Below are 56493 nucleotides of genomic sequence, written 5' to 3'. Positions count from 1 at the left end.
GCGAGAACTCCTTCGCTAAGCCAGCCGACGCCAATCCTGCGGGTGGCGCCGCATTCTATAGGGTACGGATTGCCTTGGGAGAGGATCAACTCAAGCAGGTTCCGGCGACGTTCCGGCTGCTGCCCGGCATGACCGTCTCAGCAGAAATTCACGCCGGCGAGCGCAGCGTGATTTCGTATTTCCTCTATCCGCTGATCCGGGGGTTGGACGAAAGCCTGCGGGAGCCCTGAGGCTCCCGATGGTTTATGTGTTGGCTCGCAGTTGTTGCACCACGCCGCGCGAACGCCAGGCGTAGAGCATCCAGCCGAATTCATAGGGGCGGCATTCTCGGTCCACTTTGCCGGGGGGCATGGTGACGTCGAGGCCGGGCAGGTGCCAGCCGGTCTTGATGGCAGTCGTGGCGGCCGAAATGGTCCGCACGAGTTTTGGTGGCTCGCTGCGGCCAACCTTTCGCCAGATGACGCCGTCTTCGACCGATACCATTGCTTCTTTGGTTTCCGGACGCTCATCGATCCACTTGAGGCCCTTTGCCAGTGCGTCACGATGGTCAGCGCCGCCGGCCTCCTGCAAGTCGAGCAGGGCCATGGGGGCCATGGCGTGCTGGTGGACGCTGTAGACGGGATAACCCTCGACCACGCTGCCGTCGCGGGTGTCGTAGTGCCACCACCATTGACCGGCTGGTCCCTGGAGCGCCACGATCCGCGCAGCGCAGGCTTCTGAAGCTCGCATCGCGCGATCATCTCGGTCGACATAACCGAGGCGGGCGAGAGCCTGAATGGAATAGACCTGATCGGCAAAGCAGCCGACATGCGATCGACCCCATCCGGCTGCCGAGGTCGGCGTAACGTGAGGGAACAGGCCGCTATCCGATTGGCTTGCCAGGAGCCGATCTGTCGCCAGTTTCTCGAGCTCTCTCGTATCGCCGAGGTGACGAGCCGCCAAAGCAGCAGTCAGCGTCCAGGCGCAGGAGACAGTTTCGACGCTTGCGCCGGGACGCAGGGCGTTTTCAAGCAGATCGAGAAGGCCTTTGGCGTATACACCGGCAGTCTCGGCCGCCGCCCATGCAGCAAGCGCTATCGCGCCAGTGTCATCAGAGCGCGCGGCGCGGCTGATGCAGGACAGGGCGAGTTCCGCTGCGGTTTTGCCGCCCAGAATACGCCGTTGTGTAGAAATTGGTGTCCAAAGGAGACCTTGGGCCACGTTGATCGTATAGCGCAGATTGTCGCCTTCGGCCTTGGTGCCGGAGCCGTTGCGATTGCCGATGCTGCGCATCGTGTGGGGGAAGCGCATGCCGCTCATGGCCATGCGGCTCAGGCCTTTGACCGCAAGGTCGCAGAACTCTAACAGGCGCTTGCGTGTGTCTGCGAAAGCGGGACTCAGCAACATGATCCGATCCTGACTGGGATCAGAACTCTCGTTCGGCTCGGAGGGGCCTGCGAATTCCTGCAACATGATCGTCCCTTGCTCTCGTATACCGGCGGTGTTTGTGGTGCCGAGACTGGCACGGGTCCGATGACCTGTATTTCGCTCATGCGATGGAGCGTTGGGCGTGGCGGTTGCGCTGGTGGGGTAGGTGTATGCGGCGGGCTAGGCCGATGGATGCATCACAAAGCTCTAGCGGTTTTCCCGATTCCACATGTCGACCATGCCGGCTGCATCGTCATGCAGCGCGAGACCAAGCATTCGCCGGGCGCGATAGAGCCGGACGCGTGTCACACAGCCCAGAGCCAGCAGACGTTCGCGCCAACCGTCGACCCGATCCGAGCGCATGAGCTTGATCGCTTCGGCGGCGGGAGAGGCAGCCATGGCAACGCTTTTGGCCACCCATCGCGCCATGCCCAACGGCTTGTCGCGAATATCGGCAAATTCATGCGCCACGTGACGATCCCACCGACGGGCCAACTCGGCGAAGGACCGACATGAGGGCGTGTAAACGCGCGCCTCGGGCACATAGGCGATGTGAAAACCCATGCCGGTAGCGCGCTGGCCCCATTCGGTGTCTTCCATAGTGCCGATGCCGCCGAACGGGCCAACCGCCCTAAACACGCTGGCACGCACCGCCATATTGCCCGTGGCGGCAAAGCCGTGGCGCTCGACATAGATGCGCGCACGATAGCTGTAGACGTTTTCGTAGGCCTCCACGGCCGTCAGTCGAGAGGCATCGGCGGGACGAATGCGAATGTCTCCGCCGATGAAGTCGATGTCAGGGTGCTCGTCAAAGTACCGGTAGATTGTTGCCACCCAGTTGGGTGAGGCGACGCAGTCGGCGTCCACAAAGGCCAGGATGGGCGCGCGCGCTTCGGAGGCACCTAAGTTGCGGGCGGGGCCAGGGCCTGGCGTCGGTTGTTTCAGCAGGCGGACCTCCGAAACAAGTGAAACGGCCGTTTCGGGCAACTCGCGCGAGCCATTGTCGACTACGATGATTTCGAACGGCACACCATCGCCGCGCTGCCCATCTAGGGAGCGCAGGCAGGTGAGCAGATCGGGCTCATTCAGATGGGGCAGGATCACGCTTACGAGGGGCCGATCGTCCACTTGTTCTATCTCCGGCAGCGCGGGTTCGTCTGGATCCGCGTCACCAGAATGGTGCCCTGACAAGGATATCGGCAATAACCCGAGCATTGCGTCGCGCTAGCTCCAATTGCTGTCGAAGCGCCTCTTTGTGATCACGCAAATAGAGTGGCTGGTCGGGTTAGGGTTGGCTCGCACAACTGCATCTGGAGTGAGCAATGGCGATCCGTGATTTGTCCAAGGATGACGACAAGGCAGTCGATAGTGCGACCTATTGTGTCGTCGGAGGCGGTATTGCCGGATTGTTGCTTGCAACGCGTCTCGCACGGAAAAATCGACAAGTCATCGTATTGGAAAGCGGTACGCTAGCCTTCGATGCGGAGATTCATGCGCTCAATGAGATTGATGATCCATCAGGACGCTACTCGCGCGCACTGACAGGACGCTATCGCGGGCTAGGGGGCTCGTCGTCGCGTTGGGGCGGGCGGATGATCCCGATCAGCCCCGAGGATCAAAGTGCGCGCGATCACGTTTCGCAACCAGAATGGCCGATCTCCCCCGGCGTACTGGAAGGCTACCAGCATGAGCTGGAAAAGCTGTTTTCGGTGGGACACGACTCTTTCGAAGAAATCGACAGGTCGGCTCCCGGTTCGTCAGGCCTATTTCTCGCCGACCAAGAGGACTTCAAAGCGCGTTGGGCCAAGTGCCCGACCTTCAAGCGATGCAACATCGTGTCCATGCTCGGAAAGGAGGTGCGGTCGAGCCCGAACATTAGGGTTTGGCTCAATGCGACTGTGTCCGAGTTTGATGTCGACAGCGCAAGCGGCCGTTTACGGGCTGTTACAGCAAAGAGCCTGATGGGACAGTCAATTACGATAGAGGCCAGGGAATTCGCGATCGCCGCGGGCACGATCGAATCCACGCGGCTGCTGCTGATGCTTCACGAGGCCAGTGGCCATAACGCCTTCGCCCGCACCGACGCGCTCGGGAGTTACTTTCAGGATCACCTTAAGGCCGAGATTGCGGTGGCAGGGCGGCAGCGGCCTGATTTTAGCAACCACCTGTTGAGCTATCGCTTCATCAAGGGCACTCGGCGTGATTTGCACCTGGAGCTGTCGCATGGAGCCCAGCGGAGTGACGCCGTCGCAAGTTCGTTCGTCTACGTGTCGATGGACCTAGGGAATAGTGGTCTAGCCGTCATCAAAAGCATTGCGCATGGGCTGCAACAGCGAAAGGTCGAGGTGCAGCACTTGCGGGCAGCCGCCAAGGATGTTGGCCTGATCGCCCGCGGTGCATTCTGGCGCATGTGGCACAAGCAGCTCTATGTGCCGCCGGGCGTCAATTTCAGGCTGATGACATCCATTGAGCAACTGCCCGATCCGCAAAACCGCATTCGTCTGTCAGAAAATCGAGACCGGCTTGGCGTCAAGAAGCCGCTGTTTGAGTGGAAACCACGCGATCCAGACGAGAAAACATTCCAATCCACGGTCAAGCACCTGAAGCGCTACTGGCAACGATCAACGCTGGATACTCTGTGTCCGCTGACCTGGGCGCCAGTGGTGGATAATCCGGATGCCAAGATCATCGACCAGGCCGAGGCTTGCGCGCACCCATCGGGCTCAACCCGCATGGGAACCAATCCTGCCACCTCCGTGGTCGGCCCAAACCTGAGATGCCACGACGTGCCCAACGTCGCCGTCGCCAGCGCCTCAGTTTTCCCCACAGCAGGCAGCGCCAACCCCACCTTCACCATCATGAAGCTGGCCCTCTGGCTAGCGGACTCCTACATGAGCTTCCCGGTGCTTTAGGGGGCTAACACGCCGGTGGGCAGCGCCATGCTCTCGAGATTTTTCGGTGTGCCAACGCCGCGGGGTGCGGCGTTGGCACTGATATTACTGGGCGATTTCCATGGCGGCGGCGCGGGCGGCCTCCAAGGTCTTGTCGACGACTTCGTCGTTGTGCTCCGAGGACACAAACCAGGCGCCTCGTTCCAGCACGCGAACGCCGTTGCGGAGCAGGGCCTGTGCGAAACGGGCATATCCAGCTTTGTCAGACTTCGCGAGATCGCGGTAGTTCTGAGCGGGGGCATCTAGCCCGAACGCGACGTGGAACATCAATTCGAAGCCGGTGACCTGCGCCTTGATGCCCGCATCCGCGAGCACGGACCGCAGTCCATCACGCAGCCGCACGCCATATTTCGAAGACTTTTCGTAGTGTTCTGGGGTCAGTGCAAGCTGGGTTGCCAGCATGGCGGCCATGGGCACCGGCTGCGAGTTGAAGGTACCCCCGTGGAGGACGCCGCCGGTGGCAAAGAGATCCATAAGATCGGCGCGTCCAACAATCGCCGCAACCGGGAAACCGTTGGCAATGGCTTTGGCGAAAATTGACAGGTCGGGCGTGACGTTGAACCGACCCTGTGCGCCCTTTTGGCCCAGTCGGAAGCCGGTGATCACCTCGTCAAAAATAAGAATTGTGCCGTGCTTGCGGCATGCAGCCTGCACACCTTCAAGGTAGCCAGGCAGGGGGGAGATGGCCCCCTGGTTGCACATTGCTGCTTCCATCAGGACCGCGGCCACGTCGCCGCGCGCAAGGCGAGCCTCTACCGCCGCAAGGTCGTTCCACTGCAGAATATCGAGACCGTCCGCATCGGCCGTGCTCTGGCCCTTGCTGCCGGGAACCAGGGCAGGGTGATCGCCTGAGCCGGCATCGGCAAGAGCCGGCGCGGTCGACCACAGGATATTGTCGAACCAGCCGTGGTAGTGACCTTCAAACTTCAGAATTGTGCGGCGACCTGTTGCTGCGCGCGAAAGGCGCATCGCTGCCTGAGCAACTTCTGAGCCTGAAGAGCCGAAGCGCAACTTCTCAGCGCTTGGAATGCGATCACAGATGATATGGGCCGCGTCATATTCGACTTGAGACTGGCCTGCGAAAAGGATGCCCTTGTCGACTTGAGCCTTCACTGCGGCCTGCACGCCAGCAGGGCTGTGCCCGAGAACCATGGCGCCCATGCCACAGTAATAGTCGATGATCTTGTTGCCATCGACATCGTGCAGGTAGGCGCCTTCGCCATGTGTAAACACTAGGGGGCCGTGCCCCATGCCGAGGCGGAAATTGCTGTTGACGCCACCGGGCACAAAGCGGGATTCTTGCGCAATAATGCGGGCAGACTCGTCAAACTTCAGCATCAGATGCTCCTTGATTTGTTTTTCCCACATCACATCATGTGTCGGTTGAGGTAAACGCCGCGCCATTTCGTGGTGCGGAATAGTTTGGGTTTACAGCGCTTTACCTTCGAGGCCGGCCTCTACCGTGAGGACTGCGTCGACCAGGTTGCGGGTTGCGGCTGCGGTCGGGCGGGTGAAGAGTTCAACGGGCTGGCCAACCTCAACAATGCGACCTGCAGCAATCACCGAGACCCGGCTTGTGGTGTAAGCAACGACCGAGAGATCGTGAGCGATGAAGACGAGGCCAAGGTTTAAGTCTCGCACCAGGTCGCGCAGTAGGTTGAGCACTTGCGCCTGGATGGAGACGTCGAGGGCGGACACTGGTTCGTCTGCCACCAAGACTCTCGGGTTCGGCATGAGCGCTCGTGCAATTGCGATACGCTGCAATTGCCCACCAGAGAATTCGTGAGGGAAGCGCTCTAGGGCGCTCTTATCCAACCCAACCTGCTCAAGGACTTCGTGCAGGCGTTTGATGTGGTCGCCTTCAATGCGGAGGCTGCGCATGGGTTCGAGCAGTGCGGTACCGATGCGCATGCGCGGATCGAGCGAGCTGCGCGGGTTCTGCAGCACCATTTGAACTGAACGCCTAAAGCGTTCCCGCTCCGCTGGTGTCGCTGACCAGACGTCGTTACCCTCGAATATCAGGCGCCCTTGTTGCGGACGTTCCATGCCGATGAGGATGCGGGTGAGGGTGGTTTTTCCAGCACCGCTCTCACCAACAAGGCCAACGGCCTCGCCCGCGCATACATCGAAGTCGATGCTGTCGAGGACCTTGAAGCTGCTTGGAGGGGCGAATAGCGATGTCCGTTGCAGGCCGTATGACTGGGTGACGCCTTGCATGGCGAGGATGGGGTCGCGTGTGGACAAGGTCATTCAGCCTTCTCCTTCACGGGGTGCCAGCACGCCGCGCCATTGGCACCAAGCTCAGGCATCTCAGCTCGGCACTTTTCGCTAGCCGCGGCGCAGCGCGGATGGAAGGCGCACCCCGTAGGCAGGTTGTGCAGCGGTGGAACCATACCCGGAATGGAGCCCAGACGAGAGGAGCCATCCAGCGCGATATTGTCCATGGTGGGCTGAGAGTCGAGAAGGCCGCGCGTGTAGTGGTGGCGGGGGCTCCTGAAGACCTCCTGCACGGGTCCATGTTCGACGATGCGTCCCGCGTACATCACCGCGACGGTGTCGCACATGGCTGCAATGACTGGCAGGTCGTGCGTGATCATCAAGAGGGCCGTATTACGGTCCCGCGCAGCCGCATTGAGAAGTCGGAGTACCTGCTTTTGCACCGTGACATCGAGGGCGGTGGTGGGTTCGTCGGCAATGATCAACTGTGGGTAACAGGCGAGGGCCATGGCGATCATGATGCGCTGCTTTTGACCGCCCGATATCTGGTGCGGATAGGAGCGCGCCAGTTGCTCAGGACGTGGCATGTTCATCTGAACCATCAGATCAAGGGCCTGCTTCATCGCTTCGCGACGGCTCACCTTTGAATGTCGATGAATGACATCGGCGATCTGGTCACCAACCCGGCGAACTGGATTGAGCGACGACATTGGGTCCTGGAACACCATGGAGATGGTCCGGCCACGCCGTTTAGAAAAGGACGTGTCCGTCTCGGTGATGAGATCCACGCCATCGTGCAGTACCTGGCCAGCGGCGTGCCAGCCCGTGGGAGACAGGCCCATCAATGCGAGCGCTGTCATGCTTTTTCCCGAGCCAGACTCTCCCACCAATCCCATACGTCCGCCCCTTGGCAGGGTGAAGGAGACCCCCCGAACGGCGTTGAGTGCGTCGTATCCGACGACGAGGTCGTGGACCTCAATTGCTGGAGCCAAAGTCATGCGCCCCTCCGTGATAGTCGAGGGTCGAGAACGTCACGAAGTCCGTCGCCGAGCAGATTGAGTCCGAGCACGACGGTGACGATGGCCAGGCCCGGCCACATCGCTAGCGGGGATGAGATCCCGACCTGTTGCTGAGCTTCGTTGAGCATCATTCCCCACGAAATAGAGGGGCGCGTTACGCCAACGCCGAGATAGGAAAGCCCTGCTTCTGTCAAAATGCCTGCGGCAAAAAACAGGGTGAATTGCACAATGATGACACCAGCCACATTTGGCAGGATGTGGCGAAGCAAAATGAACCAGGTGGGGCGCCCGTAGAGCCTGGCTGCGGTGATGAAATCCTCCTGCAGAACCGACATCGCCGCCGAGCGAATGACGCGCGTGAAGGATGGGGTAAAGAAGGCCGATAAGGCCAGAACGGTCGTCAGAGCACCTGAGCCGATAGTCGCTGCCAGAACCAGCGCTGTGACAATACCCGGGATCGACAAAAGGATATCGGCACCGCGAGATATGGTCTCGTCGGCGATCCGGCCGAACGCTGCTGCCGACAAGCCCGCAACGGTGCCGATAATCAGGCTGATCAAAGCTCCGCCTGCGCCAACGAGCAGTGAAGTGCGAGCGCCGACCATCAGTTGGGACAAGATATCGCGCCCAAGCACGTCAGTGCCCAGGACGTAGCCGGGGGAACCGGCTGGCAGCAGCCGATCGGGTATGCGTGGCACATTGGGGTTGTGTGGCAAGTAGAAGGCAGAGAGGAGCGCAATGGCGAGAAACGCCACGCTGATGACGATACCCAGCAGCAGGGCGGTATTGCTGAGCCAGCGTGGACGACGCCGTGACTTTGCCGGCTTGTTTGTGGCGATGGCGCTCATCGGGCCAACCTCACGCGTGGGTCGAGCACGCCGTAAAGCAGATCGACTATAAGATTGATAAACATAACGAAAATGATGATTAGCATGACGGTGGATTGCACGACGATAACCTCGCGCGCAGCAACGTTGGCCAGGATCATGCGGCTCAGGCCGGGCAGAGAGAACACGGTCTCGATAATAACTGTCCCACCGATAAGCTCGGCGATTTGGAGCCCGACGACCGTTGCAATCGGAAGCGCGGCGTTTCGCAGGCCGACCTGCAAAAGCGCCTCCATCCGGGTCATGCCCGTTGCGCGTGCCGTTCGCACGTAATCCTGGTTCATCACATCCAGCACGGCCGAGCGCACATAGCGGGTCAGCGAAGCGCCGAGAATGAGGCCAAGTGAGATAATGGGCAGGACGAGGGAGCGAACAGCGCCCCAGAAGTCTGCACTCCAGTTTGTCCAGCCACCCGTGGGCAGCCACCCAAGGCGTACGCCGAACAGCAGGGACAGCAAAATACCGGCCCAGAACACGGGAACCGCAATGCCGACCTGGCTGAGGATCGTGATCAGCGCGCCGAGTGGTTTGTCGGAGTTGAGCGCGGAATAGGTTCCCGCCGGTATCGCGATAAGCAAGCCGAGCAGAAGGCCGGAAACGCAAAGTGGAATTGAGATCGATAGGCGTGACACGACGAGGTCGGTGACCGCTTCATTGGTACGGAACGAGCGCCCGAGGTCACCCCTGAAAATATTGCCAATCCAGTCAAAGTACTGAACCACCATGGGGCGATCCAAGCCATATTGCTGGGCGAGCGCATTGATCGCATCTGCGGTTGCGTCCTTACCCAGGATAATGGCGGCGACATTTCCGCCTGCTCCGCGAATGAGCAGGAAAATCGCTATGGATGCTGCGAACACTGCCAGAAGAAAAAAGGCCAGTTTTCTGACGATATAGAGCGTCATGGAGCAGGGCGCCTCCCGGGGTGCCTTGAGGTGGGAGATGGGGCCAGCTGGGCCGGCCCCAGCACGGATTACCAGTGGAGCGGAGCGAACTCGATGGCCACTGCGACGCGTGGTTCGATGAAGCCTTTCAGATCAGCCTCAAACAAACCGACGCCCTTCTTGGCAATGATTGGAACGATCACAGCTTCGTCGCGGAGGATCTTGGCCGACTTGAGCATCAACGCCAGATAGTCTTCGTCGGTCAGGGCAGCGTCAGCATCGGACAGCGCTTGGGTGTAGTCCGCGCTGCAGTAAGTGCTCCAGCCGGCGCTCGCTTCGTCAGAGCATGCCCACTGTGTGGGATCCGCATCCGAGGACATGACTGTCACGTCAAACTGCGGTGGACGGCCCTGGAAAATCAGCTGCGAGTAACGCGCCAGGTCGATTGCGTTCCGCGTCATGTTGAAACCAGCGGCCTGCATCGTCGGCACCATGATATCTGCAGGCAGCGACAAATCCGGGACATCGCTCAGCGAAACGTATTCAAGCGGTGTGTTCGCATAGCCCTTTTCTGCCACAAGGCTCATCGCCCCTTCAATGTCATAAGGATAGGGGCAGGTTTCAGGGCTTTCCGGGGCGTACCAGGCCTGGTTCGGTAGAGCAAAGGTACAGGTATTCTCTGCGCCCCATGCAGCACCGAAAGCGTCGTTGTAAGCTTGGCGATCAATTGTCATGGCCAGGGCCTGACGGAGCTCTGGGTCGAGTTTTTGATTGAAGACGGCAAAAGTCGGTTCACCGATCTGCGGATAAGTGACCATCGAGAAAGACTTATCCAGACCACGCGCGGTCAGCTGCTCCCAGAGATCAATCGTGATGACAGGCAGAGAGTCGACTTCGCCCGCTTCGAGCGCATTCAGTCCGGCGGTGCCGTCCGTGATAATGCGGACGCTCACTGAGCCAATCGCTGGGGCGTCGCCCCAATAATGTTCGTTGGCAGTGAATTCGAGGCTGCTGTTCGACGTGTAGCTGACAAGCTTGTAGGGACCGGTGCCAATTGGATTGGTGGCAATGGTGGCCGCAGCAGCCTCCGGCTGAATCAGACCGGCGGTCGACCCCATTCCCTTCCAGAAATTCTGACTTGGTCGCGACAGTGTTACCGTCACCGTCCGGTCGCCGGTCTTCTCGATGGAACTCACTGCCTGATAAGGGCTGGAATTCTGCGAGACCGGGCTCTCTTTCATGGTCTTGAGGGAGTAGACGACGTCATCAGCCGTCAGCGCCTCGCCATTTGAGAACGTGGCCTCGCGGATGTTGAAACTATAGGTCAGCCGATCATCGCTGATCGTCCACGACTCAGCGACGCCGGGCGAAACTGTGCCGTCCTTGTTGAAATAGATAAGCGGTTCAACCACGTTTGCGGGGATCCAGAGGCGCAGTGCCGTGAGGTTGCTCTTTGTGAAATCCAGCGTGCCCGGATCCTGGCGGGCGACAAGGATCATCTTGCCTTCATCAGCGCGCGGAGAGGCTGCCAGCGCAACGCCTGAAAGCGACGTCATAATTGCCGCAGTGGCGGTCAGCGTCGCCAGTCCGAGACGGAAGGCCTTCGAGGTAGTGTGGGTCATGGTCGTTCCCTAAGCTGTTTTTCGCAAGCGGAGACCACCCGACTGCGCCGGGCCCCTTCGGTCTACGTTCCTCACAAGGAGGCACCCGGGCGCGCTTTGTGTAAATGCGACTGCGTTTCGCTTCACGAAACAAGGTGAGTTTGGATGCACATAAAGTGTGCAAAATGTGCTTCTGTTGACATGACTAGCAGCATGATTTTCTATGCCGTCCGTCGCATCAATTTCGCGATGGTTAGGCTGGGAGGGCGCGTTGGGGAAGGTTGTGGATCAGTATTCCGTTCTGCCTGTTGCGAAGGCTATGCAGGTCTTCGTCTATGTCGCGAGCCAGGCGCATGACGTGACGCTGACCGAAGTCGTCCAGGCGCTCAACATGCCCAAGACAACGGTATTCCGTTATCTGCAAACACTGTCTGCAGCTGGCCTTTTTGCGCATGACGTTGTGCTCGATCGATACGGGGTTGGCCATCGCTTTAGGGAACTGGCGCGGATCGACGATATCCATCACACGCTCAGAAGTACCGCCGACGGTGAACTCGATGATCTGGTGGACAGCTTTCGCCAAACGGTGAACCTTGGCGTCCTCGCTAAACATGAAGTGGTTTATGTCGATATCCGTGAGGCGACGCGTACACAGCGCTTCCAGGCACGCGTTGGCCACCGCCACCCCATGCACTCCACGTCATTAGGGAAGGCCATCGCTGCGTTTCTGCCCCTGGAAACAATCGAACAGCTCGTGAGTGCCGATTTCGAGCAGCGTACCTATCGAACGCTGACCGATTCACGGACCTTTCGCCGCCACGTTGAGGAAACGCGTAAGCGCGGTTTTGCCATTGAGACTGGCGAAAACGAGGATGGCGTCACCTGCATTGGCGTTCCGATTTTCGATGGCAAAGGGTATCCGATCGCCGCAGTCAGCCTAACCGCACCTGACAATCGCATGCGAGTGATCATCGAGCAGGCCGCTGAGGCCCTGCAAGGCGCTGCGCGGCGAATTACTGCGTCACTGCCCCCAGTCTCACTTCATAGTTCAGCATAGTCCCTGCCATTAGGTGTCGTAGGTTCCTTGCAACGAAACGGCGCGACCTTATCTGACGTTCTCTCCTGACCTATGCTTCTCCTGCATTAATTCGGGAGATGTCGGTGGGTATGGTCTTAGTTGCATCCGAGGCGCTGCACGGCGCTGTCGTTGAACTGTTTGTGGCCGTTGGTGCATCAAATGGCTCGGCCCTCCTGATTGCGGATCACCTTGTGGAGGCGAACCTACGTGGTCACGACTCCCATGGTGTTGGCGTTGTGCCGCTCTATCTTCGGAGCATCAAAGCCGGAGGCATGAACCTTGCGCAGAGCCTGCGTTTGGTTACCGAAGCTGGCGGCATGATGATCTTTGACGCAGGCCATGGTCCGGGGCAGGTCATGGGGCACCACGCCATGGAAGCAGGCATTGGGCACGCACAGGCCCATGGCAGCGCCATCATTGGCCTACGCAACAGTCATCACCTTGGGCGGATTGGGCATTGGGCCGAGCAGTGCGCCGCCGCGGGTCTGGTTTCGATACATTTTGTGAATGTGGTTGCGGGGCCACTCGTCGCGCCGTTCGGGGGCAAAAAAGCGAGACTTGGCACCAACCCATTCGCCGTTGGATTTCCACGTGTCGGAGAGGAGCCGGTCGTTGTGGACTTTGCCACAAGCCGATTGGCCATGGGAAAGGTCCGCGTGTATCGCAATATGGGCAAGACCTTGCCGGACGACGCTCTCCTGACCGGTCAGGGAGACAAGACCAACGACCCCAATGAATTGTTTGGCGACCCTCCCGGTGTGCTGGTCGCCTTTGGGGAACACAAGGGCTGGGGACTGGCCCTGGCATGTGAACTGCTTGGCGCGGCTCTGCTGGGAGGAGAAACACAGCACGACGCGTCAAGCGGTCCGGCCGTGATCAATTCGATGCTCTCTATTCTCGTGTCTCCGGAGCGCATGGGCACGCAAGACGCGTTCGGCCATGAGATGTCTCAAGTCCTCGCGTGGGTGCAGTCTGAAAACTCAGAAAGGCCGGGAGGGGTCTTGCTGCCTGGAGAGCTGGAGCAGGCCACCAGACGTGAACGATTGAATCTTGGTATCCCCGTTGATACGGCAACCCTTGGTCAAATTGCCTCCGCTGCATCGGATGCCGGCCTAAAAGGTTTGGCTTTTCAATCCCTGATGGGACTTTGATATGGTTCGAGTACTCATTGTTGGCGCCTCCGGCAACCTGGGGAGTAAGCTCGTCACGCATTGGCGCGGTAGTCCCGACAAAGATCTCGTGCTGCTTGATCAAATGGCAGGAGAGGGCATTCACGTTGCCGATATAAGTCACTTTGACTCAGAATGGGCTTCCGCGTTTGACGGCGTAGACATCGTTGTCCATCTGGCAGGGAGGATTTCGCCGGCGTCAAAGTGGGAAGAAGTGCAACCTCCCAATATTGTTGGCACAGCCAATGTTCTTGAGGCTGCACGCGAGGCGGGCGTGGGGCGAGTTGTCTTTGCCAGTACTAACCAGGTGATGGGAGGATACCGTTTCCGGACAGATCAGATTGGCCCCGATTCATCTCCGCTGCCACTAAACCCCTATGCCATCTCCAAGCTTGTGGGTGAGGAAATGGGCCGTGCGTTCGCTGCGAAGACGGGCGCTGATTTCATTGCGTTTCGGATCGGTAACATTTGGCCGGGTGAAAACCTGCCCGGTCCCAACCTTGGGATCGGGAGTTGGGGGCAAGAAATGTGGTTGTCCAACCGCGACTTCCTCCATGGTTTCGATTGCGCATTGAGCGCGCCAGCGACCGGATTTGGGATATTCAACCTCGTCTCTGACAATCCGGGGATGCGGTGGGATATTGCGTCGACCAAGCAAGTGCTTGGCTACGCCCCGATGGACGGTAGCGCCCCAGTTATGACGCCATCCGTCATTGAGCAAGACGAGCGCGCACGCGCTGCTGTCTTGGTGCCTGGATCGTGGCTCGATCAGCACAATCGACGTTTCGAAATATAGGATCAGCCATGCGACTGTTTATCGCCACGCTCGGTACCGAGACCAATACGTTCGCTTCCTTTCCTACAGGGCTGGAGGACTTCAAGGCCTGCTTGTGGAACGAGGGAGATATTGCCAGTGCCGCGCCATCCCCTTGGAGCGGGCCGGGCCAAACGTGGCTGAGGCGGGCAGAGCAGGAAGGCTGGGAGGTCATTCAAAGCCTGTTTGCGTTCGCGAGCCCAGCGGGTCCCACCACGCGGGTCGCATATGAAACTATGCGCGACCGTATTCTGGCAGATCTTCGTGCCGCGGGGCCGGTGGACTGTGTCCTGATGTTTCTCCACGGGGCCATGATCGCGGACGGGTACGACGATTGCGAAGGCGACATGGTGTCCCGCATCCGCGAGGTCGTGGGTCCAAGCGCGCGTATTGGGCTAGAGCTTGATCTGCATGCCCACATCGACAACGTTCTGCTGGATGCGGCGGACGTTATCGTCTTCTACAAGACTTATCCGCATATCGATCACAACGAACGTGCCGATGAAGTGTTTGATCTGGTGCGTCGAACGCTGAGTGGCGAAATTGACCCGAAAATGGCACTGTTTGATTGCCGAACCATCGGTTTGTTTCCGACCACCATGGCGGGCCCGATGCCAGAGTTTTGCGCTGCAATGGCCGCTGCTGAGGGGGAAGGTGGTATCCTGTCTCTCTCGCTCAATCATGGTTTCCCCTGGGCGGACCTGCCGCAGGCTGGAGCGAAAATGCTGGCGGTGGTCGATGGCGATCAAGCGCTTGCTGATCGGGTTGCCGCAGATTTTGGCCGCCGCTTTTATGCCATTCGCGCTGCCGCCACTCTGCCATTCACCTCCTTTGAGGAAGCCATTTTGGAGGCAGGTGTTGCGGGCGACAGGCCGCTCGTCATTGCCGACACCGCTGACCAGATTGGTAGCGGTGCCCCCGGAGACACCACATATGTACTCAAGGCCTTCATCGACGCCGGGATTACAAACGCCGCGGTTGTTCCTCTCTGGGACCCGTTGGCGGTACAAATATGCTTCCAGGTGGGGGTAGGTGCCCGGCTAAGGCTTAGGATTGGCGGTAAGGGAGAACCACATTCCGGACCTCCGTTCGATGCCGATGTTGAGGTGCTGCACCTTGCTGCCAACTCGTTCCAGTATCACCTCGGCGATGAAAAGATCGACGTGGGTGATGTGGCTGTGGTTCGCGTCGCTGGTATCGAGGTACTGCTCACCAGTCTCCGAACGAACCTCTACTCGCTGGATTTGATGACCCGGCACGGTATCGTGTTTGAAACCAAGCAAGTGGTGTCCATCAAAAATCTCTACAAGCAGAAGGACCTGTTCGAGCCTATAGCCCGCAAGCAGCTGTTCGTCGCTACCCCTGGCACGAGCAATCCTGACTGGGATGCATTGCCTTTCAGGCGCCTGATGCGTCCAATCTGGCCGCTGGATGAAGATCCATTGGGGCTGGGCGCCTAGCGGTCTGCCGCTTGTAGACGATCCGCTTGGCCTGCCTGGCGGGTTGTCCCTATGAAGCAGATGTAATCAAACCCAAACTTCAGCTTTGCGCCGAGTAGCCGTTCGAGGCAGCTCGTCGCATCTCGAGAAAAGCTTGAACGGGCACCACTGCGCCGGCGCCTTAGTCAGCGTCCAGTACTCAAATATCTCTGGGGGTGGTGCCGGCAGCAGGGTTCGAACCCGCGACCCCCTGATTACAAATCAGGTGCTCTACCAACTGAGCTATACCGGCATCTGCGGGCGAGATAGCAAGCTCTTGAGGGCATTGCAACTCTCCTTTGGCGGATGTGCCCAAATCTCCCGTCTGATCGCTGGTGTGCTGACGGTTCCAGGCCGGTCCGAAACTATTTTTCTGTGGATCTTGCGTCAGGCGCACATTCAGACGCAGCAGGAAAGCTCGTGTCGCAGTTCTATGATGTGCGCTGGCCGCGCGAGAGGCAAATATGCTCAAAGGCCTTGTGGAGCAAGGGTTTGAGGCCCGCGGCGGCTTGAAGCGCAGACCATCTGGGCATATTCAAATGACCTCAAATAGCCCGTCTATGCGGGCGGTCGAGGTGAGCGGATTGACCAGTAACCGATTGACGCATCTGCAAGCGCTGGAAGCAGAAAGCATCGAGATCCTGCGGGAGGTCGCTGCTAGCTTTGAGCGGTCGGTGATGATGTATTCGATCGGTAAGGACTCAAGTGTCCTTCTGCATCTGGCGCGCAAGGCGTTCTATCCAAGCAAAATTCCGTTCCCTTTGCTGCACATCGATACGACCTGGAAATTCGCCGAGATGATCGCCTTCCGCGACCGGATGGCGGAGGAATATGGGTTTGATCTGATCACCCACACCAATCCTGATGGCCTGCGCGACAACATCAATCCCTTCGATCACGGATCGTCACGCTATACCGACATCATGAAGACCGCCGCCTTGCGGCAGGCGCTGACGGCGGGCGCGTATGATGCGGCCATCGGCGGGGCGCGTCGGGATGAGGAGAAATCTCGCGCCAAGGAGCGCATCTTCTCCCATCGCAATGCCAGCCACGCATGGGATCCCAAGAACCAGCGGCCAGAGCTATGGCGCGTGTTCAATACAAGGCTCAATCCCGGCGAGAGCATGCGGGTGTTCCCGCTGAGCAATTGGACCGAGCTCGATATCTGGACCTACATCTATTCCGAAGGCATTCCGATTGTGCCGCTGTACTTCGCCAAGAAGCGACCAATCGTCGAGCGCTTTGGAACCCTGATCATGGTCGATGATGACCGCATGCCGCTCAACAGGGACGAAGTTCCACATGAGGAACTGGTGCGCTTCCGAACGCTCGGTTGCTACCCACTGACGGGGGCGATGCGCTCGTCGGCGGCAAGCCTGCCCGAAATCATCATGGAAATGCAGGCCAGCCGCACTTCGGAGCGGGAAGGGCGCCTTATCGATAGCGACAGCGTCGGATCGATGGAGAAGAAAAAGCAGGAAGGGTATTTCTGATGAGCCTGTCGATGGCGACGCCTGACACCGATATCGACCTGTGGCTCAATCAGCAGACCGACAAGTCGCTGCTGCGCTTTCTAACCTGCGGCAGCGTTGATGATGGCAAATCCACGCTGATCGGGCGGTTGCTTTATGACAGCCAACTGATCCTCGATGATCAACTGGCCAGCCTAAAGAAGGAAAGCCGGAACCGCACGACAGGCGACGAGGGGATCGATTTCTCGCTGCTGGTCGACGGCCTAAGCGCAGAGCGAGAACAGGGCATCACCATCGATGTGGCCTACCGGTTTTTCTCGACCGACAAACGCAAGTTCATCGTTGCCGACACCCCTGGCCATGAGCAGTACACGCGCAATATGGCGACCGGCGCGTCGAACGCCGATTTGGCACTGGTGCTGATCGACGCGCGCAAGGGCGTGCTGACGCAGACACGCCGTCATAGCTTCATTCTGTCTCTGATCGGCGTGAAGCATGTCGTTCTTGTCGTGAACAAGATCGATCTGGTCGACTACGATCAGGCTGTGTTTGATCGTATCGTCGCCGAGTATCGTGCCTTTGCGGAGCCTCTTGGGTTCAAGACGCTTGCCGCTGTTCCTGTTTCGGCATTGCGCGGCGACAATATGTTGGCGCAAAGCCCTAGGACACCTTGGTATGAAGGGCCGGCTCTTGTGCCGTACCTTGAAGGAATCGAGGTGTCCGATGATCGTTCGGCTCAGCGATTTCGCTTCCCGGTCCAGTGGGTAAACCGTCCAAACCTCGATTTTCGCGGGTTTTCGGGTACGGTCGCGGGCGGGTCGGTTTCTGTGGGGGATGACGTTCTTGTGGCGTCATCGCGCAAGCCTGCAGTCGTCAAGCGCATAGTGACCATGACAGGCGATCTGGATCGCGCGGTGGCCGGCCAGGCGGTGACGCTGGTTCTTGATCGGGAAGTCGACATTTCGCGCGGCGATGTTCTGTCCGCGCCCGGTGAGACGCCGGAATACTCCAACCAGTTCCAAGCGCGGGTCGTGTGGATGAGCGACGAGCCCGCATTTCCAGGGCGCTCTTATCTGCTCAAAGTTGGTTCGCAGGTCATTCCCGCAACGATCACTGATCTAAAGTTCAAGACGAATGTGAACACGCTTGAACAGACGGCGGCGACCAAGATTGACCTCAATGAGGTCGCGACGGTGACGATCGCGACAGATAAGCCGATTGTCTTTGACCCGTATACGGCCAACGCGGCGACCGGCGGCTTCATCCTGGTCGATCGTTTGACCAATGCGACACTGGGCGCGGGGACGATAGAGTTCGGACTGCGCCGTGCGCAGAACCTGACCTACCAATCGTTCGACGTGAACCGCGACGTTCGCGCCGCCCAAAAGGGACAAGAGCCACGGATCGTCTGGTTCACCGGGCTGTCTGGCTCCGGCAAGTCGTCGATCGCCAACCTCATTGAGAAGCGTCTGACCGCAGAGGGCAAGCACGCCTACATCCTCGACGGCGACAATGTGCGCCACGGGCTCAATAAGGACCTAGGGTTTACCGAGGCCGCGCGCATCGAAAACATTCGCCGCGTCGCGGAAGTGGCCAAGCTCATGGCTGATGCGGGCCTGATTGTGCTGGTGTCGTTTATTTCTCCGTTCGAGAACGAACGGAGACTGGCTCGCGAGATCGCCGGCGACGTCGATTTTGTCGAGGTCTATGTCGATACGCCAATCGAAGTTTGCGAGGCGCGTGATCCCAAGGGGCTCTACAAACGCGCGCGTGCAGGCGAGATCAAGAACTTCACGGGGATCGATTCACCTTTCGAGGTGCCAAAAAACGCGGAGATTGTTTTGAGCGGTGCCGACAACGAGCCGGTGGAGCTTGCCGAGCAACTGTACGATTGGCTCACTCATTAGCTTGAGCACACAACCCGTTGATGGCGGTTGAAGTCCTCAGGGGGGATGATATCAGGGCTTCATGTCCTTTGCCCATAAGTGCCTAGCGTTCGGCCTCGGCGCCGTCATCATTTACCTGACGCTCGGTCCCGTCGGACTGCGCTCGGCAAGTCCTTTTCCGGCCCAGATTGATCGGATGGGGGCCTACATAGTTCTGGGTCTGCTGTTCGCGATTGCCTATCCGCGCCGGCTGCTCTGGGTGATGCTGGTGCTATTGGCCATGGCTGTCGGTCTCGAATGGGCCCAAAACCTGCGTCCGGACCGCCATGCCGAAGTTGCCGATATGATCGTCAAGTGTGTCGGCGTGGTATTGGGTGTCGCGGGTGGCTGGGCGGCGTTGCAGCTGCAGAAGCGAGCCTCCCTCAGGCGCTAGGGGCGATCGCTTGGCCTAAGCCGCGACGAACCTATTGCAGTCCCGCAAAATAGGCCTGGTCTATTTCGTCGAGCGTTTTCATCTGGAGCCCCCTGAAGATTGGCTCCTTTTCGTCAAGGTGGGGCACGATTTCTGGCATGCCGTTGATACGGCAGAGCAGGGACCCTGACATGGCGCTCCGTATTTCCTGCTCCATCAGGTGAAAGGCGCGCGCGCCGGGGCCGACGATCAGGATGTGCGTTGGATCGAAGACAGCCATCATCCGGCTGAGCCCGAAGCCGATAGCTCGACCGGCAAGATTGAATGCGTGGGTTGCTGTTCGGTCGCCGCTGCTGGCCCTGGCGATGAGGCCTTCATATTCGTGTGGCGGGACGGCCGGGGCCGGTTGGGTGGTTTCGGGCACCGAGTAAGCTGTGCGCAATACCCCATAGTCAGCAGCATAGGCTTCGACGCACCCCCGCATACCGCAACGGCAGAGGGCGCCGTTGGGCGAGTGGTTCATGTGCCCGAATTCGGTCGCGCCTTCGTCGCCGCGCCCCATGATCTGGCCCCGGAAGGTCATACCCATGGCTACTGTGGAGCCAACAAAGACAGTGGCGACACTGGCCGCGTGTAGGGCAGGATCGAGCCAACGCACACCTTCGGCGAGCAGTCGGCCCCGCTTATAGAGCGTGACCGGGATGTCGAAGGCTCCGGATAATTTCTGCCCGAAGGGATTATTGGCTAGATGAGCAATAGGCGACCATTTGAGCCCCTGGCCGTCGCGATCAAGTATGCCCTGCACCGAAATTGCTATGCGGCGCAGGACCGCTTCGGGATTGCGCGACTGGAGCAAGTGAATGCGTTCGGCGAGATATTCGGCTGGCGGCATCTGGGCGAAGGTGGTGGGTGTCAGAGGATACTCGATGCGATCCACAAGCACGCCTCCATAGTCGACCAGTGAGAGTCGGGCGCGGTTGACGTCGAGCTCAAACAGGACTGCACAGCCGATGGCGCGGTTAAAACCGATCAGCGTTGCAGGGCGTCCGCGCGAGCGCGTGTCAGCTTTTTCGGCGGCCGCAAGTTCGACAATGATGTTCTGAGCCAAAAGGTCATGGCTGATTGCCGTGATGCTGGCGTGGCTCAGACCCGTTTCGGACGCCAAGGAGGTGCGCGAAAGCGGGCCTTGCAGGCGTAGCGCCCCAAGCACCAAGCCCCGGTTCTGCCGCCGGACGCTGTCACTATCGCTGACGTTCCGCGCCAAGCATCGTTCTCCCCACTTCGCGCGCAACACACCATTCCTGTGCCCGGACCGCAATCGGTATTTAATTCGAGTGCCGAAATTGAAGTTGACACCTGCTGACTCCCGGTGCTTTTCCTCGTGTGAGCAATGAGTTCTGTGCTCAGGCGCCTTTGGAGGGGGCCGCTTTGGTTAGGTGGTTGACGCTGGTTTGAGACCGTGTTGAGCGCAACCATTGGGGGGAGGACGAGCATGAGCAAGACACTGGCAGTGCTGTTCGCGACGACCGTATTGGCCGGATTGCCTGATGTCGCGTTTGCGCAGGAAACGGTGACCATCGGTCTATCCTGGAACAATTTTCAGGAAGAGCGCTGGAAGACGGATGAAGCGGCAATCAAGGCGGTGCTGGACGCCGCCGGGGCCAAGTACATTTCCGCCGATGCGCAATCGTCCGCTGCCAAGCAATTGACGGACATTGAGAGCCTTATCGCGCAGGGCGCCGATGCGATTATCGTGCTGGCGCAAGACGGTGACGCGGTAGGACCGGCAGTTGCTGCGGCTGTGGCCGAAGGGATCCCGGTCGTCGGCTATGACCGGTTGATTGAGAACCCCGATGCTTTTTACCTGACATTCGACAACAAGGAAGTTGGACGCCTGCAGGCGGAAAATGTCTATGCGGTGCAGCCGACGGGCAATTATGTGTTTATCAAAGGGAATGCGGGCGACCCGAACTCCGACTTTCTCTTCGCGGGGCAGATGGAGGTTCTGCAGGCGGCCATTGATCGCGGAGATATCGTCAACGTTGGCGAGGCCTATACCGACAACTGGAACCCCGAAATCGCGCAAGCGAATATGGAGCAGTTCCTGACCGCCAATAATAACGAGATCGACGCCGTTGTTGCGTCCAATGACGGCACAGCGGGCGGGGCAATTGCGGCTTTGACGGCACAAGGGCTAGCCGGCGCGGTGCCCGTCTCGGGGCAGGACGGCGACCATGCTGCTCTCAACCGGATTGCCCTTGGCACTCAAACCGTTTCGGTGTGGAAAGACGCGCGCGTTCTGGGCCGCAAGGCTGCTGAGGTGGCTATGGAGCTCGCCGCAGGAGCGGCTCTCGATACGGTTACCGGCGCGACGAAGTTTTCAGGTGGGCCAAAGGGCGTCGAGATGAATGCGTTCTTCATCGAACCCGTTGTCATTACGCGGGACAACTTGAATGTTGTGATCGATGGTGGCTGGGTTTCCAAGGCAGTCGTATGCCAAGGCGTTCCCAGAGGTCGCGTGCCCGTCTGCGACTGATTTGAATTATGGTGCCGCAGATTGCCGTGGCGCCGAAGGACAGTACCAATTGATTTGGTGCATCCATTGGAGAGAAGCATTTGGCCGACCAGAGCGTCATTCCGACGACCGTTCATCCGAGCAAGTTCGCGCAGAACCCGCTGCAACGATTCCTGCTTGCGACTGAACTCGATACGCGCCTGATCGGCATGATCGTGGCATTGGCAATCATCTGGATCGGCTTCAATGTCTTTTCCGGTGGGCTGTTCCTGACGCCGCGCAATCTCTGGAATCTGTCGGTACAGACGGCGTCAGTCGCCGTCATGGTCACAGGCATGGTGCTGGTGATCGTCACTCGCAATGTCGACTTGTCGGTTGGCTCCATCCTCGGCTTGGTCGGCATGGTCATGGGGGTCATGCAGACTGATATTCTGCCGGCGCAACTTGGCCTGGGCCTTGGCCACCCCTTGATATGGGCTCTGTCGCTGCTGGCTGGTTTGGCTGTTGGCGTGGGCATCGGGGCGCTTCAGGGCAGCATCATTGCCTATCTGCGTGTGCCCGCGTTCATCGTGACTTTGGGTGGGTATCTGGTTTGGCGTGGTGCTGCCTGGTGGGTGACCATGGGGCGGACTGTCGCGCCGATGGATCCGACGTTCCAATTGATCGGTGGCGGTCCGGCGGGGGCGATCGGTGCCCTTTGGAGCTGGGTTGTCTGTGTCATCGCCTGCGCAGCGATTGTCGTCGGGCTCTATCTCGGGAGACGCCAGCGGTTGCGGTTCAATTTCCCGCTACGCCCGGTTTGGGCAGAGGCGACGCTGGCCATTCTTGGCTGCGGTATCGCAATTGGTGCCGTTTGGGTGGTCAACGCCTACCCATGGCCTCGCCGCATCGCCGAGAATTACGCGCATGCCAATGGCATAGACATTCCCGATGGTGGGCTCTTCATTTCGCACGGCATTGCCATGCCAGTGCTGATCGCCCTTGGAGTGGGTGTGGTGATGACATTCATCGCCACGCGCACGCGGTTTGGGCGCTATGTGTTTGCCATGGGCGGCAATCCCGAAGCGGCTGAGCTGGCGGGTATCAATACGCGCTGGGTGACGGTCAAAATCTTCATGCTGATGGGCGGCCTCTGCGCCATCGCTGCGGCGATTTCATCCGCGCGCCTCAATGCTGCCACCAATGCCCTGGGCACGCTCGACGAGCTTTACGTGATTGCGGCAGCCGTCATCGGTGGAGCGTCGCTGGCTGGCGGTGTCGGCACCATTGCTGGCGCCATGCTGGGCGCGCTGGTCATGCAGTCTCTGCAGTCAGGCATGGTGCTGATGGGGGTTGATAGCCCATTGCAGTCCATCGTTGTTGGCGTCGTCCTCGTCTTTGCGGTGTGGCTCGACACGCTCTACCGCCGAAATAAACACTAGGGAGTCCTTGCCATGCTGGACACCAGAACGCCGCTCGTCGCGATGGACGATATTTCGATTTCATTCGGCGGCATCCGTGCCGTCGATCGGGCCTCCATCGATCTCTATCCCGGTGAAGTCGTTGGGTTGCTCGGCCACAACGGCGCGGGCAAGTCGACGCTGATTAAGATCCTGTCTGGCGCCTATAAACGCGACACGGGCTCGATCCGCATAAACGGGCAGGACGCGACGATCAACAATCCGCGCGACGCCAAGGCCTATGGCATCGAGACGATCTACCAGCAGCTCGCGGTTGCCGACAATGTCGACGCGGCGGCCAATCTTTTCCTCGGGCGCGAGCTGACGACTGCGCTGGGGACGCTTGATGATGCAGCCATGGAGTCCAAGGCGCGCGAAGTGATGGGGCGGTTAAACCCCAATTTCCGCCGCTTCAAGGAGCCTGTACGAGCCTTGTCGGGCGGTCAGCGGCAGTCGGTGGCAATTGCCCGGGCGATCCTTTTTGATGCGCGCATCCTGATCATGGATGAACCGACCGCGTCGCTGGGCCCGCAGGAAACGGCGCAGGTGGGCGAGCTGATCAAACAGCTTAAGTCGGACGGCATCGGCATTTTCCTCATCAGCCACGACATTCACGACGTCTTCGATCTGGCCGATCGCCTTGTCGTTATGAAGAACGGGCAGGTGGTGGGCAGCGCGCGCACCAGCGACGTGACCAAGGACGAAGTGCTCGGCATGATCATCCTTGGAAAAGTGCCCGCCGGGGCACAGGCGGGGCCGGGGGCAGTTCTGGACCAGCGTTAGCCAACAGGGCTTGCCGTCGCCGCGTTACCGGATATCCTTTCACGAAAGGTGAGAGGTAGCTGAGCGTGGTTCTCAAGTCTTTGCGTCATCGATCTTTTTACATTGCGGTTGTGGCGGGGTTGGTCGTCACGTTTGCCAGCCTGATGTTCACCCCGAGGCAGGCTGTGCTGTGGGGGACGATCGTGTTTTTCGCGATCTATCTCTTCTTCAGCCTAGGCTTTTTCCCGCGTGCAACGGCTGAGTTTCTCGACAAGCACGCCGATCAGGAAGACGCCCCCGCCTGGATCATTTTCGTCGCCACGATAGCCGTGATCACCTCGGCCCTGGTCTCGCTGTTCCAATTGGTTGGGACGAAGGATGCCAACGGACTAGAGCTGGTTGCGACGGCGGCAGCGATCCCGCTCGGGTGGCTCACGGTCCATGCCATGGCGGCGCACCACTACGCTTTTGAGTACTACTCCGCCCCCAAAGTGGCCGGGCGGGGCAAAGCAGCGAAGACTGCCCAGAAAGATCGTGAGGGCCTTCAGTTTCCAATGGCCGACAGGCCCGACGGCATGAGCTTTCTCTACTTCTCCTATGTGATCGGCATGACGGCGCAGGTTGCCGACGTGAACGTGACCTCACGAGATATGCAGCGCCTGGTGCTGATGCACGGCATTTTCTCGTTCTTTTTCAACACGGTGATTGTGGCAGCTACGGTCAACGTCGTCGTTTCGCTTTAGCTTTCGTCACATTGCCCGTAGGCGGTTGGTGTGCGAGGGTCCGGCAAATTCGTGAATCGGAGACCTGCAGATGAAAACCCGTGCCGCCGTTGCCTTCCAGGCTGGAAAACCCCTCGAAATCGTCGAAGTCGATCTCGAAGGCCCCAAGGCGGGCGAGGTTCTGATCGAGATCAAGGCCACCGGCATCTGCCACACCGATGATTTCACGCTGTCGGGCGCGGACCCTGAGGGGATTTTCCCCGCTATTCTCGGCCATGAAGGCGCAGGCGTTGTTGTTGATGTCGGTCCGGGTGTGACCTCTCTCAAAAAGGGCGATCACGTCATCCCGCTCTACACGCCAGAGTGCCGCGAGTGCTATTCGTGCCGCTCCGGCAAGACCAACCTCTGCACGGCGATCCGCTCGACGCAGGGGCAGGGACTTATGCCCGACGGCACCTCGCGCTTCTCGTTCGAAGGCAAGCCGATCCATCACTATATGGGTTGCTCGACCTTTTCGAACTTCACCGTTCTGCCCGAGATCGCGGTCGCCAAGATCGACGCGTCGGCGGCCTTCGACAAGGTTTGCTATGTCGGCTGCGGCGTCACCACTGGCATTGGCGCGGTGATCAATACTGCCAAGGTTGAGATCGGCGCGACGGCTGTCGTGTTCGGCCTGGGCGGCATTGGTCTCAACGTGATTCAGGGCCTGCGCCTTGCCGGCGCCGACATGATCATCGGCGTGGACCTGAACAACGACAAGAAGGAATGGGGCGAGCGCTTCGGTATGACGCACTTCGTCAACCCGACCGAGATCGACGGCGATATCGTGCCTTACCTCGTAAACCTGACCAAGCGCCGTGGCGATCTGATCGGTGGCGCGGACTACACGTTCGACTGCACTGGCAATACCACGGTTATGCGTCAGGCTCTCGAATGCAGCCACCGCGGCTGGGGTAAGTCGGTTGTTATTGGCGTGGCAGCGGCGGGCAAGGAAATTTCGACCCGTCCGTTCCAGCTGGTCACGGGCCGCACCTGGATGGGAACGGCTTTCGGCGGCGCCAAGGGCCGTACGGACGTGCCGAAGATTGTCGACTGGTATCTCGATGGCAAGATCGAAATCGATCCGATGATCACCCACACCCTGCGCCTCGAAGATATCAATAAGGGCTTCGAGCTGATGCGCGCCGGCGAAAGCATTCGTAGCGTCGTCGTTTACTAGCCAGGAGCGGGGCAGGTGATGGGTAAGCCAGTTGGCATCATATTGGTTCTGCTTATCATCGGCTTCGTCGGTTACCTGGGCTATGGCAGCTGGGTGACCGCGCAGAGTCTGCGCGGCATTCTCACGGTGGGCGGGCCGACAATCCAGGGCGACGGTTGGCCTGCGCCTCAGTCCCCGGCCGATATCGGCTACGTGGGTGACCCGAAGGCCGCCTACGGCTATGACTTTGAGAACGTCGAGATCGAAACCGAACTCGGCGTTTCCCCTGCGTGGCTGGTGCCCGCTGCAGACGCCGCCGCTTCGCGCTGGGCTATTGTCGTTCATGGCATCGGCGGGCGGCGTGAGAACGGCTATCGCTTCCTCCCTGTTTTGCATGACGCAGGCTTGCCCACGCTGATAATCACCTATCGCAACGATGACGGTGCCCAGTTGTCTCCCGACGGTCTCTACGCTTTCGGCCTCACCGAGTGGCATGACCTGGATGCGGCGATGCAATATGCCTTCGATCATGGAGCGGATGATCTGGTGATCGTTGCAGAATCCATGGGCGGGGGAATTGCGGGACAGGCGCTGCTACACTCGGAGCTCGCGGACAGGATCGCAGCGATTGTTCTCGACGCTCCAGCGGTCGACTTCCCGGCCATTGTGGTCGAGCAGGTTGCGCGGCTTGGTCTGCCTCTGGCGCCAATTCTGGCGCGCGGGGGACTATGGCTGAGTACCCTTGAGCTGCCGATCAATATCGGTTCTGCAACCACAACCACCGTGTTCGCCGAGTTTGCTGGGCCGATGTTCATCTCGCACGGCGAGGCCGATCGGGTCGTGCCAGTGGCTACGAGTGATGCTCTGGTCGAGCGGCGCGACGCCCCGACTGAATACCTGCGGACCAAGGCCGACCACATTCAGTCATGGAAGGAAGATCCCGCTCGCTATAACGCTGCGTTGCGCGCCTTCCTTGGGACGGTGCAGTAGTTCATGGCGGCACCTCAGATTTTTGTCGACGCCGACGCTTGTCCGGTCAAGGACGAAGCCATGCGCGTGGCCGAGCGGCTTGGCCTCGTGGTGACGCTGGTCAGCAATGGGGGGGTGCGGCCCTCTCGCGATCCGATGGTTCGGGTCATTGTGGTACCCGCTGGCGCCGACGCGGCGGATGACTGGATTGTCGAACAGGCGCAGGCCAACGACATCGTTTTGACGGCCGATATTCCTCTCGCCAGTAGAGCCATCGACAAGGGTTGCCATGTGCTTGGGTTTACCGGTAAGCCCTTCACGCCCGCGTCGATTGGCATGGCTTTGGCGATGCGCGATCTCAAGCAGCATCTGCGTGAGACGGGCGAGATAAAAGGGTACAATCCGGGTTTTCGACCTGCGGATCGCTCGGCCTTTTTGAGTGCCCTCGATACCCTTGGACGGAAAGCGAAATCCGACGCTGGCAAGTAATTCTTAAGGATTTACAAGCGGATAATTAACCATAATTGTCGAAAGTGCACTCTGTTGACGTTGTCCAGAGTTCAGCTCGTGTCGCTTTCGCGTTTTGCTATTTCTTTCGTATTTGTGGCCGCTGCACTTGCAGGTTGCGCCAAGCCTCCCGTCGAGCGCGCGGTGTTGACCCAGACGACCACGACGGAAGCGCCAGTCGTGACCGGTGCGATCCTCAAGGCATCTGCTCCCATTTCGCAACAGCCTATTCCTGAGCGTATTTTCTCGACCGGCCATCTCGGCGGTCGCACACTTGCCGTCGGCTCCAGCAGTGATATTGCCCTGCGGCAGGGTGAGGTTATTCTCACGTTTGACGATGGTCCGCGCCCAGGCAAGACCAGCCAGATCCTGGCCAGCCTCGATCATTTCGGCGTCAAAGCGACATTCCTGATGCTCGGTTCGGCCGCGGAGGCCAATCCAAAGCTGGCCCAGCTGGTTGCCAACAAGGGGCACACTGTCGGCAGCCACACGTTCGGTCACGTTGATCTAACGACGCTGAGCCGCCAGGAGGCTGTCGACGAGATTGCCAAGGGCGAACGTGCTGTTGCGCTGGCGCTGGCTGGTAGCGGTCAAACGCTGTCGCCGTTCTTCCGTTTTCCCTATTTGGCACAAAATGGTTTTCTGCGGACCAATCTGATGCAGGGCAGTGTCGTGGTTCTCGATGTCGATGTTGACAGCAAGGACTACTACAAGGAAACTGCGGACGTGGTTCTGCAGCGCACCTTGTCGCGGCTGGATGCACGAGGCAGCGGCATCGTGCTGTTCCACGACATTCACCAGCGTACGGTTGACCTGTTGCCGCGCTTCCTTTCGGAGCTGGAACAGCGCGGCTACACGGTTGTTCGGCTTGTGCCCAAGGACAATGGTGTATTTGGTCGCGACGTGATCACGGCTGATGTGCCGAGCCAGAATGGCACGCTCTAAGAGCGTGCCAACGGCTATTATTCTTCGTCGTCTTCAACGTTGGTGAGATAGACCGACACTTCAACGTCGATGCCATGGCTGGCAATAGCTGCAGCCACGTGCGCGGGCAGGCGGGCGGACATAGCCTCGCCGTGCTCGGGGAAGTCGAAGGCGATGTCGAGTACTGCTTTGCCGATGCGACGATCTTCAAGCATCGCGGCGATCGCCGGACCAGAGCGTTCGGCCAGTTCGAGCAAAGCCCGCACCGGATTATCTGCATCCACGTCGACCTGAGCGTAAAAGCTCGCGTCGGCGTCTTCGGGCTCATAGCGGCTGGTCAGCTGCTTGAGTTGGGTGTCGAGATCATTCTGGCCAATGCTGACACCAGACAGGCGCAGAGCAATGGCGAAGGGTTCGAATTGGCTCATCAGGATCGTCCGGCAGTGGCCGCGAACAGAGCGATCGCGGCAGCGTTGGAAACGTTCAGCGATTTGATCGGGCCGGGCATGTCCAACTTGACCATCTCGTCGCAGAGTTCGCGGGTGCGCTGGCGCAGGCCCTTGCCTTCAGCTCCCATAACGATCGCCAGTGGTTGATCGTCTATTCGTGGCTTGAGCTGCTGTTCCGATTCCGAGTCAAAACCCAGCACTAACATGCCGCGGGCCTTCAGCTTTTCCAGCGCATCGCCGAGGTTGCGCACTTCAATCATGGGTACCAGATCGAGCGCACCTGACGCCGACTTGGCCATAACGCCGGTTTCGCGTGGCGAGTGGCGGGCTGTCGTAATGACTGCATCCGCACCAAAAGCGCACGCTGTACGCAGGATGGCGCCGACATTGTGCGGGTCGGTGATCTGGTCGAGCACCACAACCAGCTTGAGCGGCTTGATGTCTTCGAGGCCAAAGCGGCTGACCGGATCGACCTCAAGCGCGGCGCCCTGATGCACTGCATCGTCGCCCAGCAAGCGGTCGAGTTCCTTGGGTGTGGTCTCCTTGACGGTTACCTTGCCGATTTCGCCGGTCTCTTTGAGCCGCAACAGCGCATTTGGCGTCGCCAGCAGCACTTTCTTGATGCGGTTTTTGTTGTCCAGCGCAGCCCGCACAGTGTGCAGGCCATACAGATAGACCGGGCCATCATCTGGATTGTAGCGCGGCTTGGGGGGGAATTTGTTGATGCTCATATTCGCAGCCGTAGCGCCTTTGTGCGACGCCAGCAAGCGGGGCTTGCTGGCGTCGCAATGATCAGCGGGCGTCGAGGCCGTTGCCGCCAGCGGTGCCGAGGGTTTCCAGCGTCTTTTGAGTAAAGCTCAGGTCGATGATGTCATCGACGCTGATCTTGGCGACGTCCTTGAAGTCTGACTTGGCGTAGATGAAGTCGACTGCCTTTTCGAGGTTCTCGTGCTTCATGCAGCCGTTGATGCACCAGCGCGTGGCGTTGAGTTCGGAGGTGGCCTCAAGGCTTTCGCGCGACAGGTCATCGCGGGCCACAACCATGGCATCCACCCAGCCTTCACGATTGGCTTCCATCGTGCGGGCAGCGTCGGTCAGTGCATCAGTGAAACGCTGCAGCGCTTCGCGCTTGGTTTCGATCGTGCCGTCCAGCGCCGCGATGAACTTTGCCATGGCAGGCGCGCGTTCCGAGTAAGCGTCGGGCTGCACGAGCACATGAACGCCGGGCGTTCCAGCGATAGTCATATATGTGCCGAACGATACCGTGGTCGCATCGACCTGGCCGGCAGCAAGTGCCTGCACGCGCACATCGGGTGAGCCGATGGCAACATAATTCGGACCGTCCGAGGCGATGCCATAGGTGCCCAGAACGGCTTCCGTCAGGTTGTGGTCAAGGCTGCCATTGTCGGCGATGGCGTAGGAGCGCCCCACCAGATCATCGACGGTCGTGATGTCATCCTTGGCCGCAATCAGGAACGCGCTGCCCATGGCAATCGCCACAAAACCGCGAACCGGCACGTCATTGTCAGCGCGCAGGCGAATGGCGGAGTCGATGGCGATGTCAGCAATGTCCACCGCGCCCGAGTTCAGCGCCGCCACAGCCTGGGGGGTGCCGTCGAGTGAAACGATATCGATCTTGAGCCCGTGCTTTTCATAAAAGCCCATGCTTTCGGCCAGCTTGAACAGCGACGAGGTCGTCGGGTTCACATTGGTGTCGGCAACGGCCAGCGCCAGCTTGAGCTCGAGTACATCAGGATGGATGTTCTGCGCAGCGGCAGGGCCGAGCAGGGCGGCAAGGCTCAGACCCGTTGCAAGGGCAGCCATCAGGGGACGACGGAATTGGAACATGGTGGACTCTCAGTGTAGTGATGACGGCTGACGGGCCAACCCGCTAGCTTTTGGCAAACAGCGGGATGCCGCTGAACTCGTTTTTGAGGATGCTGGAGGCTTGGTCGTGCCCCATCCATCCCTGGATCAGGGTTGAATAGATCCGCCGGAAATCGGTGGTGTATTTGAGGTTGCCGTCGTCGAGATCGGTGAGGCTCACCACGCCGCCATATTGTCCGCCGGTCACCGGCTTGCCGATGACAAAGGCCGGGCCCGCCGTGCCGTGATCGGTACCAAGGCTGGTGTTCTCCGCCACGCGCCGCCCGAACTCGCTGAACACCATGACGACGACGTCATCGGCTCGGCCAACCCGCTCCATATCGCGCACAAAGCCCGAGATATGATCGGACGTGTACGACCACAGCCGCGAATGCAGGTCGCCCTGATAGACATGGGTGTCGAAGGCATTATTGCGGTAGGGGACGTAGTAGACCTTTGTCGGGAAGTCAGCGGCGATCAGCGCCGCCACCCGCTCCAACCCAAACGGCACCAGCCCGTAGTCGATGGGCGTGCTGTAGGAATTCCACGCATCGCGCACCAGTTGCTCGGAGCTATTGGCGCTGGCGGCGATATCGAACAAGAAGTCCTGCGAGGCATTGGCGCCGCCATTGCCGCCGCGTGAATCGATGGCCCCGATCGCCGCCATTTCCTCGTGATAGAGCCGCCGGGTGAAGTTGTCCGGATTGTTGAACACAAGCGGCACGTGGTTCATCGAGCGCACGGCCAGCGACTGCCCATCATCGATATTGACGAGGAAATTGCTGGTGTGGCCAAGCGGATCAATCGCGTCGGCCATGCGCCCCAGCCAGCCATAGGCCTCGCCGCTATTGGGCGCGCCGGTCTGCCAGAAGGCCATGGACGAAAAATGCGAGAACGAGGGCTGATCATAGCCCACGCCATGCACCAGCCCCATCATGCCGTCTTTGTAGAGCCGTTCGAACCCGGCCATGGATTTCTGGAAGCCAAAATGCTCGTCGATCTGCAGCAGCTTGTCCTTGCGGATGCCCAGGTTCGGCCGCGCCTTGTAGTAGGCGTCGTCAGCAAAGGGGATGACCGTGTTGAGGCCGTCATTTCCCCCCGAAAGTTCGACGATCACAAGGATACGGTCATTGGCTGCCGCCTGTGCTTCCGCCACTTTGGACCAGACGGGCGAGGAGCTGATGCCGCTGGCGCCTTGCAGCACCATGCTGCCAAAGCCGGACCCAAGCAGGTTTGCCTTGTCGCTGCCGCTGAGCTTTGGGGTGCGTACCATGGGGCTGTCTCCGCTCAGGCGAGCTGATATTGGGGTGAACTCATGATGAGGTGGCCCACAAGCCGCAGCCCGTGTTCCATGTAGCTCTCGGCCTCGGCCAATTGGCTGGTGCCAAGCTCATGCTCTAGCGTGCCGATGAGAGCTGCCCGCGCATTGGCCGACAACGCCACGCGCATGAACCGCGTGATCAAATGATCAACGGCTTCTGTCGCCGTCGTCGCGCCCGCATCCGTCACCATCTCCGAGAGGCTGAATTGGGCCGCTGCACGCGGTGTTGGCTTGAGCTTTGACAGCGCCTGCTGATACCCGACAAGGCTGGCGTACCGCGTGTTGAAGCTCTCCTGAATGCCCGCCGCCGTGCTCAGCGCCGCGCCTTCTTCGAGCGTTGCCGCAGTGATTTCCATGCCCGCGATGATATTGGCGTTGACCCGGCGCACTTCGGCACCGGGGTTCCGTTCCGGATCGCGGAAGCCGATAATGTCGGGGAACATCACTTCGCGGGCGAAGTTGGAGCGCTCGAACAACAGCCCCGGGGTTATCCAGGCGCGCCCTTCGCCCCACCCGGCCACTGTAGGCGGATAGAGCAGAATTTGCCCCAGCGTCTTGCTGACCGAGTTCGGGTCGGGAATGCCGGGCAGGGCATCGAGCCCAAGCTTGCGATAGGTCGAGACCAAAAGCTCGGTCGGCGACTTGATATGGGTGGCGACCGACGCTTCGCTGTAAAAATCCTCAGACAGAAAAACCGTCGTCAGGAACGGCGCGATCTCGTAACCATTGTTCCGCAGCAGGTCGCCCAGCACGATTGCAAATTCGGGCGAAATCTCTTCGCGCACAAAGAACCGATAGAGCTTGCTGGCGATGTAAATCGCGGTCTGCTTCTGCGCCAGAATGATGCGCAAAATGTCTTCGCCGGCGAAATTCCCACTCTGGCCGAGGAAGGTCTTTACGCCCGCGTCGTGCTTGTCGGGATCGATGACGAAGCTTAGGTCATCATTGCCCCAGCCGGTAAAGGCGCGGGCGGCCTCGCGAATGTCGTCCTCGGTGTAATTGCCCACGCCCATCGTGAACAATTCCATCACCTCGCGGCCAAAGTTCTCGTTGGGCGCGCCTTTGACATTCTGTGCCGCGTCGAGAAACACCAGCATGGCCGGGTCCTTGGCCACAGCCACCAGTAGATCGCCGAAATTGCCGCTGGCGCCGGCGCGCAGCGTTTCTAGCTGCAGCTGGATCTTGCGATAGTCGCGCAGCTTTTCTTCGCTGGTGGCGAAGTGCCCATGCCAGAATAGGGTCAGTTTTTCTTCGAGCGGGCGCGCCGTCCGCACCATGCGGTCGAGCCACCAGAATGCCAGCCGCCGCGTCTCCAGCGTCGAGGCGCGCAGCCAATAAAAGAACCTATTGGTGATGGGCTGGAGTGGACGCTGGCCGCCCGGCTTGACGGCCACGCCCATGGCCTGGCCAGTGCGCTCGGCCAATACGGTCGCCGCAGGGCGGCTGGCGGGAAAGTCCTTGAGCGACGCGTCCCAAAATCCAGATTCTTCGAAGGGAGCCAGATGACCATTGCTCTGGCCGGCATAGTTCACCAGCGAGGCGACGGCCTCTTCTGGCGATAGTGCGGCCAGCCGGGTGATCTGCTCTGGCGTGCCGCCAAAGCCCGCGCGCTCCAGCAGATGCCCTGCCAGATGAGCAGTCCAAGCCGCGCGCTGCAGCGGCGATAAATTCTCAGCGCGGACCCCGCTCATGCACTTACACCCTATGACATCGTCGCCCCAGCGAGTCGCAATGCAGCTGGGATACAAGATGCCATTAGGTCAGAGCCGGTGCGGGCCTAACACTCTATCGTTGCTATAGGAAAATCCTATAAGTCAGACTTTTCCAGCCCGTCATCGGTCGGAAATGCCCCCGCCAGCTCTTCCAGCTCCGCCCCATCGCGCACCATGTCGTGGATGCGGGCCCACAGATGCGCCCGCATCTCGGCAAAGGCCGGCAGGGTGCGCGGATCATGCTTCCAGCGCGGCTCGGGCAGGTCTACATCAACGATTTCGTCGATCCGGCCGGGCCGTGGCCGCAACAGCACGATGCGCTGTGACAGCAAGATTGCCTCGTCGATATCGTGGGTCACGAACACAATCGCCATGCGCCGCCGCGACCACATTTGCAGCAGCTCGCTGCGCAACACTTCGCGCGTCATCGCGTCCAGCGCTGCAAAGGGCTCATCCATCAGCAACACTTTGGGCTCAACCGCCAACGCTCGCGCCAGCCCCACGCGCTGCTGCATGCCGCCCGACAGTTCATGGGGATAGGCCCCGGCGAAATCGCGCAGGCCCACCGCGCCGAGCAAGGCCAATGCCCGCTGACTCCGCTCGCCGCGCGACAGCCCGCGTAGCGACAGCACAAATTCGATATTGCCCACCACGGTCAGCCAGGGCAGCAAGCGCGCCGATTGAAATACCATTGCCAGATCGGGCCCCGGCACAGGCGGCGCGCCCATCACGCTCACGCTGCCTTCATCGACGCCAATCAAGCCGTTGATCAGGCGCAGCAGCGTGGTCTTGCCACACCCGCTGGGGCCCACAAGGCTGATGAATTCGCCGGGTCGCACATCGAACGAAATGTTGTCGAGTGCTCGCACCTGCCCGTCCTTGAAGGACTTGCCGACGTTGCGCAGCGAGATCAGCGGCTGGATGGTTTTGTCCACGTTACGAGCCCTCCCGCAGCGACACGCGCCAGCGCGCAATCCGGTGTTCGGCAAAGCGCAGCAGCGCCGTGATCGAGGTGCCCAGTGCCATCAAGACGATCACCACGGCGAAATACTTGTCCATCTGGAAGCGATTGCCCGCCGCCGCCAACAACCCACCCAGACCCGATTGCGCCATGGTCAGCTCGGAGATCACCGTGCCCACCGTGGCAATCGCCGCTCCGATCCGCAGTCCGCTCAAAATCGAGGGCAGGGCATCGGGCACCATCACCTTCCAGAACAGTGTTAGGCGCTTTGCCCCAAAGGCGCGCGCCATCTCGGTCAGGTCCTTGTTGGAGTTCGCGATGCCGGCCGCGGTATTGATCAGGATGGGGAACATGGCCGCGTTCCACACCACCACCACCTTGGCCTCGGTGTAGAGCCCGAACCACACGATGATCAGTGGAATGAATGCCGCGCCGGGCGTCGAGTTCATCGCGTTGACGAAGGGGTCGAATACACGGCCCAAAAACCGGAACCCGCCCAGCAAAATGCCAAACAGAATGCCGGTTGAAGCCGAGAGCAAAAAGCCCAACCCGATCACAGTTACCGACTGGCCCAGCGCCTTTATCATGGTCCCATCTGCCCACATCTTGATGCTCTGGTTCAGCACATCGGTGGGCTTGGGCATGATCAGTTTGCCTGCCGCCGCGTTGAGCGCAAACATGCCCGCCACCACCAGCAGAGCGATGGTGATCTGGGAGCCCAGCACCACGCCCCGCTCGATCCGGCGGCGCTTGCGCGCTCGCCCTGCCAGCTGTGCAGGGGGTAGGGCTTTTGATCCGCCAGCGGTCGAAAGCGACGATTCGGGGCGAGTCGGCGGCGTTTTCGCCAGCTCCTCGGTCATGCTCAATTCCCCTCTCCGCAAGGCTTTTCTGGCCGATTTTGGCTTGTGAAAAACTGGCCATCATGCGCCGTTTTTTGCTCCGGCGCAGGCGGGGAATAGTTGGCGCAATATTGGATCGTCCACAAGCCGGTGCCGCAGCCCCCCGCTTTGGCATGCGTCCAAGGTCCTGATTGATCGGACGATTTTCTTGGGTTAACCCATGCGCAATGCAGTAAGCTACGACGGTCGATGGCGCCGCAGACGCGCCACGCACCGGGTGGGATTTTAGACAATTCATGGACGATGACCGCGCCAACGGACGCCCGCGCCGAACCTCGTCAGGCAAGGAGGAAACGCGCCCATCGCCTTCTGCCCTATCCAAAAAAGCTGGTGAGTTGACCCTCCACCAGTTGCGCATTTTTTGGGCCGTCGCGCGCTCCGAAACGCTGACCAAAGCGGCCAAGCAACTTGGCCTAGCTCAACCCTCACTGTCCCAGCAATTGGGCAAGCTGGAGGCCAATGTCGGCACGCTATTGTTTAACCGCCGCTCCAACGAAATGGAGTTGACCGAGGCGGGCACTTACCTGCTGCCCAAGGTCGAACAGGTGCTGCGTACGATCAACGAGCTTGAGGATGGGCTCGGCCAGTTCAGCGGCGGCGAACGCCTCACCCTGCGCGTCGCGGGCATCAATTCGGTGCTGCGGGTTCTTTTGCCAAAAGCCATCGCGCAATTGCAGGCGCACTTCCCCGAGGTCGATTTCGATATCCTCGAAAGCGCCCCGGGCGAAATCCTTGAACTGCTCTATGGCCGCCGCGTCAATGTCGGCCTGCTCGCCGCCAACTCGGTGGCGCAGGCCGGGGTCGGCTTTGTCCAGGTCCCGCTTGTCGAAGACCCCTATGTGCTGGTGGTCCCCAAGACTTTGGCGCTCGATGGTCTCACCGATCCCAAGACCCAATTGAGTCCCGAGCAGTGGACCACGCTCAACCGCTCCATCCAGTTCATCTTCGGCAGCCAGCAGGCCAATCGCGTCGCCGACTGGTACGACCAGCTTCTGCCCGAGCACAGCGTCGTCGCCCAATGCCGCAGCTTTGAAACTGCTGTTGGCCTTGTCCGCGCAGGCGCCGGCATTTGCCTCGCGCCCGCCCTCGCCACGATTGGCGTGGATGGCCATACCGACGAAGTTTTGCTCTATCGCGTCAAGGCGCCACCCCGGCGCATCGTCGCCATGGTGCCCTCGCAATATCGCCGCGTTGAACCCTACGCGACCCTGCTTGATGTGCTGCAATCGGTCAGCCAGACCTCTGCCATTCCTGGCATTCGCGAGACGCCACCCTGGCTCTCCACGGAAACGCCCGGCGACTTCTAGTCGGCTGCAATGCGAACATACAAGCACCTCCACTCCGCAGCCATTGGCATAACAGCCAGGAATGGCTCGCGCCCTCAGTAAAACTGTAGTCACCTTATGCGACAAAAGTCGTTGCCAAATTCCATGGGCAATACCATGAGTGCTTTTTGAGTAACCCACGTCGGTTACATTGTCGCAAAACCTCGTGCTCGTGGAGTTGAGCGCCCTTGTCCTCTTGTGGTGATCGTTCTGCTGATGACTTTATCGGTGACGGCCAAAATTCAGTCTAATCCTTGGGGAATGGTGCAATCACCGAAGTTGCGTTGGGCAACTCTGCTGATTGCCGTGCTCTGGGTCGCGCTGGTCGTTGGCCTGGCCTTTTGGATGTCGCACCGCGCTGTCGAAGAAGAAGTTGAAGGCATTGCGGCCAGTGCAGAATACGAAGCCCTCACCGCGGCTCGCATCGTTGATCGCTTGTTCATGGAGATGACGAGCGTCGCCAACATGGTAGCGCGACAGAGCCAGGTGATTGAGCTGGCCAACTTTTATAGCCTCGACCCGCCGGGCTTCGCTGAATTAACGAGAGAAGAGCGCGCCGAGATCTTGACCAGTGAATCAAAGGTTCGCGGGGTCGGCGATTACATGACGGCTCTGGCCGACGACCTGCACTACGCCCGTATCTACATGAACAATCTGAGCCAAGACACGATCGCCTCTAGCCATTGGGAGGAGGATTTCAACATCGTCGGCCAGATTTACGCCGGCCGCGCGTATCTGCTCGATGCTTTGAAGGTTGGCAGTGGCCAGATGTTTGGGATCGCTCGCCTCAACCAGATGCCGTCCTATTTCGTTGCCAGCCGGATCGAAGGAGCGGCGAGTCAGCCGCTGGGATCGGTCACTGTTCGGTTAGACGCGCCCGAGATGGCGCAATATATCGAAGGGCGGCACATCTCGCTCATTGTAAACCTGCAGGGCAGGGTGACGACGTCCTCTGACGCCACCTTCATGTTGCGCAATGTCGGACCGCTGCTTCCGGAAGGAGCTCACCGACCCTCCGCAACCGATGAAGAGCCGGGCGAACCTTTGGATGTGATCGCCGACTCTGGCGCGAGCGACCAATGGCTCATCGAAGGCCGATCCTATCTTGTGCGCCATCAGCCATTGGCTGAAGAGCAATATCAACTGCTGACACTTGCTTCGCTCGAGCATTTGGGTCCGATGCAGCGGCAGCATTACTGGATAGCTGGTTTGGTGGTCGCGGCCGGGGTGATCCTGATCGTCCTTTGCGGTGCCCTTGCCGAACAGCGAGCGGCGCGGCGCCAGGAAGAGCGTCATGCCGCAAACCACGATCTTTTGACGGGCCTTCCCAACCGACGCGTCGTCTTGTCTGAGCTCGACCGGTTTTTTGCTCTAGCCAAGCGAACCCAACAATCGGTTCTCGTGTCGTTTATCGACATGGACGACTTCAAGATCATCAACGACACCTACGGCCATGAGATCGGAGACAGGTTCCTGGTAGAGGTCAGTAGGCGACTGTTGTCCGGGCTTCGTGGTGGCGACATGTTGGGACGTTGGGGCGGCGACGAGTTCATAGCGATTGGCCTCACGCCTCGCGCCGAGGATGGCGAAAAAGAGCTCGCCGCTGATATGATGCGCCGTCGGCTCGCTCCGTTGCTTGTTGATAAATACTCCATTGGTGGGCGTGTGTTTGACTACTCTGGCGCTAGTTTCGGGATCGTCTGCGCGGATCCGCTAAACAGCTCACCACAGTCTGTGCTCTTGATGGCTGACGAGCTGATGTACGCCAACAAGCAGGCCCGACGCGAGCAAGCACCTGCCTCGACACAATCTGATCTGACAAAGCTCGTTTTGCACACAAGCTAACGCGAGAAACACTCCTGACGCATTGGTGTGCGCTCCGCTCTGAACAGCTTGGGAGAGGCCAGCATGAGTAGCGCTGCCAGGTGATCCTCCGGGACCGCTGGAAGTCGTCGAGGGCATTCCTGATGGTGGCAAAATGCAGCAACTGCAGGGTGTGCCCGCCGCGTTCACTCCTGACTACGCGCCAGAGGAATTCTACGAGATCGCATCAAAGCTCTACAAGGCCTCACGTTAGCCTCATCGGGACGGGGCGTACTGCCGTCCCGAAAATCGCCTACGGGGCCGTTTCGGCGATGTCAAAGTGAGTTGATGATGGGCTTTTGGGGGCCGGTGCCTCGTAGCGTGAGGAGTTGACCTCGCGGCCAACGCGGCGGAAGTTGAGCTAGCTATCGATCGGGCTGCCGAGCAACAGCGCCTTGGCGTCCGATCCCTGATCCTCATAAGGGAGTCAGCGACCGTAGGCCTCTGGACTCAGGATCAGAGGCAAACGGGTATGGATGTGCTCGATCATAGGGCGAACACAAGAATGGCTAAGCGTAAACAGGCTAGCCAAAAACATAAAACTATTGAGTAAAATCAATGGCCCGTAGAGGACGTTGGTGGAGGGGACTGGATTCGAACCAGTGTACGCTAAGCGGTCAGATTTACAGTCTGATGGTTTTAACCACTCACCCACCCCTCCACTGACAACGTCACTCGGGCAGGAAACGAAGCACTGTTGCGCGTCGTTGGGCGGTTTATGGTGATCTGAGACAAGTGTGTCAACACCCATAAGGCGTTAGCACCAAGAAAAGCCGCAACTGATCACAACTTGTCGAAAAATCAGCGCCTTGCGAGCGCTGCAAACGCCCGGAAGTCCGCGCATTTCAGTGCGGTGCCGCATCCGCCCAGTTTTTTCGCATGAAGCTGATAGATTCTGAGAACAAGGTCTCAAAATCAGGGAAGAGGGGGCGCCAGACACGAGTCGCTGCGGCAAGTTCGGGCAGACCGGCACCAAATGCCTCGAGCGTAACCCAGCCATCGTAGCCGGTGGCGCGGACGGCTCTGAATATTTCGGCAAAATCGATGTGGCCTCGGCCGGGAATGCCCCGATCATTTTCCGAAATATGGAGAATGCCGAGATCTTTACCCAGCGTGGCAATGGCGCGAGCCTGGCTCTGTTCCTCGATATTGGCGTGGAATGTATCGTACATGATGCGGAACGCGGGGTGGTCCACTAGGTCGCAGTAAGCGCGGGCTTGGTCCATCGTGTTGAGAAAATAGGTCTCGAAGCGATTGAGCTGCTCGAGGCTGAGATAAATGTCGTGTTGCGCCGCGCGCTCGGCGAGCGTCCGGTGGGCATCGGAACCGTACTTAATCTCATCATCCGATGGACCGCTGCCGGTGAATTGGCCAATCGGCGAATGCAGTGGGCCGCCGACGCTTTCCGCACCAAGCGCGATTGCGCACTCCAGCGCCCAATCGAGATGGCGTTGGCCGGCCAGACGAATCTCGGCATCGCTGCTGACTGGATTGGCATCGGCAGATGGAATCACCGAGGTCGTGGTGCGGCGCAGTCCAATTTTGTCGAGTTCGCTGCCTAACCAGGCGTAATGGTCGGTGGTACCGCGCAGGACGGGGACTTCGACGCCATCATAGCCGAGTTCTTTGAGACGCCTGATTTGGGGCAGGTGCTGCTCTTCGACAAACCCGGTGAGGCACAGCAAATTGACGCCGATCTGCATGTTTCTCCTCGTGGCCCTTTGGGCATAGTCCGTGGACTGAGTCCAATGGGCCAAGTCTGCGCAGATTTGCGTTGTTGGCAACAGGGTGCAGCGGTAGCGCCACACCCTGTTCATACAAGCTGATTGTCGCTAGTTGGCCTTAACCAGCACGACACGCCGATTTTTTGATCGTCCCTCTTCGCTGTCATTGCTGGCCACCGGCGCCATCATGCCTGCGCCCGCAGCCGTAAGGCGTCCGGTGTCGATGCCAAATTTGGACACCAGTGCGTCTTTGACCGCCTGGGCACGGCGCGATGAGAGGTCGACGTTGTAGGCGAAGGCACCCTGGTTGTCGGTGTGGCCGACGACGATCACCGCCATTTTGGGTTCGTTGCCGAGCAAGGTGGCGATTTCCTGCAGGGTTGGGTCGGACTCAGGCTTAAGGGCAGCCTTGTCGGTGTCGAAATAGATGCCGTAGAGCGAAATGCTACCGGAGGTGCTGAGTGAGTCAGCCATTTTGGCGGCTTCAACCACTACCATTTTCTTCTCGCGGCCTTTGGGTTCCAGCACATGCACGAGGGCAATGGTCCGGCCATTCAATTCCGAGCAGTAGAGATCGTCGATGAGTGAGAACGTTTGGACCGTAACATATGCGTCGCCTTCAGCTTCCGGGAGCTTGGCGGAGAAGAAGCGTTGGTCGTTGATCCCGGAGGTCAAGGCGCACTTTCCATTGCTGAAGTCGGCATCCTTGAGGTCGGAATCATAGACGAAAAACATGGTGAGGCTCATCTTGTTGCCCCCGCCATACGCCGCACGGCTCGCGTCGCCCCCGCACTCCTCTTTCTTGCATTCAAACAGCACTTCGCCGCCCGCAGCCTCCACAACATCCTGATAGTTGCGGAGCACCTCCAGGGGGGATCGCTCGGCCGGAAGGACATAGGCGATGCGGGTCAGTTGGCCTTCGACTTCGATGTCTTTTTCCGGCGCATAGACGCGATTGTTGTTTTTGTCGCGGGCGTCGGGATCGGCGCTGGCAACTAGGGGCGACAATGGCACGGTGAAATCCGTGTAGGCGGACTGCTCGTAGGATACGATGAACGAGCCGTCATAGCGCTTTACCAGCGGATTATCCGCCGCGCCTTCGATGTCGCTCGTAGGAACTGTAGCATCAGCAAAAGTCGGAACTGCTGAGCCGAAAACAATTGACAGGAAGACGACTGCCATACCGATAGACCGGACTATGCGCATACTGAACCCCCAACCATTTAAGTTGAAAACCTAGGTAATCACGACTTTGGGAGACCAACAAGCGAATTGGCGTGACGCATCAGAACGTCGCGTCATCCGGCGTAGAGATTAAGCGGGAAGGGCTTCGCCCGGCATACTCCGGGGGCGAGTTCCCCGGAGCAGCAAGGCAAGGTCGGAGGGAACTTTGCGCTCCGTCGATCTTTCCGGCGCACCGCAAACGGTGCTGCCGGAAAGGGTAGACGGATAGTCCTCGCGGCAATCGCCGGCAGGGCCCTCGGACCTATTACTTGGGGGAGGCCGGTTGCGCTTATCGAAAGTCGCCAGTGCCGTGTGGTGACGAGTTTTCACTACCGGGAGGTGGTCACCGTCGGGGCTTGGTCGGGCGCGCGGGAGGTGGGGGACTTGGCGTTGGCTCGTTTGGAGCAAGAGTTGGCGTCGGCTCGCTTGTATTGGGAGCAGGAGTAGTCGCCGGCGGAGCCGTGGTTGGATCGGAATCCGTGCTGGTACTTAGTTCCGGCGGAACCGTTGTATCCGGCACGCACTCTGGGTGGTCCCTGAGGAATTTCACCTGCTGTGCCAACGTTAAGGTTTTCAGTAACGCGCAAGTTACCTTTGGGTCTGGGGTTTTTGGCTGCGTTGTCGGTTGACTGACTGTCGGTGATTTTTGGGAGGGTGGTTGCCAGTTTAGAGGAAGATCAGCCCCTCTGGTTATTTGGGCCCCGCTGCTCACCAGCGAGAAAATGCCCATAGTCACGACGGATGTTTTTCTGAACTTGTTGCTAATCATGACTCATCTTCATTGTAATACGGTGATTTTTAGTATCTGCCTACCCTGACATCAGGTTAGTAGCGCAATCGCATATTTTTGGATTAGGCGCGAATACGTGGTTGTGCGATGTCGCTTCGAAAACAATAAATAAAATCTATTCAATTTATATTTATCGGCGAAATGCTGGTATCTATAAGTATTGAAGAGGTGCTCTGTGCCAGAGGCCAGTGGCGGAGTTGAACATCAAAGTGAAGTCCCCTCTTTTTCTGTCCTTCGTCATCAAGACGTGGTCATCAGAGTCTCTGTGCCGGACGGGCTGAAGTCATCTCTCAATGATTTTTTCCCGTTCGAAGTGGATGCGGGCGAGCGGCTGGGAGCTCACATCGTTGTTGCCGATGGCGATGGTGGGTATTCCCTCAGTCTCGACGGCGACCTGCTTTTTGAAAACGTGCCTGCTGGGGATGTTGTCGCTGCTATCAACCAAGCCATTCAGCTCGTTCTTATCAACGACGATAGTGCTGGTTACTTAAGCGCGGGACTGCTTGCGTATTCCGGTCGGGGGATACTTGTCCTCGGGTCGGACATAGATCTTCGCAATGACGTCGTTGCTTGGATGCTAGGCGCTGGCTTTTCCTATCGTTCGCAAAGTCTGGTGCAACTCGCCGGAAAAGCGCGATGCGCCAACGGGTTTTCGCTGCCGCTGTCGATAAGTGCCAATGCGCTGGTGCATGGCGATAATTGCGCGGGATTGCGTTATCAGCCCTCGGTTCTGGGCAGTAACGCGGTGAACGTGGCCCCTCCGGTGGGGGCGTCTGAAGCAGCAGTAGAGCTTGTCGTTTTCGTTTCGAGATCTGCAAGCGGTCGTGTGTCAATCAAAACGCCATCGGTAGAGGGAGTTCTGGGCGTGACCCAAGAGCTGGCTTCATCGCAGGCATTGGCAGCGTTGGAAGCTCTGCTTGCGGTCTCCCCTTTGTTGGCAGTTGGGGTTGGGAATACCGAAGACTTGCGCGGTGTTTTGGATATGGCAATCCGCATGTTTATGGACAACGGCTTCAGCTCTGAGGACGTGGGTCGCTTTTGTGCTGCCTTTTCTGAGGCCGATAACCCATTACGGGTGAAGCATCCGATTCAACCGCGCAGCGAACGCCGATTGGAAGCCAAGCTAACCATCGGAATGGCCACCTATGATGACTTCGATGGCGCCTACTTCAGCATCCAGGCGATGCGTCTATATCACCCGGAAATCCTGGACGATGTTGAGTTTTTGGTCATCGACAACAACCCGAGTGGCGTTGAAGCAAAATACCTGAAAGACATCGAAAACATTGTGCCGAACTACAGGTACATTCCCTCAGATGGACGCACCGGCACGGCCGTGCGGGATTTGGTCTTCCAAGAAGCAGCTGGCGATTTTGTCCTTTGCATGGACTCGCATGTCCTGTTTGAGGCGGGCGCGATCAAGGCTCTTCTTGCCTATTTCGATGAACATCCAGACAGCCTGGACCTCATTCAAGGGCCGATAATCTGGGAAAACTTGGCCAGCGACAGCTCCCATTGGGAAGAACGCTGGGACAGAGGTATGTTCGGCGTTTGGAATGGCTTGCCAACCGATGACAAGACATCGGGGCCGCCGTTTGAAATTCCCATGCAGGGATTAGGAGTATTTGCCTGCAGGCGTGCCGCGTGGCCCGGGTTCAACCCGGCGTTCAAGGGGTTTGGGGGCGAAGAGGGGTACATTCACAACAAATTTCGACAGCGGGGCGGGCGCGCGCTCTGTCTTCCGGCGTTGCGCTGGATGCACCGCTTCGCACGGCCACGCGGTGTCCCATACACAATCAATTGGCATGATCGGTTCAGAAACTATCTGTTGGGGCGGCGTGAGCTTGGGCTGGCCTACGATGACGTCATCGCGCACATGAATGACTATCTCGGGCAGCAATACGCTGAAAAGCTCTTGCTCGCCTATGAGCGTAGTGGCGAAATTGAGCTTCGAAAGCTGCGTCCTGGCTGAATTGCGCCTAAGGTGAGCGACATGCCCTGAAGGGCCAAAGCACCTGACGCTCGCGATTTCGAAAGCTTGGAGCGGGTAGCGGGAATCGAACCCGCATATTCAGCTTGGAAGGCTGCTGCTCTACCACTGAGCTATACCCGCCCGGTCGAAACCGACGCAAAGGCATTAGCCCGAGCGGGAGGGGCATGGCAAGCCCCTCCAATTCATTGCGCAGCATTGGTTAGAGCCAGCCGGTCAAAATGCCCACCCCGCCCAGTGCAAACGCGCCGCCTGCAAGTTGAGCCGCATACTTGCCGTAGCGACCAATGGCTGTGCTGACGCCAAATGTCGCTGCAATGCCAGCGAGATGGAGGAGGGCGGTCGCTGCGATGAACCCTGCCGCGTACGTGAACCCACTGGCGTCAGTCGGCATCTCGGAGCCATGGGCATGGCCGTGGAAGACTGCAAAGACCCCGACAAGGCCCATTGCGGTTACGACAGGCATCGGGCGCCCCAAGGCCGCCGCAGCGCCAATGACGACGCTGGACAGGGCGATTCCGAGCTCAACAAACGGCATGTCGATCTGTGCGACGCCGAGCATGAAGCCGACGTTCATCATTGCCACGAAGGACAAGGGCACCAGCCAGAGTGCGCGACCACCCAGGACGAACGCAAAGACGCCAACTGCGACCATCGCAAGTATGTGGTCCAGCCCACCAATGGGGTGTTCAAAGCCGTGGACGAAGCCTGCTGTGTGGCCAACACCGGTGTGAGCAAAGGCAAGGGTGGGCGACAGGGCAACAATGGCCAGCGCAAGCAATAGACGCATGATTATCCTTCCGGGGTATTTCTCCCCTGAGTGATCAGTCGGCGCCGCCGGGATTCCACAAACTCGCAAGCCTTTTATTGGATGACGATGGCAGTTTGTAAATGGCCGCGTCCGCGTTCCAGGGACGAAGTCCGCTTTGCCATTGCTCACAGGGCTTTGGCTCGATAGCCCTATGGGCCACGCTCACGGCTATCCAACAGGTGAATACCAATGCTCTTGATGATTCTTCTCGTGCTGCTGCTTTTGCTGGTCCAGGTCATGCTGCCCGGAAACTATCTGACCAAACAGGTCGGCACCCAAGCGCAGACTGGTCCGCGCGATAACCTGCCCGAGCCAACCGTTGAGCTCGCACGGTCGCGCCGAGCACTGGGCAATCTGCAGGAAACTCTGCCGGTGTTCCTGACGCTGGCGATTCTCTCGGTGGTGCTCGGAGAGCAGGGGTGGCTGTCGCTGGTGGGCGGCGGCGTCTATTTTGTCGCGCGTTCGATCTACGTCGTTTGTTACGTACGTGGCCTCAGCCCCTGGCGTTCCATCTGCTTTATGGCCTCGCTGCTGGGGATCGTTCTGCTTGCCATTCCGGTCATTCCACACATCTGGGCATGATCGCGTCAGAAGGTCTTGCACAAAGCACTCTTTGCCATTAGACAAACCCTCGCCTGAAGGGGTTTAGCTCAGTTGGTAGAGCATCGGTCTCCAAAACCGAGGGTCGTGGGTTCGAGTCCCCCAGCCCCTGCCAGGCATCTCAATGATAGTGTTAGGTTTATGACCTTCGACGCGCACGCTGCGTCGAAGGTGTTGCTGCTACCGGTGGCGTGGGATTGATCCTACACCCTGGTGTGACTGCAGTTTCAATTGTTGAGGTGGCTCTAAGCGGCCATGGCGTTCAGGTTGGTTTTTGCCAGCTTCGAAAGCTTGGCATCCGTGGCAACCTCTTCACGCAGGGTGGCTTCGAACAACGCGGCCGCTTCCGTCATGCCCAGCTTTTCCGCCCAACTTTTCAAGGTGCCGTAGCGGGCAATCTCGTAGTGCTCGACGGCTTGGGCGGCGGCTGCGAGACCCGCATCCAGCGCACTCGCGCCTTTGAAGTCTTCCATGATCGACTTGCCCTCCTCGAGAATGCCGAGAATTGCGTCGCATGTTTTGCCGCGTGGCGTTTTGCCGAGCAGAGCGAAAACCTGTTCCAGACGTTCAACATGGCCTTCAGTTTCGGCAAAGTGCTGCTCAAAGCCCGCCTGCAACTCGGGGGAATGTGCTGCCTTGGCCATCTTAGGCAGCGCCTTCAGGATTTGGCGTTCGGCGAAATAGATGTCTTTGACGGTGTCGAGGAAGAGGTCGTCGAGTGTCTTGTCTTCGGCCATTTTCAACTCCTGTGAGTAGACGCTTCAAAGGCAACGGGCGGGACTATGGGAAGTTCCGCCGATCATAAAAGGACAATTGTCCTTTGCGGCGGTCTCAGGCGATTCCTTTGCCGCCGGTGACACCGAAAACTTCTCCAGTGATGTAGCTGCCTTCCTGGGAGGCCAGGAGCACGTAGACTGGTGCGAGTTCGACGGGCTGCCCGGGGCGACCGAAGGCGCTATTGCCACCAAACTCCTCCACCTTTTCGGGAAACTGGCCGCCGCTGGGTTGAAGTACCGTCCAGAAGGGACCGGGGGCGACTGCATTTGCCCTGATACCTCTCTCAATCAGCTGTGATGCCAGTGCCTTGGTGTACGCTACGATGCCCGCCTTAGTGGTCGCATAGTCCAGAAGTTGTCCCGAGGGCTCATAGGCCTGGATGGACGTCGTCGTGATGATCGATGCACCCGGGGGCAGATGGGGCAATGCGGCTCTGGTCATCCAGTGCAAGGCGTAGAGATTGGTCTTGAGGGTCTTGTCGAAGTCCTCGCTGGTTACATCTTCAACGGTCTCTCGCGCTTGCTGGCGAGCCGCGTTGATCACCAGAATGTCGAGGCCGCCGAGTTGCTCCACGGCATCTGCAACGACTGCGTTGCATGTTTTCTCATTTGAGATGTCACCGGGAAGCGCAATCGCTTTCGTTCCAGCTTGATCAATGTAGGCGATGACCTCGTTGGCATCCTCAATCTCTGAGGGCAAAAAGTTGATCGCGACATCGGCCCCTTCACGCGCAAATGCAATGGCCACGGCGCGGCCGATGCCGGAGTCTCCGCCCGTGATCAGTGCCTTTCGGCCAAGCAGCCGGCCAAAGCCAGCGTAGCTTTCTTCGCCGTGGTCTGGCTTGGGCTCCATCTTGCTGACCAGCCCGGGGGGCGATTGTGTCTGCGGAGCAAATGGCGGCGCGGGATATTGATGTCGGGGATCTTGCATGGTGAAGCGATCTGGCATCGAACTCTCCTTGTCTGTGAGAACTCAATGCTTCGCTGCTGCAGCCGTTCCTTCACGACTGCCGTCGCTGGTTCGTTGATGCGTTACGCGCGTTTGGCGTCAGTGTATCGTGATGCCTTGAGGGCCTTGTCGCGATAAAGGGATTTGTCAGCCTCGATCAGCAAGTCCAGTGCGTTATCGGCCGACGCGATATGTGTCGAAACGCCAAGGCTCGCCGAAAGCGCCACGGCGCCATCGGGGACTTCAAAAGCGGTCGTGGCGATCAGGTGACGGAGGGTTTCCGCCTGGCGAGCGGCCTCGCTTTCCCCTGTAGCAGGCAGCAGGACGCAGAATTCGTCGCCACCGAGCCGGGCGACGATATCGCTGGGACGAATGTTCGCGCTGATGAGCTGACCTAGCTGTTGGAGTGCCTTGTCTCCGGCGGCGTGCCCATAGTTGTCATTCAGCGGCTTGAAATTATCGAGGTCGATGAGGACGACGGACAAGGCGCGGCCGGTGCGCTTTGCGTCGTGCTGATATGTGTCCAGCTTGCGTTGCAAGCCACGACGGTTGAGCACACCGGTCAGTTCATCGGTCTCTGACATGCGCCGCAGAGTGTCCTGCAAACGGTCGATCGTCATCATCGCAAAGCCCAGGTTCCAGACTATGCAGCTGAAGACGGTGCAGAGCAGGGCGTAGGACGCCAGGACATAATAGATCTCGAAATCCAAGGCGTGCGATAGGACGAGCCCGTTGCTCACGATGACCATCAGCTGGCCAAGTGCGGCGACCGAGAACGCCAATACGGCAACCACCATGCCAATCCCGGGCTGACGATGGCGCAGCAGGTGATGGACAGACATGCCCATCACACAGGCTTGTCCGGTGGCATAGACAATGGCCCGTCCGCGATCGAAGTCATAACACGCGATCATGAAGGCCATAGCGATGAGCGCGCATGCAACGACGTGGCGTTGACCTCCCGCCTGATGCTGGAAGCGGCGGAGGCCGATCCAGAACTGGCCAAATCCGAGGATGATTATCGTATTGCCGAGAATGGCCGGAACGAGTGATCCCTCGTTGCCCTGGATCGCCAAGACGCCGCCACCGATCATATTCAGCGCCATACCGGCCAGCCAGTACAGGGCAGGTGGATTGGGCCGATACCGATACGCAAACGCCGCCCAGATCACGCAGAGCGTGAGCGCGTTCATGAAAATCAGGATGTAGAGCGTCAGGAAATCCAGGCTTGGCATCGGTCCCCCAGTTGGAACCCACCGTTACAAGGTGAAACCTAACCTGCGGTGAAGCCGCTTGGTGAACCCGAAGTAACCTTTGCAGCAACGACGGGCTCTTCCATATATTTCGCCGGACGAACCTAATCCTCACCAGCATTGGGAATGTTGAGGATATGTCCACATGCTTTGCAATGGACTGCGTCGGGATCATGCTTTTGCAGGCCGCATTGCGGGCAGGGGAAGACGATCTTGTTTGGCCGGAAGATGGACTGGGCGAGCCGGACAAATAGCGAAATGCCGATGATCATAATGACAATAGAGGCCAGCTTACCCATTGTCCCTGGCAAGGTGACATCACCGAAGCCGGTCGTCGTTACTGTGGCCACGGTGAAATAGAGCGCGTCCACATAACCGGTGATGCCATCGCTGCGGTTGGCGAAGGCTGTGTAGACGAAGCCGGTGACGACGAAGAGGAATACCAGCAGGTTGATGACCGCCTGAATGGTGTCCTGATAACTGGCGAGGCCGTGCTTTTTCAGGGGGCGCCAGAAGGCGTAGCCACGGGTTAGCGTCCACAGGCGCAGGATCCGCAAGAATCCGAGATTGACCAGCCAGCCGGGTGCGAGCAGCGTCAGCAGAATGAAGACATCAATGATGACCGGCGGCTGCCGGAGCCAGCGCAGGATGTCGGTAGAGGCGAGGGCGCGGGCCGTGAAGTCGATCAGCAGGATTGCGGCGATAGTGTAGTCGATCCAGAGAAAGGACGGATTGTCCTTGAGCAGAGGCGTCGCGATAAAAAACGCGATGATCGCCAGATCAACCAGCAGGACCGCATACTGGAAGCGCTGCGCGCCGGGGGCCTGGCTGTGATAGAGCAGGCGAAGCTTGTTGCGCAGCTTTTGCAGCCATACTGGACCAAAACTTGGTCCTGCCAGGGGCTTGTCTTTGTCCGGATGCATCCCGATCTCGCTAGTCAGCCACCATGACGTGGCGCACAAGACAGTTCCCGTTCGGGTCCTGACAATCAAGGTGTCTTTGCGATGACGATCTCTATGTACGGCATGTCTGTGCCGGTTTTTACGCGCATGCTGACCAATCTGTTGGCGATCATGGACAAGGCGGAGGCCTATGCGGCTGACCGCAAGTTCGACACGCTCGTGCTGTCAGAAGCGCGTCTCGCTCCGGATATGATACCGTTTCGCGGGCAAATCATGATTGCGACCGACCACGTTAAGGGCTGCGTCTCGCGTCTGGCGGGTAAGGAAGTGCCCTCATGGCCCGACACCGAAAAGACCTTTGATGAACTGCGCGCTCGCATCCAGAAGGCGCTCGACCTGTTGTCGACCGTTCAGGCCTCCGATCTCGATGGCTCCGAAGACCGTCAGATCACGCTGAAACTGGGTGGTAATGAGGTTACCATGGACGGCGAGACCTATCTGACCCAACGGGCGCTGCCGAACTTCTACTTCCACGTGACGACCGCTTATTCGATCCTGCGCAATAACGGCATTCCAATCGGCAAGCGCGACTATATCGGCTGATTGAAACTTGTGCTGCGGGCGGTATCGTACGGTGCCGCCCGCCAAAAAGCTGGAAAATGCCCGCTCAATGTTGCCGTTGCGGGACTTTGACGGTATCTGCTGGCAATCTTGGGCCACGGGCCCTGATCTGCAAGAGGCCGCAATGAAACTGGCATTTGTTATACCCGCCTATAATGAAGAGGCGCTAATCGGCAAATGCCTTGAGTCTGTGGTGGCTGAGATCGCGCGCTCCGGCGCTGACGCGGAAATCATTGTGGTCAACAACGCCTCGACCGATCGCACCGGCGAGATTGCCCGCAGCTTCCCATCTGTGCGCGTGGTCGATGAGCCCAAGAAGGGCCTGGTCAACGCGCGCGACGCTGGCTTCGCTGCCAGCGAAGGTTTTGACCTCGTCGCCAATATCGATAGCGATACGATTGTACCGGTGGGTTGGCTCGACACGGTGTTTTCCGAGTTCGCCAAGGACACCAAGCTGGTCTGCCTCAGCGGCCCCTATGTCTACTATGACATGAGTGCCTGGAGCCGGTTCCTCGTGAACATGTTCTATGGCCTGACCTACCTGATTTACGTCCTCAACCGCTTTGTGCTGCGGGTTGGCTCTGTCGTGCAGGGCGGCAATTTTGTGTTTAAGCGCGCCGCCTGGGCCCAGGTGGGCGGCTATGATCGCTCCATCCAGTTTTTCGGCGAAGACACCGACGTCGCGGTGCGCCTGTCCAAGGTTGGTGGCGTGAAATGGACATTCAAGCTGAAGATGAAGACCTCGGGCCGGCGCCTTGAAAAAGAGGGCGTGTTCAAAACCGCTGGCACATACACCCTGAATTTCTTCTGGGTCACTTTCCGTGGCAAGCCAGCGACGAAGGAATACACTGACATCCGCCCCGATTGAGCCAGGTTTTGTTAAGTTTCCCAAGAGGCGGGAATCATAGGATGATCGGCGTACGCTAAGGTGGGTACGCCGCATGGTGCGGCAGAGGGTCAGCCACGCCATGTCCATTCCCTCGCAGCTTCCCTCAATAGCTTTGGCCACGCGTTCAAGCGCGTTGCAGGCGCTTGCTCTGCAAGCAGGGCAGATGCTGGACGGCAAGGTCATTGGACCGGCCCCAAATGGCGGCACGCAAGTTCAGATCAACGGGCAGATGTTGAATCTGGTCCTGCCTAATGCCGTGAATGTGGGGGCAGTTCTCAATTTTGAAGTTCAGGGCAGCGGCGCGCAGTTGCGTCTCGCATTGCTCCTGCAGCCTCCCACGCCCCAACCAGCTCCCACGCCCCAGCCACCGGTAACGGTATCCGCCGGGGCACGCGCTGCGATCGAAAATGCGCCGCTGGCGCAGGCCTCACAATCCGCCGTTTCATCCTCCCCAACGCTTGCTCCCCAGTCCAGCGCGCCAGCCATGGTACCAGGTTCGGTTGCTCCGACGGTGACTACCAACGCCGGTACCACGCCTCCTCCTGCCAGTGTCTACCCGCAGGCCGCTGCCAGGGCGCCTGTTGTGACGTCGACACCTTCAGGTCTGTCCGTACAGCGGCCCAACGTCGCTCAGATGGCAGCGCCTGAGCGACCAGCGGGTGTGATGACGCAGGGGACCGCGCCTCCAGTCTCGCAACCTGCCACGCCCAAGGCGGCGTTGGCGCAGATGGTTCAGGTGTCTTTGCCCCGGCAGGATAGCGCGGCCGGGCTTACCACCGCCCTGAGCACCCTTGCCGGTAAAGTTGGGCTGCCCGAGCCGGTAATGCGCGCCGTTCAGCGCGTGTTGGCGGCGCAGGTCTCGCTGGAAGGCGGGAAGCTCGATGGCAGTGCCCTGCAAAAGGCAGTCCTGAGTTCTGGGTTGTTTCAGGAGGCGCAACTCGCACGGGGCGCGGTAACCCTGGCGCAGGGCGATATGAAGGCCTCCCTGCTTGTCCTCAGGCAAACGATGGCATCGTGGCTGGGCCATGGAACGCCGGTTGCAGCGGTGGCCAATGTCCCCCCCCCGCTCAAAGGAGCGGTGCCCCGAGCACGCGGACCGGCGGTAGCGCCGCTCGATCCGGGGACGACGCTAGAAGATCTTGGCCGACATGTGCAGGAGCGAACAGAAGGGGCCTTGGCTCGGGTGAGGCTTCATCAACATGCATCGCTTCCGGATGCGCAGGCAAAGGGCAGCGGAGACTGGAGCCTCGATTTGCCTGTGCTGGTCGGTCAGCACCAGACCATGATGCAGTTTCAGATTCATCGCGATCAGCACAACGGCACCGAGGCGGAAGGTGAGCGCGGGTGGCAGATGCGCTTCGCGATCAATCTTCCCGATCTCGGCGAGGTCGGAGCGCAGGTGTCGCTGCGCGGGCAGGCGACCGGGATCATGCTGTGGGCGGCCGAGCCAGACGCTTCGGCGGCGCTGGAGTCGGAGATGGACGCACTGCGGGAAACGCTGGTCAGCGTGGGGCTCCAGCCGGGGGCGATTGTGGTTCGACATGGTGAGCCGCCTGCGCCAGCGGCAAGGCCATCGGGCAACTTCGTGGATGCTCGGACATGAGTGACGAGCTCAAACCAAGATCAGTGGCCGTCGCGCTTCAATACGAGAAGGGGAGCCGCGAGGCGCCACGCGTGGTGGCCAGCGGACGCGGGCTTGTGGCAGACCGGATTGTGGCTCTTGCCGAGGAAAATGGTGTGGTGATCGAGGCCAATCCGGTCTTGGCCGAGGCGCTGAGTGGTGTCGAAATCGACGACAGCATTCCTCTCGAACTCTATGAGGCCGTGGCTGTCGTGATTGGCTATGTGCTGCGCGTTGGGGCAAAAAAATAGCCCCGCTGCCGGTTAAGCAGCGGGGCCATGATTTTCACGTAGCCCAGAGGTTACATGCCGAGCATCTGCTTGGTAGCGGCTTCAGCCATATCGGCGGCCTGCTTGATTTGCTCGTCGGTCAGGCCCTGTGCCTTGCCGGCGTCTTCAGCGGCCTTGCGAGCAGCGGCAACGGTCTCGGCCTTCTGCTCTGGGGTGAGCGAAGCTGCCTGAGCCTGAACGGCCTGCATTGCCTGTTCTGGGGTCATGGCCGCAGCGCCGGCAGCGGGAGCCATTGCGTCGGCGGCAGCAGCAGCGGCTGCAGGGGCAGCGGCTGGTGCAGCAGGAGCAGCGGGTTCAGGGGCAGCAGCTGGAGCCGCAACTGGCGCAGTCTCAGCAGGGGTGGAGGTCTCGGTCGTTGCGGCTGGCGCAGCTGGGGTATCTGGGTTGCTGCAAGCAGCCAGGGCCAGAACGGAAATAGCAGCGAGCGGCAGGAGGAACTTGGTGTTCATGGATTTTTCCCTGTGGTCGTGGCGACTTGGGTGACGCCGATCACGGTCTCGTTACACCAGTACCTCCGGCAAAGTTTTGTTCGGTTTGTGGCTTTTTCGCGGCGACGTAGAATTTGATCGCTCAAACATTGCAGCGCTGACAATGTTTTACCACATGCAGTGAAGTTAATCGAACGCGAGGAGTGCCGTTATGTCGAACCGTGACGATAGTGACGCAATCAATGGCCTGTTCGACCGCGTCGAAGACGTGGCGCGGAATGCGGCGCCTCGAGACCGGGATGCCGAGGTTCTCATCCAGCAGCGACTGCGCGACTACCCGCCAGCGCCTTATTATATGGCGCAGACAATCCTGGTTCAGGAAGTTGCCCTGCGGCAGGCACGCGAGCGGATTGAGCAGCTAGAATCTGCACAGAGCCAGCAGCGTGGTGGTTTCCTGGGCGGGCTGTTTGGTGGTGACGAGCCGCAACGTCAGCCGCAGCGCGCTCGTGGTCCTTGGGATCGCGGGGCAGGCGGGAATGGTGGTTTTTTGGCCGGGGCGGCGCAGACTGCGCTGGGCGTAACCGGCGGTATGCTGCTGGGCAGCGCGATTGCCGGGATGTTTACCGGTGGCGCCAATGCGCAGGAGCTTGAACCGTCCCCCGCCGAAGACACGGATGCGGGCTCAGATGACTATGACGGCGGAGACTTCGATATTGGCGGCGATTTCTAAGCGAAATCAGTACTTTTCGTAGAACTCGTTGCCGCCAGCCTCGAGCACGTAGTGCATATTGTTGTAGGGGAAGCGCAGGCCGGCGGTGTGGAAATGCTGAGCATTCTGCACGCCGGGATGCCGGTTGCCACGCAGCACTTCGTCCGCCATCTGCGAGGCGAGCACTGCGCCGCTATCGGTCATCTTGCGGGTGAGAACGCCTTCTGCGAACTGGTTCTTCTGCCCGACAACGCCGCAAACGTTTTGCGGATAACGGGAATCCGCCTTGCGGTTCATCACGACCGTTCCGACAGCCAGCATGCCTTCGGCGCTGGAGCGGTTGGATTCAAAGTACATCGCGCGCATCAGGCATTCTTTCTCGCTGAGCTGCGCCATGCCGAAATTAAGGCCGAGAAAGCTGCAACCGCCAAGGCTTGATGCAGCCACGACGAGGGCAGCTGCGCGAAGCAGTGCTTTGGTCGAAAAACGCATTGGGCCATCTCCGGTCTGTTGCAATTGTGCAAGTTTGACTGAAAATGACCCAACAGACTTAAGGTCGCGTTGACCGAGAAGGTTAGCAGGCTGCTAACGTTTGGCTTAGTCGCGCGTGAAAATCAGCGCCGAAATAAGGGCAATGGTGCCAAGGGCGATGATCACGGGCAAGGGGTTCTCCTGCACGGCCTTGGTCGCGACAGTTGCCTGGCGGCTCACCTGCTTGGCGACGGCTGCGCCCTGATGGCGAACTTCCTTGGCGAGCGCGACTGCATTGTGCTGCACGTCATCAAAGGTGTGGCCGCTGTAGTCGCTGACTGCTTCAGCAATCGAGGCGATTTCCTTGCGCAAGGATGCGATCTGGTCAGAGATGTTGCTCGACAGGTCATCGCCCGCGTCTTCAAGCTGCTTGATGGTACGTTTTGCGGCAGTTGCCATAATGACGCTCCTTTAGTTGTGTCACTTGCTCAACTCTGCGTCCGACAAGAAGTTCCGGGCCCGAAGGTTTTTCACTACTCACTCTTGGATGGGGCGAGCAGAGTTCTTAGGTTAGGAGTGTGATTTGGGCGAAGAAAGGCCATTGATGCACAAGACCAGGGCAAGGCTCGATCGCCAGTTCGACAAGCTGCAGCGCCGCATTCCCGATGCGGCAGCCCGTGTGCTCGAGCGTTTGCGCCAGCCGGAAGCGCGCTGGATGCGTATCCCCCTGGGTATCCTCCTGGTCCTCGGTGGCATCTTCAGCTTCCTGCCTGTGCTCGGTCTCTGGATGCTGCCCCTCGGCCTGCTGCTCCTCGCGCTTGATCTTGTGATCCTGCAAGGGCCAGTGAATACGGCCATCGTGCGCGGCACGCGAAAGTGGACCACCTGGCGTCGGGCACGCCGGGACAAGAAGGCAAAGAACCAGAACTAGGCGCTAGAGCCGTCCTGCCGCGTGGTCGATCTCGATTTGGTCCACGACTGCGGCCAGCTTCTCATCGATGATGTGCAGATATTGCGTCCAGTCATGCACGCCGGTCAGTTCGGCGACGCCATCGGAAATGCCGCGCAGTGCCAGAAGAGGAACTGACCACAACTGGCAGGCTCGGAGCACCGCGTAGGTTTCCATATCCACCATATCAGCATCGATGCTGTCATAGGCCGCGCCGGACACGACGTTGGCGCCGGTGGACAGCCGCGCACCAGCAACGCCCTCGATCTGTGGGGACAGCGCCATGACCGGGGGCAGGTCCAGCAATGGGGTCTGCCCCTTGGGAAACCCGAGGGCGGACGCGTCCATGTCGCGATAGGAGACGCTGGTGGCCTGATAGACGCCGCACTGCTCAAGTGTGCGCGAACCAGCGGATCCGAGAGACACAACAAGGCTTGGAAGTGTGCCTTTGGCTTCGGCCTGCGCCAGCGCGCGCGTGACCGATACTGCTGCTTCGACAGGCCCAATGCCCGAGATCAGCGGGGTGATGCGGGCGCGCAGATGGGGACCATATTCGGACTCAGCGGCCATGACGTAGAGGATGCTCATGCCTGCACCACTAGCATAGGAGCCCTGCTTTCCAAGCCAGTGTTGTTACCGGATCAGTAATGGAATGGTGGCAATGTTAGCTATCGGCCGCTGGCAATTGTGCGAGGGCTGCATGAACAGGGGACCAAAGTGCGTTTCGCGGAGATCGATGCTGGCAGGGAGTGGACGGAGCCGAAGCGGTACGTACCAGTTGCTGATACG

Annotated in this window: 54 protein-coding genes, 4 tRNA genes and 2 pseudogenes (2 of these 60 only partly in view); 30 read left to right on the top strand and 30 right to left on the bottom strand. The window is 59.4% G+C overall.

Features of this window, described 5'->3' with window-relative positions; genetic code table 11:
• Positions 1-230, top strand: partial view of an HlyD family type I secretion periplasmic adaptor subunit gene (locus WH87_RS08100; RefSeq protein ID WP_245622328.1) — the end only. It extends 1075 nt beyond the left edge of the window; 230 of the gene's 1305 nt are visible here — the last part of the coding sequence; the start codon falls outside the window, past its left edge; the stop codon is at positions 228-230.
• A gap of 13 nt (positions 231-243) precedes the next feature.
• Here WH87_RS08100 and WH87_RS08095 read toward each other — a convergent pair whose 3' ends face one another.
• On the bottom strand, positions 244-1386 hold the full coding sequence (locus tag WH87_RS08095; protein ID WP_046140348.1) for a prenyltransferase/squalene oxidase repeat-containing protein: 1143 nt from the start codon (positions 1384-1386) through the stop codon (positions 244-246).
• A gap of 228 nt (positions 1387-1614) precedes the next feature.
• A complete protein-coding gene (locus WH87_RS08090; protein WP_046140347.1) occupies positions 1615-2535 on the bottom strand; it encodes a glycosyltransferase in 921 nt (306 codons plus the stop codon).
• Between the two features lie 194 nt (positions 2536-2729).
• Between WH87_RS08090 and WH87_RS08085 the strand changes: the two genes are divergently transcribed.
• Positions 2730-4319 (top strand): GMC oxidoreductase, encoded by a 1590-nt coding sequence (locus WH87_RS08085; protein WP_046140346.1) that lies wholly within the window; start codon positions 2730-2732, stop codon positions 4317-4319.
• Between the two features lie 84 nt (positions 4320-4403).
• Here WH87_RS08085 and WH87_RS08080 read toward each other — a convergent pair whose 3' ends face one another.
• The 6 genes from WH87_RS08080 to WH87_RS08055 all read right to left on the bottom strand — a co-directional run bounded on the left by WH87_RS08080 (position 4404) and on the right by WH87_RS08055 (position 10987).
• The gene (locus WH87_RS08080) at positions 4404-5696 is read right to left on the bottom strand and encodes an aspartate aminotransferase family protein (protein WP_046140430.1); all 1293 of its coding nucleotides are present in this window, start codon (positions 5694-5696) and stop codon (positions 4404-4406) included.
• A gap of 90 nt (positions 5697-5786) precedes the next feature.
• Entirely contained in the window at positions 5787-6608 is an 822-nt protein-coding gene (locus WH87_RS08075; protein ID WP_052726605.1) for an ABC transporter ATP-binding protein, read from the bottom strand.
• On the bottom strand, positions 6605-7573 hold the full coding sequence (locus WH87_RS08070) for an ABC transporter ATP-binding protein (RefSeq protein WP_046140345.1): 969 nt from the start codon (positions 7571-7573) through the stop codon (positions 6605-6607). The genes WH87_RS08075 and WH87_RS08070 overlap by 4 nt, the downstream gene beginning before the upstream one ends.
• Positions 7570-8442 (bottom strand): ABC transporter permease, encoded by an 873-nt coding sequence (locus WH87_RS08065; protein ID WP_046140344.1) that lies wholly within the window; start codon positions 8440-8442, stop codon positions 7570-7572. Before WH87_RS08065 ends, WH87_RS08070 begins: the two co-directional genes overlap by 4 nt.
• Positions 8439-9386, bottom strand: a complete 948-nt coding sequence (locus WH87_RS08060; RefSeq protein WP_046140343.1) for an ABC transporter permease — start codon at positions 9384-9386, stop codon at positions 8439-8441. The genes WH87_RS08065 and WH87_RS08060 overlap by 4 nt, the downstream gene beginning before the upstream one ends.
• A 68-nt stretch (positions 9387-9454) precedes the next feature.
• Positions 9455-10987: an ABC transporter substrate-binding protein gene (locus WH87_RS08055; protein WP_046140342.1), complete on the bottom strand. Its 1533-nt coding sequence runs from the start codon at positions 10985-10987 to the stop codon at positions 9455-9457.
• A gap of 262 nt (positions 10988-11249) precedes the next feature.
• Here WH87_RS08055 and WH87_RS08050 point away from each other — a divergent pair, with 262 nt between their 5' ends.
• The 4 genes from WH87_RS08050 (at position 11250) to WH87_RS08035 (ending at position 15487) form a co-directional block, all read left to right on the top strand.
• Entirely contained in the window at positions 11250-12023 is a 774-nt protein-coding gene (locus WH87_RS08050; protein WP_245622327.1) for an IclR family transcriptional regulator, read from the top strand.
• Between the two features lie 110 nt (positions 12024-12133).
• On the top strand, positions 12134-13195 hold the full coding sequence (locus WH87_RS08045; protein ID WP_046140427.1) for a malate/lactate/ureidoglycolate dehydrogenase: 1062 nt from the start codon (positions 12134-12136) through the stop codon (positions 13193-13195).
• Position 13196: 1 nt separating this feature from the next.
• The gene (locus WH87_RS08040) at positions 13197-14009 is read left to right on the top strand and encodes an NAD-dependent epimerase/dehydratase family protein (RefSeq protein WP_052726603.1); all 813 of its coding nucleotides are present in this window, start codon (positions 13197-13199) and stop codon (positions 14007-14009) included.
• Positions 14010-14017: 8 nt separating this feature from the next.
• Positions 14018-15487 (top strand): M81 family metallopeptidase, encoded by a 1470-nt coding sequence (locus WH87_RS08035; RefSeq protein ID WP_046140341.1) that lies wholly within the window; start codon positions 14018-14020, stop codon positions 15485-15487.
• A gap of 195 nt (positions 15488-15682) precedes the next feature.
• On the opposite strand, the gene WH87_RS08030 is transcribed toward WH87_RS08035, so the two are convergent.
• Positions 15683-15758 (bottom strand) — tRNA-Thr (locus tag WH87_RS08030).
• Positions 15759-16065: 307 nt separating this feature from the next.
• Here WH87_RS08030 and cysD point away from each other — a divergent pair.
• The 3 genes from cysD to WH87_RS08015 all read left to right on the top strand — a co-directional run bounded on the left by cysD (position 16066) and on the right by WH87_RS08015 (position 19296).
• Positions 16066-16998 carry a sulfate adenylyltransferase subunit CysD gene (gene cysD / locus WH87_RS08025; RefSeq protein WP_046140340.1) on the top strand — a complete coding sequence of 311 codons (933 nt, stop codon included), beginning with the start codon at positions 16066-16068 and terminating at the stop codon, positions 16996-16998.
• Complete coding sequence (gene cysN / locus WH87_RS08020) at positions 16998-18884, top strand: sulfate adenylyltransferase subunit CysN (protein WP_046140339.1); 1887 nt, start codon at positions 16998-17000, stop codon at positions 18882-18884. Before cysD ends, cysN begins: the two co-directional genes overlap by 1 nt.
• 61 nt (positions 18885-18945) lie before the next feature.
• Entirely contained in the window at positions 18946-19296 is a 351-nt protein-coding gene (locus tag WH87_RS08015) for a VanZ family protein (protein WP_046140338.1), read from the top strand.
• Positions 19297-19327: 31 nt separating this feature from the next.
• Here the strand turns inward: WH87_RS08015 and WH87_RS08010 are convergent, their stop codons facing one another.
• Positions 19328-20539 (bottom strand): ROK family protein, encoded by a 1212-nt coding sequence (locus WH87_RS08010; protein WP_197410754.1) that lies wholly within the window; start codon positions 20537-20539, stop codon positions 19328-19330.
• Between the two features lie 228 nt (positions 20540-20767).
• Between WH87_RS08010 and xylF the strand changes: the two genes are divergently transcribed.
• The 8 genes from xylF (at position 20768) to WH87_RS07970 (ending at position 28332) form a co-directional block, all read left to right on the top strand.
• Complete coding sequence (gene xylF, locus WH87_RS08005; protein ID WP_046140336.1) at positions 20768-21811, top strand: D-xylose ABC transporter substrate-binding protein; 1044 nt, start codon at positions 20768-20770, stop codon at positions 21809-21811.
• Between the two features lie 98 nt (positions 21812-21909).
• Positions 21910-23211 carry a sugar ABC transporter permease gene (locus WH87_RS08000; RefSeq protein WP_245622342.1) on the top strand — a complete coding sequence of 434 codons (1302 nt, stop codon included), beginning with the start codon at positions 21910-21912 and terminating at the stop codon, positions 23209-23211.
• A 12-nt stretch (positions 23212-23223) separates the two neighbouring features.
• Positions 23224-24012: an ATP-binding cassette domain-containing protein gene (locus tag WH87_RS07995; RefSeq protein ID WP_046140334.1), complete on the top strand. Its 789-nt coding sequence runs from the start codon at positions 23224-23226 to the stop codon at positions 24010-24012.
• A gap of 65 nt (positions 24013-24077) precedes the next feature.
• The gene (locus WH87_RS07990; RefSeq protein ID WP_156458155.1) at positions 24078-24734 is read left to right on the top strand and encodes a DUF1345 domain-containing protein; all 657 of its coding nucleotides are present in this window, start codon (positions 24078-24080) and stop codon (positions 24732-24734) included.
• A gap of 70 nt (positions 24735-24804) precedes the next feature.
• Positions 24805-25932 carry an S-(hydroxymethyl)glutathione dehydrogenase/class III alcohol dehydrogenase gene (locus WH87_RS07985; protein ID WP_046140333.1) on the top strand — a complete coding sequence of 376 codons (1128 nt, stop codon included), beginning with the start codon at positions 24805-24807 and terminating at the stop codon, positions 25930-25932.
• An 18-nt stretch (positions 25933-25950) separates the two neighbouring features.
• The gene (locus WH87_RS07980; protein WP_052726601.1) at positions 25951-26901 is read left to right on the top strand and encodes an alpha/beta hydrolase; all 951 of its coding nucleotides are present in this window, start codon (positions 25951-25953) and stop codon (positions 26899-26901) included.
• Between the two features lie 3 nt (positions 26902-26904).
• Positions 26905-27369, top strand: a complete 465-nt coding sequence (locus tag WH87_RS07975) for a YaiI/YqxD family protein (protein ID WP_046140332.1) — start codon at positions 26905-26907, stop codon at positions 27367-27369.
• Positions 27370-27447: 78 nt separating this feature from the next.
• Complete coding sequence (locus WH87_RS07970; RefSeq protein WP_245622325.1) at positions 27448-28332, top strand: polysaccharide deacetylase family protein; 885 nt, start codon at positions 27448-27450, stop codon at positions 28330-28332.
• Positions 28333-28349: 17 nt separating this feature from the next.
• On the opposite strand, the gene WH87_RS07965 is transcribed toward WH87_RS07970, so the two are convergent.
• The 7 genes from WH87_RS07965 to WH87_RS07935 form a co-directional block, all read right to left on the bottom strand.
• Positions 28350-28739, bottom strand: coding sequence for a hypothetical protein (locus WH87_RS07965; RefSeq protein ID WP_046140331.1), 390 nt, complete (start codon positions 28737-28739; stop codon positions 28350-28352).
• The gene (gene rlmB, locus WH87_RS07960) at positions 28739-29491 is read right to left on the bottom strand and encodes a 23S rRNA (guanosine(2251)-2'-O)-methyltransferase RlmB (protein ID WP_052952315.1); all 753 of its coding nucleotides are present in this window, start codon (positions 29489-29491) and stop codon (positions 28739-28741) included. Before rlmB ends, WH87_RS07965 begins: the two co-directional genes overlap by 1 nt.
• A 61-nt stretch (positions 29492-29552) precedes the next feature.
• Positions 29553-30608 (bottom strand): ABC transporter substrate-binding protein, encoded by a 1056-nt coding sequence (locus WH87_RS07955; RefSeq protein WP_197410753.1) that lies wholly within the window; start codon positions 30606-30608, stop codon positions 29553-29555.
• Positions 30609-30651: 43 nt separating this feature from the next.
• Entirely contained in the window at positions 30652-31899 is a 1248-nt protein-coding gene (locus WH87_RS07950) for a DUF1501 domain-containing protein (RefSeq protein ID WP_046140329.1), read from the bottom strand.
• 14 nt (positions 31900-31913) lie between these two features.
• On the bottom strand, positions 31914-33638 hold the full coding sequence (locus tag WH87_RS07945) for a DUF1800 domain-containing protein (protein ID WP_052726599.1): 1725 nt from the start codon (positions 33636-33638) through the stop codon (positions 31914-31916).
• Positions 33639-33754: 116 nt separating this feature from the next.
• A complete protein-coding gene (locus WH87_RS07940) occupies positions 33755-34594 on the bottom strand; it encodes an ABC transporter ATP-binding protein (RefSeq protein ID WP_245622324.1) in 840 nt (279 codons plus the stop codon).
• 1 nt (position 34595) lies between these two features.
• Complete coding sequence (locus tag WH87_RS07935) at positions 34596-35480, bottom strand: ABC transporter permease (protein WP_082092559.1); 885 nt, start codon at positions 35478-35480, stop codon at positions 34596-34598.
• Between the two features lie 275 nt (positions 35481-35755).
• Between WH87_RS07935 and WH87_RS07930 the strand changes: the two genes are divergently transcribed.
• The 3 genes and pseudogenes from WH87_RS07930 to WH87_RS19315 form a co-directional block, all read left to right on the top strand.
• The gene (locus WH87_RS07930) at positions 35756-36826 is read left to right on the top strand and encodes a LysR family transcriptional regulator (protein WP_046140328.1); all 1071 of its coding nucleotides are present in this window, start codon (positions 35756-35758) and stop codon (positions 36824-36826) included.
• A gap of 219 nt (positions 36827-37045) precedes the next feature.
• Positions 37046-38689 (top strand): GGDEF domain-containing protein, encoded by a 1644-nt coding sequence (locus WH87_RS07925; RefSeq protein WP_197410751.1) that lies wholly within the window; start codon positions 37046-37048, stop codon positions 38687-38689.
• Between the two features lie 67 nt (positions 38690-38756).
• Positions 38757-38921: pseudogene (locus tag WH87_RS19315) on the top strand (manganese catalase family protein); the annotation flags it as partial.
• Between the two features lie 362 nt (positions 38922-39283).
• Here the strand turns inward: WH87_RS19315 and WH87_RS07920 are convergent.
• From WH87_RS07920 to WH87_RS07910, 3 genes are all read right to left on the bottom strand, one after another.
• Positions 39284-39368: transfer RNA gene (locus WH87_RS07920), tRNA-Tyr, on the bottom strand.
• Between the two features lie 184 nt (positions 39369-39552).
• Positions 39553-40410 carry a sugar phosphate isomerase/epimerase family protein gene (locus WH87_RS07915; RefSeq protein WP_046140326.1) on the bottom strand — a complete coding sequence of 286 codons (858 nt, stop codon included), beginning with the start codon at positions 40408-40410 and terminating at the stop codon, positions 39553-39555.
• Positions 40411-40539: 129 nt separating this feature from the next.
• Positions 40540-41613, bottom strand: coding sequence for an OmpA family protein (locus tag WH87_RS07910; RefSeq protein ID WP_197410750.1), 1074 nt, complete (start codon positions 41611-41613; stop codon positions 40540-40542).
• Positions 41614-42620: 1007 nt separating this feature from the next.
• Here WH87_RS07910 and WH87_RS18940 point away from each other — a divergent pair.
• The gene (locus WH87_RS18940) at positions 42621-44417 is read left to right on the top strand and encodes a glycosyltransferase (protein ID WP_156458154.1); all 1797 of its coding nucleotides are present in this window, start codon (positions 42621-42623) and stop codon (positions 44415-44417) included.
• A gap of 67 nt (positions 44418-44484) precedes the next feature.
• Here WH87_RS18940 and WH87_RS07900 read toward each other — a convergent pair.
• Positions 44485-44558 (bottom strand) — tRNA-Gly (locus tag WH87_RS07900).
• 79 nt (positions 44559-44637) lie between these two features.
• Positions 44638-45225, bottom strand: coding sequence for a HupE/UreJ family protein (locus tag WH87_RS07895; protein ID WP_046140324.1), 588 nt, complete (start codon positions 45223-45225; stop codon positions 44638-44640).
• A 210-nt stretch (positions 45226-45435) separates the two neighbouring features.
• On the opposite strand from WH87_RS07895, the gene WH87_RS07890 reads away from it, so the two are divergent.
• Positions 45436-45828: an MAPEG family protein gene (locus WH87_RS07890; protein WP_052726597.1), complete on the top strand. Its 393-nt coding sequence runs from the start codon at positions 45436-45438 to the stop codon at positions 45826-45828.
• A 57-nt stretch (positions 45829-45885) separates the two neighbouring features.
• Positions 45886-45961 (top strand) — tRNA-Trp (locus WH87_RS07885).
• 130 nt (positions 45962-46091) lie between these two features.
• On the opposite strand, the gene WH87_RS07880 is transcribed toward WH87_RS07885, so the two are convergent.
• From WH87_RS07880 to WH87_RS07865, 4 genes are all read right to left on the bottom strand, one after another.
• A complete protein-coding gene (locus WH87_RS07880; RefSeq protein ID WP_046140323.1) occupies positions 46092-46583 on the bottom strand; it encodes a YciE/YciF ferroxidase family protein in 492 nt (163 codons plus the stop codon).
• 94 nt (positions 46584-46677) lie between these two features.
• Positions 46678-47571, bottom strand: a complete 894-nt coding sequence (locus WH87_RS07875; protein WP_046140322.1) for an SDR family oxidoreductase — start codon at positions 47569-47571, stop codon at positions 46678-46680.
• 83 nt (positions 47572-47654) lie between these two features.
• On the bottom strand, positions 47655-48806 hold the full coding sequence (locus tag WH87_RS07870) for a GGDEF domain-containing protein (RefSeq protein ID WP_046140321.1): 1152 nt from the start codon (positions 48804-48806) through the stop codon (positions 47655-47657).
• Positions 48807-48928: 122 nt separating this feature from the next.
• Positions 48929-49747 carry an ion channel gene (locus tag WH87_RS07865; protein WP_046140320.1) on the bottom strand — a complete coding sequence of 273 codons (819 nt, stop codon included), beginning with the start codon at positions 49745-49747 and terminating at the stop codon, positions 48929-48931.
• A gap of 81 nt (positions 49748-49828) precedes the next feature.
• On the opposite strand from WH87_RS07865, the gene WH87_RS07860 reads away from it, so the two are divergent.
• The 4 genes from WH87_RS07860 to WH87_RS07845 all read left to right on the top strand — a co-directional run bounded on the left by WH87_RS07860 (position 49829) and on the right by WH87_RS07845 (position 53108).
• Positions 49829-50329, top strand: a complete 501-nt coding sequence (locus WH87_RS07860) for a DUF1993 domain-containing protein (protein WP_046140319.1) — start codon at positions 49829-49831, stop codon at positions 50327-50329.
• Between the two features lie 142 nt (positions 50330-50471).
• Positions 50472-51215: a glycosyltransferase family 2 protein gene (locus WH87_RS07855; RefSeq protein ID WP_046140416.1), complete on the top strand. Its 744-nt coding sequence runs from the start codon at positions 50472-50474 to the stop codon at positions 51213-51215.
• Positions 51216-51315: 100 nt separating this feature from the next.
• On the top strand, positions 51316-52839 hold the full coding sequence (locus WH87_RS07850; RefSeq protein WP_197410749.1) for a flagellar hook-length control protein FliK: 1524 nt from the start codon (positions 51316-51318) through the stop codon (positions 52837-52839).
• The gene (locus WH87_RS07845) at positions 52836-53108 is read left to right on the top strand and encodes an EscU/YscU/HrcU family type III secretion system export apparatus switch protein (RefSeq protein ID WP_046140317.1); all 273 of its coding nucleotides are present in this window, start codon (positions 52836-52838) and stop codon (positions 53106-53108) included. Before WH87_RS07850 ends, WH87_RS07845 begins: the two co-directional genes overlap by 4 nt.
• Positions 53109-53158: 50 nt before the next feature.
• On the opposite strand, the gene WH87_RS19575 is transcribed toward WH87_RS07845, so the two are convergent.
• Positions 53159-53596, bottom strand: a complete 438-nt coding sequence (locus tag WH87_RS19575) for a hypothetical protein (RefSeq protein ID WP_156458153.1) — start codon at positions 53594-53596, stop codon at positions 53159-53161.
• Between the two features lie 190 nt (positions 53597-53786).
• On the opposite strand from WH87_RS19575, the gene WH87_RS07835 reads away from it, so the two are divergent.
• Entirely contained in the window at positions 53787-54305 is a 519-nt protein-coding gene (locus tag WH87_RS07835; RefSeq protein WP_046140316.1) for a DUF2076 domain-containing protein, read from the top strand.
• A gap of 12 nt (positions 54306-54317) precedes the next feature.
• On the opposite strand, the pseudogene WH87_RS07830 reads toward WH87_RS07835, so the two are convergent.
• Positions 54318-54680, bottom strand: a pseudogene (locus WH87_RS07830) (cell wall hydrolase); the annotation flags it as partial.
• Positions 54681-54881: 201 nt separating this feature from the next.
• Positions 54882-55214 carry a hypothetical protein gene (locus WH87_RS07825; protein WP_046140314.1) on the bottom strand — a complete coding sequence of 111 codons (333 nt, stop codon included), beginning with the start codon at positions 55212-55214 and terminating at the stop codon, positions 54882-54884.
• A 145-nt stretch (positions 55215-55359) separates the two neighbouring features.
• Here WH87_RS07825 and WH87_RS07820 point away from each other — a divergent pair, with 145 nt between their 5' ends.
• Positions 55360-55686: a hypothetical protein gene (locus WH87_RS07820; RefSeq protein ID WP_046140313.1), complete on the top strand. Its 327-nt coding sequence runs from the start codon at positions 55360-55362 to the stop codon at positions 55684-55686.
• A gap of 3 nt (positions 55687-55689) precedes the next feature.
• Here WH87_RS07820 and WH87_RS07815 read toward each other — a convergent pair whose 3' ends face one another.
• A complete protein-coding gene (locus WH87_RS07815; protein ID WP_046140312.1) occupies positions 55690-56292 on the bottom strand; it encodes a 5'-methylthioadenosine/S-adenosylhomocysteine nucleosidase in 603 nt (200 codons plus the stop codon).
• A 129-nt stretch (positions 56293-56421) separates the two neighbouring features.
• Here WH87_RS07815 and WH87_RS07810 point away from each other — a divergent pair, with 129 nt between their 5' ends.
• Positions 56422-56493 carry the 5' portion of a hypothetical protein gene (locus WH87_RS07810; protein ID WP_156458152.1) on the top strand. 228 nt of this gene lie beyond the right edge of the window, so 72 of the gene's 300 nt are visible here — the first part of the coding sequence; its start codon is at positions 56422-56424; its stop codon lies off the right edge, out of view.

The sequence above is a fragment of the Devosia epidermidihirudinis genome (genome assembly GCF_000971295.1).
Classification (GTDB): domain Bacteria; phylum Pseudomonadota; class Alphaproteobacteria; order Rhizobiales; family Devosiaceae; genus Devosia; species Devosia epidermidihirudinis.
The sequence above is the reverse complement of the archived record's forward strand: the minus strand, read 5'-3'. Positions and strand labels throughout refer to the sequence as shown.

Coding starts and splice junctions, on each gene's coding strand:
- WH87_RS08095 (WP_046140348.1), bottom strand. CDS start 1,386: ATGTTGCTGAGTCCCGCTTTCGCAGACACACGCAAGCGCCTGTTAGAG.
- WH87_RS08085 (WP_046140346.1), top strand. CDS start 2,730: ATGGCGATCCGTGATTTGTCCAAGGATGACGACAAGGCAGTCGATAGT.
- WH87_RS08080 (WP_046140430.1), bottom strand. CDS start 5,696: ATGCTGAAGTTTGACGAGTCTGCCCGCATTATTGCGCAAGAATCCCGC.
- WH87_RS08075 (WP_052726605.1), bottom strand. CDS start 6,608: ATGACCTTGTCCACACGCGACCCCATCCTCGCCATGCAAGGCGTCACC.
- WH87_RS08070 (WP_046140345.1), bottom strand. CDS start 7,573: ATGACTTTGGCTCCAGCAATTGAGGTCCACGACCTCGTCGTCGGATAC.
- WH87_RS08065 (WP_046140344.1), bottom strand. CDS start 8,442: ATGAGCGCCATCGCCACAAACAAGCCGGCAAAGTCACGGCGTCGTCCA.
- WH87_RS08060 (WP_046140343.1), bottom strand. CDS start 9,386: ATGACGCTCTATATCGTCAGAAAACTGGCCTTTTTTCTTCTGGCAGTG.
- WH87_RS08055 (WP_046140342.1), bottom strand. CDS start 10,987: ATGACCCACACTACCTCGAAGGCCTTCCGTCTCGGACTGGCGACGCTG.
- WH87_RS08045 (WP_046140427.1), top strand. CDS start 12,134: ATGGTCTTAGTTGCATCCGAGGCGCTGCACGGCGCTGTCGTTGAACTG.
- WH87_RS08040 (WP_052726603.1), top strand. CDS start 13,197: ATGGTTCGAGTACTCATTGTTGGCGCCTCCGGCAACCTGGGGAGTAAG.
- WH87_RS08035 (WP_046140341.1), top strand. CDS start 14,018: ATGCGACTGTTTATCGCCACGCTCGGTACCGAGACCAATACGTTCGCT.
- cysD (WP_046140340.1), top strand. CDS start 16,066: ATGCGGGCGGTCGAGGTGAGCGGATTGACCAGTAACCGATTGACGCAT.
- cysN (WP_046140339.1), top strand. CDS start 16,998: ATGAGCCTGTCGATGGCGACGCCTGACACCGATATCGACCTGTGGCTC.
- WH87_RS08015 (WP_046140338.1), top strand. CDS start 18,946: ATGTCCTTTGCCCATAAGTGCCTAGCGTTCGGCCTCGGCGCCGTCATC.
- xylF (WP_046140336.1), top strand. CDS start 20,768: ATGAGCAAGACACTGGCAGTGCTGTTCGCGACGACCGTATTGGCCGGA.
- WH87_RS07995 (WP_046140334.1), top strand. CDS start 23,224: ATGCTGGACACCAGAACGCCGCTCGTCGCGATGGACGATATTTCGATT.
- WH87_RS07985 (WP_046140333.1), top strand. CDS start 24,805: ATGAAAACCCGTGCCGCCGTTGCCTTCCAGGCTGGAAAACCCCTCGAA.
- WH87_RS07980 (WP_052726601.1), top strand. CDS start 25,951: ATGGGTAAGCCAGTTGGCATCATATTGGTTCTGCTTATCATCGGCTTC.
- WH87_RS07975 (WP_046140332.1), top strand. CDS start 26,905: ATGGCGGCACCTCAGATTTTTGTCGACGCCGACGCTTGTCCGGTCAAG.
- WH87_RS07965 (WP_046140331.1), bottom strand. CDS start 28,739: ATGAGCCAATTCGAACCCTTCGCCATTGCTCTGCGCCTGTCTGGTGTC.
- rlmB (WP_052952315.1), bottom strand. CDS start 29,491: ATGAGCATCAACAAATTCCCCCCCAAGCCGCGCTACAATCCAGATGAT.
- WH87_RS07955 (WP_197410753.1), bottom strand. CDS start 30,608: ATGTTCCAATTCCGTCGTCCCCTGATGGCTGCCCTTGCAACGGGTCTG.
- WH87_RS07950 (WP_046140329.1), bottom strand. CDS start 31,899: ATGGTACGCACCCCAAAGCTCAGCGGCAGCGACAAGGCAAACCTGCTT.
- WH87_RS07945 (WP_052726599.1), bottom strand. CDS start 33,638: ATGAGCGGGGTCCGCGCTGAGAATTTATCGCCGCTGCAGCGCGCGGCT.
- WH87_RS07935 (WP_082092559.1), bottom strand. CDS start 35,480: ATGACCGAGGAGCTGGCGAAAACGCCGCCGACTCGCCCCGAATCGTCG.
- WH87_RS07930 (WP_046140328.1), top strand. CDS start 35,756: ATGGACGATGACCGCGCCAACGGACGCCCGCGCCGAACCTCGTCAGGC.
- WH87_RS07915 (WP_046140326.1), bottom strand. CDS start 40,410: ATGCAGATCGGCGTCAATTTGCTGTGCCTCACCGGGTTTGTCGAAGAG.
- WH87_RS07910 (WP_197410750.1), bottom strand. CDS start 41,613: ATGGCAGTCGTCTTCCTGTCAATTGTTTTCGGCTCAGCAGTTCCGACT.
- WH87_RS07895 (WP_046140324.1), bottom strand. CDS start 45,225: ATGCGTCTATTGCTTGCGCTGGCCATTGTTGCCCTGTCGCCCACCCTT.
- WH87_RS07890 (WP_052726597.1), top strand. CDS start 45,436: ATGCTCTTGATGATTCTTCTCGTGCTGCTGCTTTTGCTGGTCCAGGTC.
- WH87_RS07880 (WP_046140323.1), bottom strand. CDS start 46,583: ATGGCCGAAGACAAGACACTCGACGACCTCTTCCTCGACACCGTCAAA.
- WH87_RS07875 (WP_046140322.1), bottom strand. CDS start 47,571: ATGCCAGATCGCTTCACCATGCAAGATCCCCGACATCAATATCCCGCG.
- WH87_RS07870 (WP_046140321.1), bottom strand. CDS start 48,806: ATGCCAAGCCTGGATTTCCTGACGCTCTACATCCTGATTTTCATGAAC.
- WH87_RS07865 (WP_046140320.1), bottom strand. CDS start 49,747: ATGCATCCGGACAAAGACAAGCCCCTGGCAGGACCAAGTTTTGGTCCA.
- WH87_RS07860 (WP_046140319.1), top strand. CDS start 49,829: ATGACGATCTCTATGTACGGCATGTCTGTGCCGGTTTTTACGCGCATG.
- WH87_RS07855 (WP_046140416.1), top strand. CDS start 50,472: ATGAAACTGGCATTTGTTATACCCGCCTATAATGAAGAGGCGCTAATC.
- WH87_RS07850 (WP_197410749.1), top strand. CDS start 51,316: ATGTCCATTCCCTCGCAGCTTCCCTCAATAGCTTTGGCCACGCGTTCA.
- WH87_RS07845 (WP_046140317.1), top strand. CDS start 52,836: ATGAGTGACGAGCTCAAACCAAGATCAGTGGCCGTCGCGCTTCAATAC.
- WH87_RS19575 (WP_156458153.1), bottom strand. CDS start 53,596: ATGAACACCAAGTTCCTCCTGCCGCTCGCTGCTATTTCCGTTCTGGCC.
- WH87_RS07835 (WP_046140316.1), top strand. CDS start 53,787: ATGTCGAACCGTGACGATAGTGACGCAATCAATGGCCTGTTCGACCGC.
- WH87_RS07825 (WP_046140314.1), bottom strand. CDS start 55,214: ATGGCAACTGCCGCAAAACGTACCATCAAGCAGCTTGAAGACGCGGGC.
- WH87_RS07820 (WP_046140313.1), top strand. CDS start 55,360: ATGCACAAGACCAGGGCAAGGCTCGATCGCCAGTTCGACAAGCTGCAG.
- WH87_RS07815 (WP_046140312.1), bottom strand. CDS start 56,292: ATGAGCATCCTCTACGTCATGGCCGCTGAGTCCGAATATGGTCCCCAT.